The sequence below is a fragment of the Micavibrio aeruginosavorus genome, assembly GCF_051245535.1.
Lineage (GTDB): Bacteria > Pseudomonadota > Alphaproteobacteria > Micavibrionales > Micavibrionaceae > Micavibrio > Micavibrio aeruginosavorus_D.
Window position 1 is genome coordinate 1,201,705 of record NZ_CP195303.1, and the last position, 57,671, is coordinate 1,259,375.

Annotated in this window: 45 protein-coding genes and 2 tRNA genes (2 of these 47 only partly in view); 19 read left to right on the forward strand and 28 right to left on the reverse strand. The window is 55.0% G+C overall.

The features are described 5' to 3' along the window. From ACSC94_RS05845 to ACSC94_RS05855, 3 genes are all read left to right on the forward strand, one after another. A protein-coding gene (locus ACSC94_RS05845) for an FAD/NAD(P)-binding protein (protein ID WP_435642109.1) crosses the window boundary here: on the forward strand, window positions 1-1,149 show its 3' portion. 297 nt of this gene lie to the left of the window's left edge; 1,149 of the gene's 1,446 nt are visible here — the last part of the coding sequence; the start codon falls outside the window, past its left edge; its stop codon occupies window positions 1,147-1,149. A gap of 12 nt (window positions 1,150-1,161) precedes the next feature. Next, window positions 1,162-1,518 (forward strand): carboxymuconolactone decarboxylase family protein, encoded by a 357-nt coding sequence (locus ACSC94_RS05850; protein ID WP_435642110.1) that lies wholly within the window; start codon window positions 1,162-1,164, stop codon window positions 1,516-1,518. Window positions 1,519-1,680: 162 nt separating this feature from the next. Beyond that, the gene (locus ACSC94_RS05855) at window positions 1,681-1,884 is read left to right on the forward strand and encodes a hypothetical protein (RefSeq protein WP_435642111.1); all 204 of its coding nucleotides are present in this window, start codon (window positions 1,681-1,683) and stop codon (window positions 1,882-1,884) included. An 18-nt stretch (window positions 1,885-1,902) separates the two neighbouring features. On the opposite strand, the gene ACSC94_RS05860 is transcribed toward ACSC94_RS05855, so the two are convergent. The 8 genes from ACSC94_RS05860 to ssb form a co-directional block, all read right to left on the reverse strand. Then, window positions 1,903-1,978 (reverse strand) — tRNA-Lys (locus ACSC94_RS05860). 207 nt (window positions 1,979-2,185) lie between these two features. After that, window positions 2,186-2,707, reverse strand: a complete 522-nt coding sequence (gene coaD / locus ACSC94_RS05865; protein ID WP_435642112.1) for a pantetheine-phosphate adenylyltransferase — start codon at window positions 2,705-2,707, stop codon at window positions 2,186-2,188. Next, entirely contained in the window at window positions 2,704-3,165 is a 462-nt protein-coding gene (locus tag ACSC94_RS05870) for an NUDIX domain-containing protein (protein ID WP_435642113.1), read from the reverse strand. Before ACSC94_RS05870 ends, coaD begins: the two co-directional genes overlap by 4 nt. Window positions 3,166-3,167: 2 nt before the next feature. Continuing rightward, entirely contained in the window at window positions 3,168-3,971 is an 804-nt protein-coding gene (locus ACSC94_RS05875; protein WP_435642114.1) for a type I restriction enzyme HsdR N-terminal domain-containing protein, read from the reverse strand. 115 nt (window positions 3,972-4,086) lie between these two features. Beyond that, on the reverse strand, window positions 4,087-6,828 hold the full coding sequence (gene gyrA / locus ACSC94_RS05880) for a DNA gyrase subunit A (RefSeq protein WP_435642115.1): 2,742 nt from the start codon (window positions 6,826-6,828) through the stop codon (window positions 4,087-4,089). A 166-nt stretch (window positions 6,829-6,994) separates the two neighbouring features. Continuing rightward, window positions 6,995-7,459, reverse strand: coding sequence for a hypothetical protein (locus ACSC94_RS05885; protein WP_435642116.1), 465 nt, complete (start codon window positions 7,457-7,459; stop codon window positions 6,995-6,997). 41 nt (window positions 7,460-7,500) lie between these two features. After that, window positions 7,501-8,799 (reverse strand): class I SAM-dependent methyltransferase, encoded by a 1,299-nt coding sequence (locus ACSC94_RS05890; protein ID WP_435642117.1) that lies wholly within the window; start codon window positions 8,797-8,799, stop codon window positions 7,501-7,503. Window positions 8,800-8,829: 30 nt separating this feature from the next. Then, complete coding sequence (ssb, locus tag ACSC94_RS05895) at window positions 8,830-9,327, reverse strand: single-stranded DNA-binding protein (RefSeq protein WP_435642118.1); 498 nt, start codon at window positions 9,325-9,327, stop codon at window positions 8,830-8,832. Between the two features lie 233 nt (window positions 9,328-9,560). Here ssb and ACSC94_RS05900 point away from each other — a divergent pair, with 233 nt between their 5' ends. The 5 genes from ACSC94_RS05900 (at window position 9,561) to ACSC94_RS05920 (ending at window position 20,075) form a co-directional block, all read left to right on the forward strand. After that, on the forward strand, window positions 9,561-12,071 hold the full coding sequence (locus ACSC94_RS05900) for an AAA family ATPase (RefSeq protein ID WP_435642119.1): 2,511 nt from the start codon (window positions 9,561-9,563) through the stop codon (window positions 12,069-12,071). Between the two features lie 226 nt (window positions 12,072-12,297). After that, the gene (locus tag ACSC94_RS05905) at window positions 12,298-14,775 is read left to right on the forward strand and encodes an AAA family ATPase (protein ID WP_435642120.1); all 2,478 of its coding nucleotides are present in this window, start codon (window positions 12,298-12,300) and stop codon (window positions 14,773-14,775) included. A 152-nt stretch (window positions 14,776-14,927) separates the two neighbouring features. After that, a complete protein-coding gene (uvrA, locus tag ACSC94_RS05910; protein WP_435642121.1) occupies window positions 14,928-17,801 on the forward strand; it encodes an excinuclease ABC subunit UvrA in 2,874 nt (957 codons plus the stop codon). A gap of 270 nt (window positions 17,802-18,071) precedes the next feature. After that, window positions 18,072-19,055: a DnaJ domain-containing protein gene (locus ACSC94_RS05915; RefSeq protein WP_435642122.1), complete on the forward strand. Its 984-nt coding sequence runs from the start codon at window positions 18,072-18,074 to the stop codon at window positions 19,053-19,055. A gap of 12 nt (window positions 19,056-19,067) precedes the next feature. Next, window positions 19,068-20,075 (forward strand): hypothetical protein, encoded by a 1,008-nt coding sequence (locus ACSC94_RS05920; protein WP_435642123.1) that lies wholly within the window; start codon window positions 19,068-19,070, stop codon window positions 20,073-20,075. Between the two features lie 48 nt (window positions 20,076-20,123). Here ACSC94_RS05920 and ACSC94_RS05925 read toward each other — a convergent pair whose 3' ends face one another. Continuing rightward, window positions 20,124-20,540 (reverse strand): Rrf2 family transcriptional regulator, encoded by a 417-nt coding sequence (locus tag ACSC94_RS05925; RefSeq protein ID WP_435642124.1) that lies wholly within the window; start codon window positions 20,538-20,540, stop codon window positions 20,124-20,126. A 78-nt stretch (window positions 20,541-20,618) separates the two neighbouring features. Between ACSC94_RS05925 and hmpA the strand changes: the two genes are divergently transcribed. Continuing rightward, window positions 20,619-21,854, forward strand: a complete 1,236-nt coding sequence (gene hmpA / locus ACSC94_RS05930) for an NO-inducible flavohemoprotein (protein ID WP_435642125.1) — start codon at window positions 20,619-20,621, stop codon at window positions 21,852-21,854. A gap of 56 nt (window positions 21,855-21,910) precedes the next feature. Here the strand turns inward: hmpA and ACSC94_RS05935 are convergent. The 5 genes from ACSC94_RS05935 to ACSC94_RS05955 form a co-directional block, all read right to left on the reverse strand. Next, window positions 21,911-21,995: transfer RNA gene (locus ACSC94_RS05935), tRNA-Leu, on the reverse strand. Between the two features lie 76 nt (window positions 21,996-22,071). Then, the gene (locus tag ACSC94_RS05940) at window positions 22,072-24,588 is read right to left on the reverse strand and encodes a LamG domain-containing protein (RefSeq protein ID WP_435642126.1); all 2,517 of its coding nucleotides are present in this window, start codon (window positions 24,586-24,588) and stop codon (window positions 22,072-22,074) included. 25 nt (window positions 24,589-24,613) lie between these two features. After that, window positions 24,614-26,608: a DUF1566 domain-containing protein gene (locus ACSC94_RS05945; protein WP_435642127.1), complete on the reverse strand. Its 1,995-nt coding sequence runs from the start codon at window positions 26,606-26,608 to the stop codon at window positions 24,614-24,616. Between the two features lie 14 nt (window positions 26,609-26,622). Continuing rightward, on the reverse strand, window positions 26,623-35,520 hold the full coding sequence (locus ACSC94_RS05950; RefSeq protein ID WP_435642128.1) for a tail fiber domain-containing protein: 8,898 nt from the start codon (window positions 35,518-35,520) through the stop codon (window positions 26,623-26,625). Between the two features lie 525 nt (window positions 35,521-36,045). Continuing rightward, window positions 36,046-36,675: a hypothetical protein gene (locus tag ACSC94_RS05955; RefSeq protein ID WP_435639933.1), complete on the reverse strand. Its 630-nt coding sequence runs from the start codon at window positions 36,673-36,675 to the stop codon at window positions 36,046-36,048. A 147-nt stretch (window positions 36,676-36,822) separates the two neighbouring features. Between ACSC94_RS05955 and ACSC94_RS05960 the strand changes: the two genes are divergently transcribed. Continuing rightward, complete coding sequence (locus ACSC94_RS05960) at window positions 36,823-37,401, forward strand: disulfide bond formation protein B (protein WP_435639934.1); 579 nt, start codon at window positions 36,823-36,825, stop codon at window positions 37,399-37,401. A 319-nt stretch (window positions 37,402-37,720) separates the two neighbouring features. On the opposite strand, the gene ACSC94_RS05965 is transcribed toward ACSC94_RS05960, so the two are convergent. The 3 genes from ACSC94_RS05965 to ACSC94_RS05975 form a co-directional block, all read right to left on the reverse strand. Then, window positions 37,721-38,077, reverse strand: a complete 357-nt coding sequence (locus ACSC94_RS05965) for a hypothetical protein (RefSeq protein WP_435639935.1) — start codon at window positions 38,075-38,077, stop codon at window positions 37,721-37,723. A 37-nt stretch (window positions 38,078-38,114) separates the two neighbouring features. Further along, window positions 38,115-38,684, reverse strand: a complete 570-nt coding sequence (locus ACSC94_RS05970; protein WP_435639936.1) for an HNH endonuclease — start codon at window positions 38,682-38,684, stop codon at window positions 38,115-38,117. 201 nt (window positions 38,685-38,885) lie between these two features. After that, window positions 38,886-39,539: an alpha/beta hydrolase gene (locus tag ACSC94_RS05975; RefSeq protein WP_435639937.1), complete on the reverse strand. Its 654-nt coding sequence runs from the start codon at window positions 39,537-39,539 to the stop codon at window positions 38,886-38,888. 152 nt (window positions 39,540-39,691) lie between these two features. On the opposite strand from ACSC94_RS05975, the gene gluQRS reads away from it, so the two are divergent. Beyond that, window positions 39,692-40,558, forward strand: coding sequence for a tRNA glutamyl-Q(34) synthetase GluQRS (gluQRS, locus tag ACSC94_RS05980; protein WP_435639938.1), 867 nt, complete (start codon window positions 39,692-39,694; stop codon window positions 40,556-40,558). On the opposite strand, the gene ACSC94_RS05985 is transcribed toward gluQRS, so the two are convergent. Both ACSC94_RS05985 and ACSC94_RS05990 read right to left on the reverse strand, forming a co-directional pair. Further along, a complete protein-coding gene (locus tag ACSC94_RS05985; protein WP_435639939.1) occupies window positions 40,497-41,582 on the reverse strand; it encodes a phosphatase PAP2 family protein in 1,086 nt (361 codons plus the stop codon). The two genes, gluQRS and ACSC94_RS05985, sit on opposite strands and share 62 nt — an antisense overlap. Further along, window positions 41,566-42,621: a phosphatase PAP2 family protein gene (locus ACSC94_RS05990; protein ID WP_435639940.1), complete on the reverse strand. Its 1,056-nt coding sequence runs from the start codon at window positions 42,619-42,621 to the stop codon at window positions 41,566-41,568. The genes ACSC94_RS05985 and ACSC94_RS05990 overlap by 17 nt, the downstream gene beginning before the upstream one ends. 126 nt (window positions 42,622-42,747) lie before the next feature. On the opposite strand from ACSC94_RS05990, the gene ACSC94_RS05995 reads away from it, so the two are divergent. Then, window positions 42,748-43,077, forward strand: coding sequence for a helix-turn-helix domain-containing protein (locus ACSC94_RS05995; protein ID WP_435639941.1), 330 nt, complete (start codon window positions 42,748-42,750; stop codon window positions 43,075-43,077). 3 nt (window positions 43,078-43,080) lie between these two features. Here ACSC94_RS05995 and ACSC94_RS06000 read toward each other — a convergent pair whose 3' ends face one another. Both ACSC94_RS06000 and grxC read right to left on the reverse strand, forming a co-directional pair. Then, the gene (locus tag ACSC94_RS06000; RefSeq protein WP_435639942.1) at window positions 43,081-43,917 is read right to left on the reverse strand and encodes a carbon-nitrogen hydrolase family protein; all 837 of its coding nucleotides are present in this window, start codon (window positions 43,915-43,917) and stop codon (window positions 43,081-43,083) included. Beyond that, window positions 43,914-44,171 carry a glutaredoxin 3 gene (gene grxC / locus ACSC94_RS06005; protein ID WP_014103192.1) on the reverse strand — a complete coding sequence of 86 codons (258 nt, stop codon included), beginning with the start codon at window positions 44,169-44,171 and terminating at the stop codon, window positions 43,914-43,916. The genes ACSC94_RS06000 and grxC overlap by 4 nt, the downstream gene beginning before the upstream one ends. 64 nt (window positions 44,172-44,235) lie before the next feature. Between grxC and ACSC94_RS06010 the strand changes: the two genes are divergently transcribed. Further along, entirely contained in the window at window positions 44,236-45,504 is a 1,269-nt protein-coding gene (locus ACSC94_RS06010; RefSeq protein ID WP_435639943.1) for an FAD-dependent monooxygenase, read from the forward strand. A gap of 52 nt (window positions 45,505-45,556) precedes the next feature. Next, window positions 45,557-45,829: a hypothetical protein gene (locus ACSC94_RS06015; protein WP_435639944.1), complete on the forward strand. Its 273-nt coding sequence runs from the start codon at window positions 45,557-45,559 to the stop codon at window positions 45,827-45,829. A 49-nt stretch (window positions 45,830-45,878) separates the two neighbouring features. Here the strand turns inward: ACSC94_RS06015 and ACSC94_RS06020 are convergent, their stop codons facing one another. Further along, on the reverse strand, window positions 45,879-46,793 hold the full coding sequence (locus ACSC94_RS06020; RefSeq protein WP_435639945.1) for a ComF family protein: 915 nt from the start codon (window positions 46,791-46,793) through the stop codon (window positions 45,879-45,881). Between ACSC94_RS06020 and ACSC94_RS06025 the strand changes: the two genes are divergently transcribed. Continuing rightward, window positions 46,769-49,363 (forward strand): class I SAM-dependent methyltransferase, encoded by a 2,595-nt coding sequence (locus ACSC94_RS06025; RefSeq protein ID WP_435639946.1) that lies wholly within the window; start codon window positions 46,769-46,771, stop codon window positions 49,361-49,363. The two genes, ACSC94_RS06020 and ACSC94_RS06025, sit on opposite strands and share 25 nt — an antisense overlap. Window positions 49,364-49,365: 2 nt before the next feature. After that, window positions 49,366-50,301 carry a methyltransferase domain-containing protein gene (locus ACSC94_RS06030; protein ID WP_435639947.1) on the forward strand — a complete coding sequence of 312 codons (936 nt, stop codon included), beginning with the start codon at window positions 49,366-49,368 and terminating at the stop codon, window positions 50,299-50,301. A 23-nt stretch (window positions 50,302-50,324) separates the two neighbouring features. On the opposite strand, the gene ACSC94_RS06035 is transcribed toward ACSC94_RS06030, so the two are convergent. The 3 genes from ACSC94_RS06035 to ACSC94_RS06045 all read right to left on the reverse strand — a co-directional run bounded on the left by ACSC94_RS06035 (window position 50,325) and on the right by ACSC94_RS06045 (window position 52,248). Continuing rightward, window positions 50,325-50,762 carry a hypothetical protein gene (locus ACSC94_RS06035; RefSeq protein WP_435639948.1) on the reverse strand — a complete coding sequence of 146 codons (438 nt, stop codon included), beginning with the start codon at window positions 50,760-50,762 and terminating at the stop codon, window positions 50,325-50,327. A 219-nt stretch (window positions 50,763-50,981) separates the two neighbouring features. Beyond that, the gene (locus tag ACSC94_RS06040; protein ID WP_435639949.1) at window positions 50,982-52,028 is read right to left on the reverse strand and encodes a GMP reductase; all 1,047 of its coding nucleotides are present in this window, start codon (window positions 52,026-52,028) and stop codon (window positions 50,982-50,984) included. Between the two features lie 34 nt (window positions 52,029-52,062). Next, on the reverse strand, window positions 52,063-52,248 hold the full coding sequence (locus ACSC94_RS06045) for a DUF1192 domain-containing protein (protein ID WP_435639950.1): 186 nt from the start codon (window positions 52,246-52,248) through the stop codon (window positions 52,063-52,065). A 72-nt stretch (window positions 52,249-52,320) separates the two neighbouring features. Here ACSC94_RS06045 and ACSC94_RS06050 point away from each other — a divergent pair, with 72 nt between their 5' ends. The 3 genes from ACSC94_RS06050 (at window position 52,321) to ACSC94_RS06060 (ending at window position 54,833) form a co-directional block, all read left to right on the forward strand. After that, on the forward strand, window positions 52,321-53,298 hold the full coding sequence (locus ACSC94_RS06050) for an NAD(P)H-quinone oxidoreductase (RefSeq protein ID WP_435639951.1): 978 nt from the start codon (window positions 52,321-52,323) through the stop codon (window positions 53,296-53,298). A gap of 53 nt (window positions 53,299-53,351) precedes the next feature. Then, window positions 53,352-53,990: a hypothetical protein gene (locus ACSC94_RS06055; RefSeq protein WP_435639952.1), complete on the forward strand. Its 639-nt coding sequence runs from the start codon at window positions 53,352-53,354 to the stop codon at window positions 53,988-53,990. Window positions 53,991-54,143: 153 nt separating this feature from the next. After that, window positions 54,144-54,833: a cell cycle transcriptional regulator TrcR gene (locus tag ACSC94_RS06060; RefSeq protein WP_435639953.1), complete on the forward strand. Its 690-nt coding sequence runs from the start codon at window positions 54,144-54,146 to the stop codon at window positions 54,831-54,833. A gap of 73 nt (window positions 54,834-54,906) precedes the next feature. Here ACSC94_RS06060 and ACSC94_RS06065 read toward each other — a convergent pair whose 3' ends face one another. From ACSC94_RS06065 to ACSC94_RS06075, 3 genes are all read right to left on the reverse strand, one after another. Next, complete coding sequence (locus tag ACSC94_RS06065) at window positions 54,907-55,101, reverse strand: YdcH family protein (protein ID WP_435639954.1); 195 nt, start codon at window positions 55,099-55,101, stop codon at window positions 54,907-54,909. Window positions 55,102-55,640: 539 nt separating this feature from the next. Next, a complete protein-coding gene (amaB, locus tag ACSC94_RS06070; protein ID WP_435639955.1) occupies window positions 55,641-57,188 on the reverse strand; it encodes an L-piperidine-6-carboxylate dehydrogenase in 1,548 nt (515 codons plus the stop codon). A 51-nt stretch (window positions 57,189-57,239) separates the two neighbouring features. Beyond that, on the reverse strand, window positions 57,240-57,671 hold the 3' portion of the coding sequence (locus tag ACSC94_RS06075; RefSeq protein WP_435639956.1) for a Na/Pi cotransporter family protein. The gene runs 1,323 nt beyond the window's last position; the window shows 432 of its 1,755 coding nt (coding positions 1,324-1,755); its start codon lies off the right edge, out of view — the gene reads right to left on this strand; it ends in the stop codon at window positions 57,240-57,242.

A 57,671-nucleotide genomic window follows, 5' to 3' on the forward strand; every position in this document is an offset into this window, starting at 1 on the left:
TTTTCCGAAAATGATTTCGCCCCCAGAGAGCTTTACGGGTCTTACATTAATGATGTTTTTTCAAAAGCCGCAGACCTTTATGAGCAACACGGCATCGGGAAAATTTCGCATATCAAATCAACAATTAAAGATATAGAAAAAATATCTGCGTTTAACTTCAAACTTACAGACGACCAAGACAACACATCAACATCCAATGTTATTGTACTGACGCCTGGGCACGGCCAATCCGACCTGTTGAATGAGCACAGCTATCATCCGCTTTATTTTTCAGCTCCCTATGATAATAAAAGAGCTCACGAACGCCTTTCCTATGAATCATCACCCATCCTGATCATTGGGACAAGTCAATCCATGCTTGATGGACTGGCCTTGCTTGATCACATCCAACACCAAGGCCCCGTATATGCAATTTCTCGGAATTTGGTTAAACCATGGCGATTTGACCCCATTGCTGAACGATCAGAATTTGGCGAATTTTGCTTTGAAAATCTGAACGCGCGGATTCTTTCAAAACCTTCCGCATTGAGCTCAGAATCTCTCCGCTTTCTCTTTGAGCAAGATTTAGAAAATGGACTCAAAAAAGGGATCGCCACGGGACACATCCTGTCCTCTTTCCATGCATCACAACTGGAAAAAAGTATCGGCAATGATGTAACAAAGAAAAACTTCGCTTCATTAAGCAGCTACGTTAGCGCCTTATATGGCAACCCAACGTCCCCTCAAAGATACGAGCTGATGGAAAAATATGAATCCACGGGCAAGCTAATTTTTGTGCGTGGAGATATTCAAAAAGCACACATAAAAGCTACAAAGGATGGATTTTCCATTCAATTCGATCACCATCAAAAAATGAATGTATCGTCCATTTTTAATAGCGCCTCATACACGATGAAAACAATATCAGATGATGGAAAAATATCTATTCCATTACTTGATAGACTCGACATGCGCGGAGCATTACGCAGAAGCGACACAGACAAGAATGCCTTTGAATCAGGATCGCAAAACTGGAACGGATTATATCTTGCTGGCCCAGCAACGAATTCTCAACGCTGGGGCGTTGGGACATTCAAGAAAAGTATCTCAAACATCGCACATCTATCGACGCACGATTTAAAAACAAACCTGCCCATGAAACCCCTATAAAATGGAAAAGACATGACTGAATCAAAAATTGAAAGCTTCAAAAGCACCCGCGAAAAGCAAAACGCTATTCTGGCCAAGTACGCCAATCAGCAACAAAAACGATTTTTTGGATTGGATGCCGCCACGTATCAGGCCGGGGCCCTTGATAAAAAAACAAAGGAATTGCTGGGCTTCACCGCTTCGCTTGTTCTGCGCTGTGATGACTGCATCCTTTACCATCTGATCGCCTGCAAAGAATCCGGTGTAACGTCGGAAGAGCTTTCGGAAGCGGTTGGCATTGCTATGCTGGTGGGTGGGTCCATTACCATCCCCCATGTTCGCCGCGCCATGTCGATTTGGGACGAAGAGTTACAGGACACAACAATATAAAATTCACCCTTAATTCCCCACAAACACACAACGCACTGGCGCAACATGGTTTTCATGGGGCGCCAGTGTTTTAATTTTCATCGTGTGTTGACGGGAGCCGATGGCAGGCCACGTTAATCAGAGGGTTTGTGGTGGGGGTTTATGACGACATGGAGAACACCCATGATTCATCTTGGCCCCGATGCGCCGGGCATTATTTTGTTTTCATCTGCCATCAGCGCCGTGATTGCATTCGGCACCGTGATGGCGTTGTGCATGACGATGGTTCTGGAACCCATTCCCCCGATGCGTGGCGAGGATGGACGGCCGGATCCAAGCGTAATTGTCCCGCAGGATCTGCCGGAAACAACGCTGAAGCTATATTGAAGGATTGGGAGAGAGGGGTGGTGACTGCTCAGGGATTCGAACCCTGGGCCTACTGATTAAAAGTCAGTTGCTCTACCGGCTGAGCTAAGCAGTCTTACCCGTTGCGAACGCCCCGTAGTGGCTGGGTGCGTATATTAGGCCGATGCAAAATATGAATACATGGCCCCTTCGTCAAGGTTTCTTTTCAAAACAATCCCAAAGAACCGCACTTTTTTTGAAAATATTGGAATCTTTGGGGTTTTTCGGCCCCTGCGGCCCCATATCCCCCATATATCTCCTGCGCGAAACCGTGGCCAGAGGGTTATTTCAGGCCAAATTTAGCCTTCATCTTGGCCTCGATATGCGGGGTCACAACCCCGGACACATCCCCACCCAGCGAGCAGATTTCCTTCACAAAGGACGAGGACACGAATTGCCACTTGTCCGAAGCCATCAAAAACACGGTTTCAATGTCCGGGTTCAGCTTGGCGTTCATGCCCGTCATCTGAAATTCGAATTCAAAGTCGGACACGGCCCGTAAGCCCCGGATAATGCACGACGCCCCGGCATCGCGCGCGAAGTCGATCAAGAGGTTGTCGAATGGCCGCACATCAATGTCGCAATATTTATCGTGCATGTTGGCAATATCGGTTTTGACCAGATCAATGCGTTCATCAATCGTGAATAACGGTCCCTTGCGCACGTTGGACGCCACGCCGATAATCAAACGGTCAACGATTTTGCTGGCGCGTTGAATAATGTGCAAATGGCCCTTGGTCATCGGATCGAATGTGCCGGGGTAAACGCCGACGCGGTGTTTGGCGGCCTCTAGGCTGGGGTTCATGATCCCGTCTCCTTAATATCCATTCCCATGTAGCGGACCGGAACCGGCCCGTTGCTCCATTCCCCGTTTCGCAAGAAATCGGGGAACACGATTGGCAATTCCATCAGCTCGGCATGGGTGAAAAATCGAACTTCCTCAACACTGCCGCCATGGTCAACCCATGAATCCTGTATCGCACCCGCCTCGATCGCGCAAACAAAATGCGCCTGCATCGTGTGGTGTGTGGCCGCGGGGTCGTAATATTCAGAAACGGCGTATAAATCGCCCACGGCAATGGTCAGCCCCGTTTCCTCATACACCTCACGCCGGACGCAGGATTTAATATCCTCACCCAAATCGGCCCGCCCACCCGGCAAGGTCCAGAACGTGCCATCCCCATCACCCCGCACCAAAAGCAGACGGCCCCGATCAACGATCAGGGCCCGTCCAGCAACTTGTGGCGCGGTGTGTTTGGCCATTATTACTCCGCAGCCGCCGGTACAATGGCGGGCGCTCCAACAGCATTAGACGAAACGTCCTTGGCTTTTCTTAAAGCCTTTTTCTCCGCTTTTGAAACTTTCTTTTGGGCCTGCTGCGCTTTTTCGCCTTCAATCACTTCGCGCTTAATCACCTCATTCGCAAGCAATTCTTTAATCTCATCTTCCGAGATTTTTGCTTCCGGGGACATACGGCGCAGCTCGCGTCGAACCGCCGAAACAACCGTTTCAGACATAACAATCGCGCCAACTGTGAACCTGTTCAAAATCTGCTTGTGAGAATGGTGCAGCTCCAGCTTCGACTTAACGATACCTTCCTTTGCCAGTAACGACAAAACATCAATGCTCGATTTATCCTTCACAGCCAAATCGAGCATATTAAAGCTCTCAACCAGCTCAAAGTTGATCGGCTTACCGAAGCTGACCCTGTAGATTCGCCATTCAACACCGTTCGTCAGGGAAACCCACTCAATTCCCTCGTTTGCCGCATAGTTGATGGCTTGCTTCAAATGTTGCTCTTTCAGGTCCAGACCAATGGCCTTTACCTCCATCAACATAACCAGCTTACCGTCAATTTTTAGAGCCAGATCACAGAATGTCCCACGGATAGCATATTCAGATGTAATCTCTGTGTATTTATCATAACCAAAAATATGCTCCAGCATATCGGTAATAATCGTCACAGTATCCGATTCATTAACATCACGCGCCTTTGCGGACTGAAGAATCGGCTGAAATCTTTTCAAGGATGTTTTGATTCGCTCGGCAGCCTTAGCAGGGACAGACATATTTAAGATCTCCGTATCTATAAATTACACGCAAGAGTTTATCCGCCAATACAATTACCTGTCTACACTATTCCTTACAGAAATATCCCGGCAAATTGCCGGGATATTTTATTCATTATTCCTCAACCGGCGCGTCGATGTCGTTGGCCGGGGTGGCTGCGTCGCCATCAATGGCGGCTTCATCCCCTTCCTCGCGGATCAGCCAGGCGACGGAGACGACTTTCTCGCCTTCAGCCACTTTGAACAGGGTCACGCCCTGTGCGCTGCGGCCCGTGAAGCGGACGTCGTGGACCGGCATGCGGATCAATTGGCCCGCATCAGACACCAGCATCACTTCGTGTTCGTCCGTGACCGGGAAGGTGGCGATCATTTCGCCGCCATTCTTCGCCGTCAGCGCCATGTTGGTCACACCTTGACCACCACGACCGGACAAACGGTATTCATAGGCCGATGTGCGTTTGCCAAAGCCCTTCACCGTGACGCTCAGCAGGAATTGTTCTTTTTCCTGCAGTTCCTTGAAGCGTGCTTCGGACAGTTGGATATCGCCGCCTTCAAATTCCACGCCCTCTTCGTCCGCGCCACGCAGTTTGTTGGCCATCTTCAGATAGGCCGTGCGTTCATCGGCGGTTGCCTCGACATGGGTCAGAATGGACATGGAGATGACTTCATCATCGTCCTTGGCCAGTTTCACGCCGCGTACACCGGTCGATGTCCGGCCCGAGAAGACGCGCACATCATCAACCGGGAAGCGGATGGCCTTGCCCAGACGGGTGGCCAGCAGGATATCGTCGTCCTCGCGCGCGATTTTGACGGAGATCAGTTTCTCGCCCTCTTCCTCCAGCTTCATGGCGATCAGGCCATTGGAGCGGATGGAACGGAAATCGGACAATTTGTTCCGGCGGACGCCACCTTTGCTGGTCGCAAAGATAATATCCATCGTATCCCAGATTTCTTCATCTTCCGGCAGGCGCATGATGACGGAGATATTCTCCCCCTCGCCCAGCGGCAGCATGTTGATCAGCGCTTTGCCTCGCGCTTGCGGCGTACCCAGCGGCAATTGCCAGACCTTCAGCTTGTGCACGATCCCGCGGCTGGTGAAGCAGAGCAGCGGCGTGTGGGTTGAGGCCACGAACAGGTCGGTGACGAAATCTTCGTCTTTCAGACCCGTTCCGCTGCGGCCCTTGCCGCCACGGCGTTGCGCGCGATAAGTATCCAGCGGGACACGTTTGGCATAACCGCTGTTGGTGATGGTCACCACCATTTCCTCGCGTTGGATCAGGTCTTCGATATCTTCTTCGAATTCGGCGTTCACGATTTCCGTGCGGCGCGGCGTGCCGAATTTTGCCTTCACTTCGATCAATTCATTGACCAGAACTTCCAGCAATTTTTCACGGCTGCCCAGAATGGCCAGGAATTCGGCGATGGCATCGGTGATTTCTTTCAGCTCATCCCCAATCTTGTCGCGTTCCAGACCGGTCAAGCGGTGCAGGCGCAGATCGAGAATGGCTTTGGCCTGCACTTCGGACATTTGGTATGTCCCGGCATCATCAACCATATATTCCGGATCATCGATCAAGGCGATCAACGGGGTGATATCACCCGCCGGCCAGCGTTTGGACAGCAATTGCTCCTTGGCCACGCCCGGGTTGGGGGCGTTACGGATCACGGCGATGATTTCATCGATATTGGCCACGGCCACAGCCAGACCCGCCAAGACGTGGGCCCGGTCGCGGGCTTTACCCAGTTCGAAGATCGTGCGGCGGGTAATGACCTCTTCGCGGAATTTCACGAAGGCGGAAATAAAATCACGCAGCAGCAAAGTTTGCGGGCGGCCATGGTTCAAGGCCACCATGTTGCACGGGAACGATGTTTGCAGTTGGGTGTGTTTATACAACTGGTTCAAAACAACATCGGCGATGGCGTTTTTCTTCAGCTCGATAACGATACGAACGCCTTCGCGGTCGGATTCGTCACGAATTTCCGACATGTCCTCGACAATTTTTTCGCGACCAACTTCGCCCAGACGTTCGAGCAAGCGGCCCTTGTTCACCTGATACGGCACTTCGTGCACAATGATGGCTTCGCGTTTGTCGCGCATATCTTCGATCGAGCATTTCGCCCGCATCATGATCGAGCCATTGCCCGTCATATACGCGGATTTAATGCCCATACGGCCCAGAATTTGCGCCCCCGTCGGGAAATCCGGCCCGTGGATGTAGGTCATCAAATCTTCGTTGGCGATTTCCGGGTTTTCAACATAGGCACAGCACGCATCAATGACTTCGTTAAGGTTGTGCGGCGGAATGTTGGTGGCCATACCCACGGCAATACCACCCGCCCCGTTGACCAGCAGGTTCGGAACGCGCGCAGGCAGAACCGTCGGTTCCAACGTGGATTCGTCGTAGTTGGGGCGGAATTCAACTGTGTCTTTATCAATATCGTCCAGCAACGCTTCGGCGGCTTTGGCCAGACGCGCTTCGGTATAACGCATCGCCGCAGCCGGATCGCCGTCCATGGAACCAAAGTTACCCTGACCATCGATCAGCGGCAGGCGCAGAGAGAATGTTTGCGCCATACGAACCATGGCCTCGTAAATCGCGGAGTCGCCGTGCGGGTGGTATTTACCCATGACGTCACCGACGATACGCGCCGATTTTTTGTAGGATTTATCGGACGTGTACCCGCCCTCTTTCATCGCGAAGAAGATACGGCGGTGAACCGGCTTCAAACCGTCGCGCACATCGGGCAGCGCACGGGACACGATCACGCTCATCGCGTAATCGAGGTAGGATTTCTTCATCTCGTCTTCGAGCGAAATGGTCGGAAAAATCGGATCCTGGATCGCGGTATCGGTCATTGTTCTACGGCCTTTATCAAAAACGGCGGAAACGCTTGGTTTTCTTGTGAAATTTCAAGGTCATTAAGTAGCATTTTTACCCCACCCAAACAACGCCAAAATGGCAAAAAGCGGGGCTTTTCCAGCCCCGCCAAACAATATACAACCCATTGATATTAAACGTATTTTATTCCGGAGCAGCGGGCGCGGACGTGGGGTTGATCCCAAAACGCTCATCCGCCAGCGCCTGATCCAGCATCCGGATGATTTCCGGTTGCAATTTTTCCTGATAAATCGGCAGTTTTTTGGCCACGGCCTTGGCCTCGGGCGAGCCAAAATAATCGACCATGGCCTGTAATTCCGCCGTGGTGAACAAATTCACCATCGTATCCACGGACATTTTCTCCAAGGCGGCATAGTCGAATGCTTTATCCACCATGGCGATAAAGCGTTCCTGATCCGCCGGGGGCAAATTGCGCGCCACTTGCTGAACGGCTTCGCTCACCTGCTCGCGCGCGGGGCGGATTTTGTGCATTTCCAGCGCCAGTTCACGGCGCTTGACCATATCCGCATCATTCGACACCGCATCCTGTGCCATAGCGGACATGGACAGCATGGTCAGGGCAACGAACAGAACAATAAAACGGCGCATAGCAGGATTCTCCCGGCTGTTAGAAGGATGGTTTGAACAGACTAAGCAATCTTCATGACATTTTCGAGGCGTATTTGCACCTGCGCCGGGTCATCAATTCCGGCAATGCGGCCACTGAACCGCGCCCATTCGCGCATCACGCCCGCCTCGATCAACGGTGCATAATCGCGGCCCGCATGGACGATATCCTTGGCCACCAGAATATGGCCAAAACGATCGGCCAGATGATCGTGATTCAGAACGACAACCCGGTCATCCCCCGCTTGGGTCGGCGGGACATAGGCGAACAAGGGATGGGCACTGCCCGGGCGGCTGATAAAGCGCACGGGGCCGTTTTGCACAATCGCCGCATGGGCCGCATTCATCATGCGCAGGGCGGATTGGGCCTGTGCCCCTTCGAACACACGGTCAGCGGCAAAATCATGGACACTGACCCCACCGGCCACATCGGCAAAGCGGCGCGTGGCGTTCAATGAATCCGCCATCGGACGACGCACCTGAACCAATCCGGCGTCCGCCAGACCGTTATACATCCGCATCCATTGCGGCAACATCGGGCCCAGCGGGATGGCGTAGCGCGCATCATCCGCCTCACGCATCAAACCGGAATTATGGCGGATGGCATCCAGAAAGCACTGAGCAAAGCCCAGCTTGTAACTGGTGTTTTTCGGTGCGTGGATGATGGCGTCGCGGTACACCGGCAACGCATCCACATGATGGTTCGGCATTTTCAGTGCGACGGAATCCCACCACACATCCCCGCGGCCCAGCTTGTCCGCCTTGCCGTCGGTGAGGTGTTCAAAATGGACCAGAAAATCCGCCGCCATGCCGCGCAATTCATCGGCCGATACGGCATACATCGGGCGATCGGCCGGGCCCGGACCATGGCGCAGCGTGATAAACATCACCGCCCCCGGATTGGCAATGTCACACAGCGTGCGGAACATGGTGGCCCGCGACGGTGCATCCAGATGCATCCACGCCGCGCTCAGCACCACCAGATCGTATTTCTGCCCCGTCGTACGAATTTTTTCGCGGACGGTATGCAAATGCGGCATCACATCGACGGCATAGGACACGTTGTTATGCGCGTTTACCGTTTGCGCCTGCCGGATCATGCCGGCGGCCCCATCGACGGCATCAACAGCGAACCCCTGCTCCGCCAGCCATTTGGCGTCGCGCCCGTTGCCACAGGCAATATCCAGCGCGCGTTGACGCCCCGGCATAAAAGGCAACAGTCCAGCGAGAACATCGCTGGACTGCACAGATTGGTATTGCGCCGACAATGTCGCGGATTGGGCATCATAGGTGGAAAGAATTTGATCCCTGACCTTTTTCATGCCCGATCCCCTTCAACAGCCGCGTTTGAATTAGAACGGAATTTCGTCGTCCATATCGTCGATACGGGCACCACCGCCAGAGGCCGCACGCGCAGGAGCCGGTGAACCGTAATCGGCCCCGCCGCCCATGCCGCCGCTCATGTCGTTTGCGCCGCCGAAGCCGGAACCACCGCCGCTGCGGGAATCCAGCATGGTCAGCTCGCCACGGAACGGGCGCAGGACCACTTCGGTCGTGTATTTTTCCTGACCGTCTTTGTCGGTGTATTTGCGGCTTTCCAATTGGCCTTCGATGTACACTTTCGCGCCTTTTTTCAAATAACGCTCGGCAACGGTGGCCAGATTGTCGTTAAAAATCACCACGCGGTGCCATTGGGTGCGTTCCTGACGCTCACCAGAATTCTTGTCTTTCCAGCTTTCGGATGTGGCGATGGACAGGTTTACAACCTTGCCGCCCGACTGCATCGTCCGTACGTCCGGGTCGTTGCCCAGATTGCCCACCAGAATAACCTTGTTCACGCTGCCAGCCATGGCCTGCTCTCTCTCATGTTCTATATTTGTTTCGGGGAAACCGGGGTCACTATTACCCATCATGCGCCGGATGAAAAGCCCGTTTTGCGCCATTTTGGCGGTTATGCACCAGGACGGACCACCCCGTCCACTTTTTCCTTGCCCCCTTTGCCCAGCTTACGTAAATTGACCCACCGTCAAAAAGAGTATGCAAAAAGCCCGGAAACGCGGGCATATCTTAGGGAGCGCAGAATATGGGACTGACTCAGCACAGTGAAAACCACCTGAAAACCTTCAGCAGCATCAGTCTGCTCGCTGAACAAATCGGGGCCCTGACCACCCAATTCCCCGCAATCAATGACAGTTTAAAAAAGCTGCCGCAGGATGTTATCCGCGGCCGGACATTCCATGAAATCGTCGTCGACGACTTGCTGGAGCTTTATGCCTGCATTTCGATGAATGTTCCGGCGAACAAGGCATACCCGGAATTTTACGGCGAAATCATGCGCCACCGGAATGGCGAATCCATTTCCCCGGAAACCGCACACGAATTTCTGACGGCCCATATCGAACAGGTCAAAAACGCCGAAACACTCTCCTACAACATGGAATGTGTCGGGCTTCTGGAACTGTCCCCGGACAGCAAAGAGGCCATTCCGAGTGTTGTCGAAATCTTCAAGACAGTCACCCGCCTGTTCGGCCAATTGCATTTCAGCGATGAAGCCATCCAAACCAACACGCTGGCCGAAAGTCTGGCGACCAGTATGGAACAGGTTTATGCGGAACAAACCAGCGCTCAGCGCGCACAGAGCGCGGAGCCGGATGACGACGCCGATCAGGATGATTTCGGCGCCGAAGAGAACGCCCACGATGTCTTGTCCATCTATGGCATCAACATCGCGGAAAAAATCGTCAAGCCGCCCAAGGCTCCCGAATTTGACAATGCCGTTGCCGCAGTGTCGCGCGTCCTGCTGCGCCCGCACGGCGCACAAGTCCTGTTACATGGGAAAGATTACAGCAACGCGCGCATTCTGGTCGATACGCTGGCCCACAAAATGGCCGCGGGCGAAGGACCGGGTTATTTGAAAGATGCCTCCATCTACCGCATCAGCCTGACCGACATGCTGTTGAAATCGGCAGATTCCGGCCCGGCGGGTCAAAGTGCCAAATCGATGCTGGGCGATGTTCTGGACACCACCAGCGCCCACAATCTGGACAACCCGGATGAACCCATCATCCTGCATTTTGATGATTATGGCTGCGCCGAAAAACCGCTCAGCTATGACGCCATGATGGTGGATTCAACCGGCATGCTGCGCACGATTATCCAGCATTACGCCGACAATGACCCCAATGTGATGATGATTTTCAACGCAACGGATGCAGAATTAAACGCATTGGACACAGATTCCGCGCGGATTGAAAAGATCGCCACGCCGGAACTGTCCACGGACTCTCTGATGTTCCACCTGCTGAAAACCGCTGTGGGTCTGGAATCACAGAAAGCCATGACCATCAGCGATTCCGTGCTGGCCGACATTATCCAGAAATCCGATGCACATATGCCGAAAACGGCATCGCGCATCACCCGCGCCACGGACGTGTTACTGTCCGCCGTCGCCGATGCCGAGATGAAGGGCCACACCGAACTGACCTATGAATCCGTTTGCATCGCTGTCGCCGCACGGTCGAAAAAGCCACTGGAAACCATTAATGGTGACGGGGCCAGCCGCTACACCAATCTGGCCGAAAAATTGTCCGGCAAAGTGTTCGGGCAAGATGACGCCATCAAGGTCGTTGCCGATACGCTGGAACTGGTCGGCCATGGGCTGCACGATCCAAAGCGCCCGTTCGGCGTGTTTTATTTAACCGGCCCGACCGGCGTGGGTAAAACCGAATTGGCCAAGGTTCTGGCCGACACGCTGGGAACCGATCTGATCACCGTCAACATGGCGGATTTCAGCGGCGAACATACGGTCAGCCGCCTGCTCGGCTCGCCTCCGGGCTATGTCGGATATGGCGACAAAACCGCATTGGAAGATGTGGCGCAAAAGTCCTACGCCGTCATCCTGATCGACGAAGCGGAAAAGGCCCACCGCACCGTTGACAACGCCTTCATGAAAATCATGGACGAAGGCGAATTGACCTTGCTCAACGGCAAGCATATCGACTTCCACAACACCGTTTTGATGTTCACCAGCAACCTTGGCGCCCTCGCCGCAGAAGAAGCCGGGAAAAAGAACCGCATTGGTTTCGGCACCGGCGACGGTCAGAGCGAACGCGATTTGGCCAGCAAGGAAGCCCGTGCCAAAGCCATTCAGGAAACACTGAAACCAGAATTCCGCCAGCGCGCAACCATGATCGACATGAACAGTCTGACACAAGACGCTGTGCAGTCGATTGCCTTCAAAAAAGTTAATGACGTATCCGCCCGCCTGCGTGAAAACAAAGCGTATGCGAATATGAACATTGACCTGACACCACAGGCCATGGATGAACTGATGAAAATTGGTTATGACCGCGCCCACGGGGCCCGCCACATGGAACGCACCATCCGCGACAATGTGAAAGTGCCGCTGGTCCACTGGTTGAATAAAAACGCCGATCAAGTTTCCGGCAAGGATTGCACCTTGGTCATCGAAAGCGTGTTGAAAGACAGCTTCCGCGCCAGCGTGACCCCGGCGGCCACAAACGATAACACCCCGGCACAGCCACAACGGCGCAAACGCGGCACCGTTCGCCCACGAAACCCGAGGCCGGAATAACCCCAATATCGTGAAACAATCAAAAAACCCGCCCCAACAGGCGGGTTTTTTATGGCCACCCCCATGGCGAAGGCCCCAGAAACCATAGACTTTTTGGCATCTTCCACAGCGCCCTGCTTTTTTATAAAGATATTTCTTGCCCCATACTTAAGCTTTATGTAAATTAAAGCACAGGGAAAACACAAAAACAGCGTAATTTATAAGTGTTATCAGGGAGATACAGAATATGAGTGAAAGCATCCGCGAAGCCACGCAATTGAGCCTGTTCCGCGCCATTGAGGAAGTTATGGGCCAAGCCCTGACCTTGGACAAACATCACCTGATGCCGGAATTCTTAGAAAGCGTCCCCGCTGCGCTGGTCCAGAACCGCAAATTCTCCGAGATTGTTGCCACCGACCTGCTGGATCTTTATGCCCATGTCGTCAAAGACGCGCAGGAAGATGATCTGACCATCGATGCTTACTTGCAACTTCTGCAATACCGCTACCCGGATTCTCTGAGCCGCGACGATGCAAAAACGATGCTGAAGCATCACATTAGCACCCTGAAAAATGAACAGGGCGAGAGAGAATCCCCGACATCCCTGCGTATTACCAAGGATGTGCGTTCGATGGTTCAGGTTCATGATTATTTGAAAGGCTGCTACGTCGACATCACGCAAGGGTTTGGTGAAATCTGCTTCTCGAACAATGCCCTTGTTGTTCATGCCGCAGCCAACGCGGTTATTGACTCTATTCACTCAGACAACGGCAAAAACCTGCTGAAAAACAGTGGCACCGTTCCGGTCATCAACGACTCGAACAGCAACATTGCCCCGGCATTGCTGGCCTTGCTAAGCAAAAACACGACAAACATGATCAATGAATCTGCCGATCTGGATGAACATCATGGGCGAAATGACGATGTAAAACGCCTGTCCCGCGTATTGTTGCAGAAAAAAGGCGCCAGCGCCCTGCTCCATGGCGACGAAGGCATCGGCAAAAGCACTGTTGTCAAAGCGTTGGCCAAAAACATGGCCGAAGGCAACGGCCCGGGCCAAATGAAAACCGGCACGATTTTCAAAATCAATCTGGCTGACATGCTGTACAAGGACTCGTCTAAAATCAAAAAGACGCTGGATGATATTATGACGGGCGTATCTGACCACAACAGCAATAATCCGAAAAGCCAGATCGTTCTGTATGTCGATGATTTTGGTTCCGTACCGGCGAATGAACTGCGTGACCTGATCAGCTATAAAGCTTCACGCGAAAACAACCTGCATCTGATCGTCAGTGCAACGGAACAGGAAATGTTCCTCCTGAAAAAAACGGCTCCGGCCCTGCTGGCTCCGTTCGAGACGCTGAAACTGGAAGAACTGCCTGCGGCGATTGCTATGAATCCGCTGCAAACACATGCAAAAAAACTGTCCGATTACCACAGCGTGGAAATTACACAGGACGCGTTGGACCACATTGCGGAAAAAACAGACCGTTACATGCCGAACGCGTTCCGCCCCGGAAAAGGCATCGGCGTTCTGCTGTCCGCTGTTGCAGAATCCGAACTGAATAACGAACCCACGCTGAGCACGGATACGATTGACACAATCATCGCCGAAAAAACCGGGCTGCCGCTGGCGTTAATTGGTGGATCGGCATCGGACCGCATTGAAAATCTGGGCGAAGCCCTGTCCCAACGCATTTTCGGACAGGAAGAGGCTGTTTCGAAAATCTCCAAAACCATCGGGCTGGTCAATCGCAACCTGCATGATCCGAAAAAACCGCTGGGCGTATTCTACCTGACTGGTGCCAGCGGCGTTGGGAAAAGCGAACTGGCAAAAAGCCTGTCACAATCGCTGTTCGCGGATGAAAAGGCCCTGATCACCGTCAACTTGGCCGACTTCGCCGACAAACATACGGTCAGCCGAATCGTCGGAGCGCCTCCGGGCTATCTCGGGTATGGCGAGGAAACAGCGCTGGAAACCGTAGAAAAGAAACCTTTCTCTGTTGTCCTGTTTGACGAAGCGGAAAAGGCTCACCCGGAAGTGGACAACGCCCTGATGAAAATCATGGACGAAGGCGAGCTGACCCTGCTGAACGGCAAGAAACTCAATTTCCGCAACTGCGTGCTGATCTTCACCAGCAACTTGGGGGCCTCGGCCGCACAAAATGCGGCAGATGAAATCGGAAACAGAAATACAATCGGCTTTACACAACCTTCCGCAGAGGACAAGCTGAAGGATGCCGATAAAGCCGCATCCACCGAACGGATGCGTGCCGCGAAGGAACGTCTGAAACCGGAATTCCGTAACCGGGCGACGTTTATCGACATGAACAATCTGACGCCGGATGTTGTTAAAACAATCGCGCTGAAGAAGATTGACGACGTGTCGACAAGCCTGCGCCAGAACAAACTCTATGCCGGATTGACGGTGAAATTGTCCGACAATGCGCTGGACGAACTGATGGGCATTGGCTTCGACGCCAAGAACGGTGCCCGCCCGATGGACCGCGCCATCCGCGATTACGTGAAGGTGCCGCTGGCTGATTGGTTGAAGCAGAACGAAACCGATTTGGCCGGGGAAACAAAAACCCTGACCGTCGACAGCGTGAAAGACAGCTTCACCGTGACGGCCACCGCGACCGCCGCAAACCAGAACAAGGTTGGAGCCCCCCAATCAGGCTCCACCCGCAAGCCCGGCGGCCCGACGGCGCAACCGGCTTAACAGACAGCAGTTTTAACACCACCTTGCCCCCGGCTGGTTAACCCGCCGGGGGCTTTTTCTGCGTTTTGCCCCAAAAAGCCCCTAGCCAAGCCGCCCCCGAATCCCATATACATGGAAAGCCAGAGTAGAACTTTTCAGGAACATTTCGCACTATGTTAAAGACCATCAGCATCCGCGGCGCGCGGGAACACAATCTGAAAGACGTCGATGTCGATATGCCGCGCGATTCCCTGATCGTGATGACGGGGCTGTCCGGATCGGGCAAATCCTCGCTCGCCTTTGACACGATTTATGCCGAAGGGCAACGCCGGTACGTCGAAAGCCTGTCGGCCTATGCCCGCCAGTTTTTGGAATTGATGCAGAAGCCGGATGTGGATTCGATTGAGGGCCTGTCCCCCGCGATTTCCATCGAACAAAAAACAACCAGCCGCAACCCCCGCTCCACCGTCGGCACGGTGACGGAGATTTACGATTACATGCGCCTGCTCTGGGCGCGCGTCGGCGTGCCCTATTCCCCCGCAACCGGATTACCGATTGAAAGCCAGACGGTCAGCCACATGGTCGACCGCATCATGGCGATGGGCGAAGGCACGAAGCTGTATCTGCTGGCCCCCATCGTGCGCGGGCGCAAGGGTGAATATAAAAAGGAACTGACCGAGCTGCGCGCCAAAGGGTTCCAACGTGTGAAAATTGACGGCACGTTGTATGAAATTGATGAAACGCCCGCGCTGGACAAGAAAATTAAACACGACATCGAAATCGTCGTGGACCGCATTATCGTGCGCGCCGATCTGGGTAACCGTTTGGCCGACTCGGTCGAAACCGCGTTGAAAATGGCCGATGGGTTATTGATTGTTGAAAACGCGGACAGTGGCGAACAAACGCTGTTTTCCGAAAAATTCGCCTGCCCGGTATCCGGCTTTACCATTCCCGAAATCGAACCGCGTTTGTTTTCATTCAACAACCCGCACGGCGCCTGCCCGACATGCGACGGGTTGGGCGTGAAATTGTTGTTTGATGAATCACTGGTCGTGCCCGATCCATCCAAAAGCATGGAAGACGGGGCGATTGATCCGTGGTCCAAGAATTTCAGCAAATATTACCTGCAAACCCTCGCCGCCGTGGCCAAGCATTACAAGGCCACCGTGGACCAGCCGTTTAAATCGATCCCGAAGAAAGTGCGCGACATCATCCTGTATGGCAGCGATGAAGAAGTCATTACGTTCTCCTATGACGACGGCGTGCGCAGTTACAAAACGAAAAAGCCGTTCGAAGGCGTCATTCCAAACCTGCAACGCCGCCTGCTGGAAACCGACAGCGCGGGCGTGCGCGAGGAATTGTCGAAATATCAATCCTCCGCCCCGTGCGAATCCTGTGAGGGCTATCGCCTGAAACCCGAAGCGTTGGCCGTGAAAATCAACAAAATCCATATCAGCCAGGCCGCCGAAATGGGCATTGGCGAGGCCATCGACTGGTTCGGGACGCTGGATAAGAAACTGACCAAGCAGCAACGCGCCATTGCCGAACGGATTTTGAAAGAAATCAATGAACGGCTGCAATTCCTGATGAATGTGGGGTTGGATTACCTCAACCTCTCCCGCTCCTCCGGCACGCTTTCGGGCGGGGAAAGCCAGCGCATTCGTCTGGCCAGCCAGATTGGCTCGGGCCTGACCGGGGTTCTCTATGTTCTGGACGAACCGTCCATCGGTCTGCACCAGCGCGATAACAACCGCTTGCTGGAAACACTGAAACGCCTGCGCGATCTGGGCAATACGGTATTGGTCGTCGAACATGACGAAGACGCCATCCGCATGGCCGATTATCTGATCGACATGGGCCCCGGTGCCGGCATTCATGGCGGCCAGATCGTGGCGCAAGGCACACCGGACGAAGTGATGAAGAATAAAAACAGCATCACGGCCGATTACCTGACCGGACGTAAATCCATCGCCGTGCCGAAAACCCGCCGCCCCGGAAAACCGAAACAGTTTATTGAACTAAACGGATGCACCGGAAACAATTTGCAAAATATCGACGGGAAAATACCGTTGGGCACCATGACGTGCATCACGGGTGTGTCCGGCTCCGGTAAATCGACCTTTACCATCGATACCTTGTTTCAGGCCGCCAGCCAGAAATTGATGGGCACGCGCGAAGCGCCGCTGCCGTACAAGGAAATCAAGGGCCTGCACAATGTCGATAAAGTCATCGATATTGACCAATCACCGATTGGCCGCACGCCACGCTCGAACCCCGCCACCTACACCGGGGCCTTCACCCCCATCCGCGAATGGTTCGCCGGACTGCCGGAATCCAAAGCCCGCGGCTATGAACCGGGCCGTTTCTCCTTCAACGTCAAGGGCGGGCGGTGCGAGGCGTGTCAGGGCGATGGCGTCATCAAGATTGAAATGCACTTCCTGCCCGATGTTTACGTCACATGCGATACATGCGATGGCAAACGCTATAACCGCGAAACGCTGGAAGTGAAATTCAAGAGCCAGTCCATTGCCGACGTTCTGGACATGACGATCGAGGAAGCGGCAGAGTTTTTCAAAGCCGTTCCCTCCATCCGCGAGAAAATGGAAACATTGGTCGATGTTGGTCTTGGTTACATCAAGGTCGGGCAACAGGCCACCACCCTGTCCGGGGGCGAGGCCCAGCGTGTGAAGCTGGCCAAGGAACTGGCGCGCCGGTCCACCGGGCGCACGCTCTATATCCTCGATGAACCGACCACGGGCCTGCATTTCGAAGATGTCCGCAAATTGATGGAAGTCCTGCACAAGCTGGTGGATCAGGGCAACAGCGTCGTGGTCATCGAACACAATCTGGAAGTCATCAAAACCGCCGACCACATCATCGATATCGGCCCCGAGGGTGGTGATAAAGGCGGACGCATTGTGGCCCAAGGCACACCGGAACAGGTCGCCGCGACCAAAGGCAGCTATACCGGGCATTATCTGGCCCCGTTGCTGGCCCCGGCAAAGGCCCCCGCGAAAACGGCAGCCAAGGGCAAGAAAACGGCTTAAGGCCCTTTTCGCCAGCACACACCCTCGTCATCCCCGCCTTGTGCGGGGATCCGGGGGCCATAAGTCGCAACTTGCCCCGGTCCTTTCCGGATCCCCGCACAAGGCGGGGATGACAATGTGTGGCAATTAACACATTGAAATAAAACAATAAAATCACATAAATTTCCCTCTTGCGCCGCGCCCTCAAGTTATGGTAAATATAAGGACGCCTGAATTCAAAAAAACCAATAAAAATCAGGCCTCAAATGGGTAAAAAAACGGTGGTGTGCAATGTTAAACGGCAAGACATATTACGAAATTCTGGGCGTTGATCAGAAAGCGGAAGACGCGGTGATCAAAGCCGCCTATCGCGCGATGACCAGCAAATATCACCCCGACAAAAATCCGGGCGATAAAGCAGCCGAAGAAAAAACCAAAGAAGCCAATATTGCCTATGCCGCGCTGAAAGAAGATCGCGCCGGATATGACCGCATACTGGCGGCCACCGCCACGGCACACAAACCCACCGTCAACCAACCGCCTTCCACCGAGGTGCGCGAATCTCATAAACCGCCGCAAGTTTATACAGAACCCAAACGGCCACAGACGATTGTACCGGAATCCGAAAAACCCGGCTTTGATCGCGCCGAACAAAAACCGGGATTTGAACGCAGCCAACGCAACGCCGCGCAGCGCGAAGCCAATCTGCAAAAGAAATCCGGTATGGGTAAATATTTCTTGGCTGCCGCTTTGGGCGGCGCGGCCTTGTGGGCCTATAACGAATATTTCAAGAACGATATCGACATCAAACCCGTTCCGACCCCTGCGCCGCAAACAATTCAGCAAGCGCCAACCGCCCCGGTTGAAAAACAACCGGCGGGCAATGGCTACGTTCTCCAACGTGGTGATATTTCCCCGCAATGGAAAACCATCGTTTGCACATCGCAATTGAAACAAGGCCAGTATGGCGATACCCAATATATTCAGGGCACCCACCTGCCCCACCAATTTGATCAAGACGCCGTGATCGAAGCGATGAAACGTGATTCGAACAGCGAGCTGGTCAATATGGCCCGCAGGAACAACACGCACATTCGCGTGACCTATGCCCATGTTGGTCAGGCCGCGAAACCCATCATTCACAACATCACGAACACGTTCTCGCTGAAATGCGATCCGGGCTACCGCCAATATCCGGGACCGAAGGAATCAAACTATAAACTGCAGGATTTCATGACCAAGCCGATCAGTGATCTGAAACCGACCCGGCAATAAGGACAGAGCATCATGACCGAACAAAACAACAAACCCGACGTCGATAAAATTGAACATGCGCAACAACCGAACGGTTTTAAAGAGCGCCTGAAAAGCTTCGGGCAGGCTTTTAAACAACACGGCGCCAGCGGCTTGAACAAAGCCCCGGGTGTTTTGAAAAAGAGCGGCCTTCTGTTCGGCTCTGGCCTGCTGAAAACCGGCAAAGTCATGGGTACAGCAGCCTTGGTCGGCACCTTTTTAGCCGCAAAGAAGCTGGGCGTTAAACGCGGATTGGCCTTGTTCGTTGGCTTGCCTCTGCTTGCAGGTGCGGCCATTGCCTTTGGCGGCATTGCCATCCCCGCAGCCGTCGCGATTGGCGGTTTTCTCGGCATCAAGAAATTAAACCAATACGTCCCCTTGCAAAAAATTCTGGGTTGGACCGCCCTGTCCCCCATCATTATCGCAGCCGGGCAATTGTTGTTTCAGGAACGTGTGAACCCGATCAATTACCCGAAAGACTCGTTTGACTATATGGTGAGCCAATCGGGCGCTAATTATAAAACCATGGGCTCCTATATCATGACCGGTGGCATGTGGGCCGTGGACAAGGTTAATCAGGGTATTGATGCCAGCACAGTTCCGGGTACGAAGCTTCACGATATTGCTGCGGATCATGGCGTTGTCGAAAAACCAAAAACACCGACAGCCATGCTGAACATCCCCGACAACCATATGGCCATTGAATGCTATCCGAAAATGACGCAGGATTTCAAAAAGGCGAATGGCAAGGAAATCACATCGCTGAAGAAGTTTAGCCATGCGCGACTGGAGCAATGGAAAAAAGACCCTAATGGCTTGCTGATGCAATATGCCGCCAAGGGTGACGTGATGATCATTTATCCGAAATTCAATGACAAAGCCCAAACGCTGGCCGCCCCGAAATCATTCGAAGCCGGATCCTACGCCGCGTGCCCGACCGGGTATGAACGCGATTTGCACCAACTGAAAGCCTGGATGCAAAATAAACACACCGCGCGGTAATCGCGGCCAATCGAAAAACAAAAAACCTCCCATGCGGGAGGTTTTTTCTTATCCAAAGAGTGATTTATTCTTTACCGTATCCGCCAATGTATGTTTGTTCAGCGCCGCAATAAAGGCGCGATTGGCATCGTGCAAATAATGTTTCAACTGGCACGCGCCCGTAATTTTACATGTATTGGTTTCACGATCGAAACATTCAACCAAATTCATATTGGGCTCCAACGCCTGAACAATATCACCCAAAGGCAATTGTACGGTTCCTTCGGCCAGACGGATGCCACCGCCTCGCCCCTTGGCCGAAACGATGTATCCCGTCTGCGATAAATGGTGCACCACCTTCACCAGATGGTTTTTGGATATGCCGTAATGGTCGGCAATATCCTTAACGCTGCACATCTGCCCGGTGCGCGCCGCCAAAAACATCAATGTTCTCAACCCATAATCTGTAAAAACGGTCAGTTGCATACAACCCTCATATCATGCTTGACCTTTGTAACATATTTTATAATATGTATTCAAAATACATATTATAGGAATCACATCATGCTCAACCAAAAAACCATCGATATCGTTAAATCCACCGCCCCCGTTCTGGACCAGCACGGCGAAACGCTGACCCGGCATTTTTACCAGCGCATGTTCACGCATAACCCGGAAGTGGCCCCATTTTTTAACCCCGCCAACCAGAAATCCGGCAGCCAGCAACGCGCCCTCGCCGCGGCCATCTGCGCCTATGCCGCGAACATCGACAATCTGGAAGTTTTGGGCAATGCGGTTGAATTGATCGCACAAAAACACGCCTCCCTGCATATTAAACCGGACCATTATCCGATCGTCGGTGAAAACCTGCTCGCCTCCATCCGCGAAGTTCTGGGCGATGCGGCGACCGATGACATTATCAATGCATGGGCCGAAGCTTATGGCTTTCTGGCCAATATCCTGATCAACCGCGAAGCCCAGATTTACAAAGAAAACGCCACCATGCCCGGCGGATGGGATGGTTTCAAAAAGTTCCGCGTGATCCGTAAAGAACGTGAAAGCAGCATTATCACGTCACTCTATCTGGCTCCGGCGGATTCCTCGCCCCTGCCTACGTTTAAAGCCGGCCAATACATCACCATCCGTATGCCCACCGCGGACGGATCAACCACCATGCGGAATTACAGCCTGTCCGACAAACCGGGCCAGGATTACTTTCGCATCAGTGTGAAACGCGAAGTCCCCCCGGAATCCAGCACACCAGCCGGATATGTTTCAAATATGCTGCATGATATGGTGAACACGGGGGATGCGGTTGAACTCTCCGCCCCTTGCGGCGAATTTTTCTTCGACCCGTCGGAACACCATGCCCGCCCGTTGGTTTTGCTGGCTGCGGGGATTGGCATTACACCGTTGATGAGCATTCTTCTGACCGCATTGGAATCGCAGAAAGACCGCCCTGTCTTCCTGATCCACGGATGCCTGGACACCAGCGTTCAACCTTTTAAACCGACACTGGATAATCTGGCGCAGAGCCATAAAAATCTGCACGTCCATTACCGCTACAGCGATTTGAAACCGTCTGATGTTGCGGACACCAAAGACGCCAGCGCGGGATTCATTGATGCAGAATTGATTGAATCCCTCATTCCGGGACGTGATGCCGATTATTATTTCTGCGGCCCAAAAATTTTCATGGTGAACATTTACCACCATCTTCTGGATTGGGGCATTCCGGCATCACAGGTGCATTTCGAATTTTTTGGCCCGCGTCAGGAGCTGGAGAAAAAAGCAGCCTGATCCGTTTGTAACCGGAAAAAACAAAAACCTCCCGCAAGGGAGGTTTTTTTGTGGAATGGTGCCCCAGGTCGGACTCGAACCAACACACCTCTCGGTACCGCATTTTGAGTGCGGCGCGTCTACCAATTCCACCACTGGGGCACTGGCGGGGACTATAGGCAAAAATTATCCGCGGATCAATAGGATAAATTTGATAAAAATCAGTGGGTTGGCGTTTTTATTTGCCAATACCCACCCAATCCGTGCCGTTGCAATACTGCATCACGCTGTGCGTCGTATTGTAAATCATCGTGCCCGTATCACCCGTCGGGTTAGAACACCCCGTCCCAACCGGGGGCGTTCCCGCCGCCGGCGTGATGATGATTTTTCCATTCCCGCCTACGGCGTTTTGCGCGCCATTCCCCGGCCCGCCATTGGCCGCCGCCCCAGAACTCACGTTCCCGGCACTGCCCAATGTGATCGTGCCGCCGCTGATACTGAACCCGCCACCACCACCGCCGAACACGCCACTACATGCACCGCCGTTTGTGGATGATCCACAGGAGCCACCCTCGCCACCAGCACCACCGGCACCGCCGTAGGTGGACGTAGCGCCATTATTTTCGTTACCACCGCCGCCGCCGCCGCCATAGGTTACGCCGCTTCCGTTTTGACGGCGGTTACCACCCTTGCCACCATTGAATGGTGTTGTCGCACCTCCGGAACCACCTGTATCCAGACTTGGCACCAAACCACCCGACCCAACCCATATATCCAGTTGTTCCGCAGGCGTGACCGTCACGGTCGCCGAGGCATACCCGCCGCCACCGCCACGCGATTGTGTTTCCGGTGCGCCATCAACACCGCCACCGCCGCCGCCGCCGCCGCCAACAACCAGCAATTCAGCATTGCTATTGCGCCGTGCCGCCGTTGCACCGCCACCGCCACCGGCAGCGCGCTGGCTCTGGGAATCCAGTGCGCCACTGCCGCCCGCGCCAAAGGCCTCAATGGTCACCTCATAACAATCAGCAGGGATGTTATAGGTATTCGTGCCCGTTACGGTGATTTCGGTTGGCGTCGTATTGCACGATCCACCCCCGCCACCGCTGGCAACTTCACCCATGGAAATCCAATCCGACCCATTGCAATATTGCATGACGCCGCTGGTTGAATTGAAAATGATTTGCCCTTCGGCCCGGAACGGATTGGTGCAAATGCCACCTTCCGGATTGTCATACAACGCCGCCACTTCATCAGCGGCCAGAACACGACCATACATCCGTACATCGTCCATCAAACCGTTAAAGGCCCGCGCCGTTCCGTTATCATTGCCAATATTCAAATTGGCCGTTTCTGCCGACGCCGTTCCGGTTGGCGTTGTTGTCTCGCTCACGCCGACGGGTGATCCGTTCACATAGAAAACAGGATCATTTCCAAGCGCGCCGTAATTATACGTTACCGCAACATGCGTCCATGTATTCAGCGGAATGATCGCCGAGCTGGATCCCCACACCCCATTGTTCCCGCTCCATCGCGAAGCCTCGAACACCAGGTGGCCCGGTGTAAGCAGATAGAAAATGAATGATTCCTGGCCGCCATTTCGCTTGTCAATAATGCGTCCGCGATCACTCTCACCCCAGCCACGCGGATAAATCCATGCCGCAACGGTCAGGGTATTGATGTCATTGAAAACAGGGTGCGTGTACACGATGACGGTATCGTTCGCGCCATCAAAATCCAGTGCCCCATTAACCCGCCCGCCGCTCGGTTGCCATGTTGGGCCACCGCCCAATGTGCCGATATTGGCGTTTGGTGAACTGTCTGTTGCGATCAAACCGCTAGATTCGTCAAACTTCCACCGCCCCAGCAAGCTGGAATGCGCGGGTGCCGCACCGGATTGTAGAACTTCCTCGACTTCAGTCGGGGACAAGGCACGGTTATAAACCCGTATATCATCCATGGCCCCCAGAAGAGTTCCAGCACCGGCCAACTGGCTGCGCCCCAGCCAGAGAGCCGCATTATTTTGTAGCGGCGTAAATGGGCCGGAACCAAAAGCAGCCGAAACGCCATTGACATACATATTCAATTCTTGTGCCGCATTGTCCCACGTACAGGCCAGATGGTACCAGACCCCCAACGAAGGCCCGACATTTTGCTCAATCTGCCGCCACGTCGTGCCATCATGGAAGCCGCAGGCCAGAACGTAGTTTGATCCATTATAATAAAGGTAGAAACGGTAATTCGCCTGCCCCGCCGTGCCCTTTTCAAAGAAATAATTGGCGGCCACCGCGCCATCGAAACGGGCCCACGTTGTCAGCGTAAAAGATGACAGGTCAAGCGTGGCCGTGTCCGGCGTGGTCAGGTAATCATTGTTGCCATCGAACAAAAGCGCCCCGCCGCGGACACCCGATATCCATGCCGATGCTGTGTTCATATTGGTCAGGTCCGCATCATGCAGCCCGGTCGTATCGGAGGCCACGGCGCTGCCGCTGGCCTCATCCAATTTCCAACGCGCCACCAGCCCATCGGTCGGGCCGTTATTGCCACCGGGCGCCATTGTCGCCCCCATGGAAATCCAGTTGGTGTCATCGCAATATTGCATCGTGCCATACGATGTATTGTAGATAACTTTCCCCTCGGTCCCGACAGGATTGGCACACGCGGCATAAACCGGTTTTGGCGCAACGAAAACAGCCAACAGCACCATAGTCGCCGCGATGGACGCCCATTTTTTGCTGATCTGTATCTTCCCCATTATCCGGCTCACTGTTCTTTATTCCTTATTCCGGCCCCATTGAAACCCATGTATCGCCTTCGCAGAATTGCATGACACTGTGCGTGGTGTTGTAGGTCATATCCCCGGCAACGCCCGTCGGGTTGCTGCACCCGGCTCCGCCGTTACCGTTCGCCCCCATCGGAACCCAGTTTGTCCCGTTGCAATATTGCATGACATGGTGGGTGGAATTGTAAACAATGTCCCCCTCGTCGCCCGCCGGGGTCGTACATGATCCACCCGCCGGATTGACCTTGCGCACGCATCGCGCGGTGTTGATTTCGTCCTTCACGGGGTTCCCCTGAACACCATCGGGCATGTTCTGGCGCCACGCTGTGAATTGGCCGTTATCCGACGATGACCATAGGCGCCGCTGCTCTCCTGATGCACCGGCATTCAATTCAAACCCACCAATGGCCACACGGTTGTCGCGCAAAATGGCCAATTCATCCAATGCTGGCAAATACCAGTCGCCGCGTCCATTCGCCGACAGATCACCACAATATTGCGCAGCCTGGTGCGGTTGCACCCCGCCCGTTATACTGTCGGCATCCGTGATCAGCAACGATGCCGTGTTGGCCGAACCGCTGACCGTGCTGCTGGCGTTACTGACAGTATCGCCACTGGCGTTTGCGTTGTTATAGGCAAATGTTGACCGCGTCCCCGTACACGCCGACCCGTTCCATGTCATCCCGGCATCGCAATGTGTCGTGTACATGGGAAAACTGCCATCCGGCGATGTACCGGCATAGACCGAGCCATCCGAACATTCCTGACCAATCGTGCTACACCCGCTGGGGGCACCACCTGATCCGCCGCCGCCGACATTGAGCGTCACAAGCTTTCCAGCCAAGGTTGACGTGACATAGGCATACGATCCGTTGACAATAATATCCTGCGCCCCGTTCAGTTCGGTTGCGTCCTGAAGCGTATAGGCAATCGCCGGATTTGATTTATCGCTGACATCCACAACGGCGACTGAATCACTGTTGTATGATGTCACGAATACATAATCTCCTACGGCATCCAAGTCTTGTGCCATATCAAACCATGTTGAATCGGCCAAGGTTCCGGTGACAAAGACACCCCAATCATTCGAAAGATCGACGATACCCAAGCGATCCCGCTCGCGTGCGACGGCATAGGCATAATCCCCTGATACATCCAGTGTCTGCATGCCATAATAATACGTTGTATCGGGACCAAGGACGTCCATGACGCTGGGGGAACCCGGTGTGCTGATATCAATAACACCGAACGCGCCCTGATAAGTAACCACATAAGCGCGGTCGCCAGCAATTTTAATATCCGTCGTATAATCCAGATTGGCATCAAACGCCGTTCCGCCAATCGTCGGCGGCACGTTCCAGACATTCAGCGCCGTAACCCCAGTATCCAATGTCTGCAACGTGACATAGGCCTGACCGCCAACCACATCAATACCTGTCGCACGGTCCAGTGTGGTGGCATTGGTTTGCGATGTTGCAATTGTCGGTGCATCGGGATCTGTTACATCAATAACATACACCGTGTCATTGGGATCGCCGGTCACATAAGCTTCATCATTATTGATGGCAACAACGCGCGTCGCCCCGGTGACCGCAACACTGCCGCGCATAACCGGATTTGCCGGGCTGCTGATATCAACAACGGTCAGCGTATCCGCCGCCTCGTCAACGACATAAAGAAAATTCCCGGCCATGGACATGCGCCCCGGGGCCGCAATACCCGTATCCGTATCTATGATTGCAGGCTGGCCAACCGACGCACCGGTATCCGTACCATACGCAATGGCGACCCAGTTCGTGTTGTCGCAATATTGCATGACCTTATAACTGGCATTGAACATCATATCCCCGGCCGCACCGACCGGGCTGGCGCACGCAGCCAGCGCCGTGTTGGACATGCCGCCCGCTGCGGCTGCGCCAAGCGCTGCCGAGACGAGGAATGATGAGATATACCGTTTCAGGGATAAAGACCGCGGTACAGAGGGCTGTTGCATGGGACAGCCTTTCTTTATTCGGCTCTGCGGCGACGACGCAGGCCCGTGTTGTTCCACATAAAGGCCAGCCCCAGACCACCCAGAATAACAACGATACCCGCAGCCATACCGGCACCAAATCCGGCCTTGCCAATACCGTAACCGGTATGGGCCTTCATGCCGTTCATATCCGCGCGCAAATCATCGATGGAGGAAACCATCGCCGTCTGTTCCGTTTTCAACGAGGCCAGCTCGGCTTTCAAATCGTCGTTCTCAGCCTTCAGCGTTTTGGTCGCCTCGATCAGCGGTGCGACAAAGCCCGTATAGTTGACCGATTTCGTACCCATCTCGTCACTGGCCGTACGAACCAGTTCAGGGAATACTTTTTCCACTTCCTGCGCCATCACACCCAGTTCCAATTGGCCGGATACATCATCGCGCATACGGAAGCTATAGGTATCGATCTGATCCAAGCGCGCCAGAACGTCCTGGGCATCCAGTTGCTGAATGTCGGTTTTCAAACGAATATCGGACGTGTCAGTCAGCACCCCGGTGTAGGTAATATCGCCCTGCGCATGCAGTGCAACACCTGTGCTGAGGTTTGTGAAGTAGCCGCCATAACCGGTCGAACTGCTGGATGAACCATACACACCATATGTGACACCCGACGCACCGGAAGCCGTTCCGCGAACACCCGTGGCCGTGGCCGTCGTGCTGGTCGTGCTACCCCAGACGGCAACACCGGCACCCGTGTTTGCAACACCGCCAACACCGGTACCACCCGATGCCGTGTTGTTACCATACATACCAAAGCCCGATGAGCTGGCCGCTGTACCCCAAACGCCCGCTGTAGAGCCGCTCGTGGCCGAGTTCGCCCCCAGAACACCGGCACCGGCCGTGCTGGAACTGCTGCCATGAACGCCATAAACCCCACCGGACGTACCTGTTGAGTTCCCTCTTACGCCTGTGGCCCCAGCCGTTGTGCTGCTTGTGATACCCAAGACGCCAAAACCCGCGCCAGCGTTTGCGACACCACCAACGCCAATACCCGCCGAAGCCGCGTTAATCCCGTACACACCAAAACCAGTTGCGCTTGCCGCAGAGCCATAGACACCTGATGTAGAGCCACTGACTGCCGTGTTATCCCCAAAAATACCAACACCTGACGTGCTGCTGGTCGTACCCCGAACACCACCAACCCCACCGGTGTTATTTGCAACACCAGTTACACCAGTGCCTGATGCCGCCGTACTCGTGCCGTAAACACCAGTACCGGCCGCGCTGTTTACACCATACACGGCAAAGCCAGATGCGCTGGCCGCTTCGCCATAAACACCGCTCGCCGTGCCGCTGGTACCCCATGAACGGCCATAAATTGCCTTGGCTGCGCCCGTGGTGTTGATCGAAGAATAAATACCCGTGCCCGTGGCCGTGCCGTTTGTAGAAGACACGGACAGCATCGTTCCCGATGTCATCGACGTCGACGCCATGGACAACGCCGTTTGCGTCGTCAGCGTGTTCCAGTTCCACGTTTGTGCAAAATTTAGGTTGTTAATCGTATTGGTTGCCGTGGCCGCCGTCAGGGCACTGATCGCACCGCCACCGCCGCACGCCGCGTTTTCCCATGTCGTCCCATCGTAAACCAGACATTCGCCGTTGGCCGGGCTCGCCAATGTGACATCGGACAAGCCAGTCAGACCCAGATAGGTCGGCAAGTTCCCGGTCACGCCACCCATGGCGATTTTGTCACCCACGCTGACCACACCGCTGACGCTCAATGTCGTGCTGGCCTGATCCCATGTGAAATCCGCCGTCCCGGCCAGATCGCCATTGGAGTTAAACTGAACGTTCGTGTCGGCACCACCCGGTGTTGCACCACCGCCACCGCCCGCGCACGGAGCCCATGCGCCGCCGGAATTTTTACATTCGATCACGCCTGCATTATCACGGATACCATAACCAGTGGACCCGCGTGTTGCGCCCCAGTTGAGGTACATGCTGGCGGCGAGGCCAATATCATCAGTCGAATACAGGCCCCAGCCACCGCCAGCATTGGTGTTGGTGAAATAACCGCCATAGCCAGCAGCGCTGGCGTTGTTTCCATAGACGCCATAAGTGGTCCCCGTGCTCGCACCGGCGTTACCATAGACACCTATGCCGCTGGTACTGGCGCTGTCAAAATACCCACCCATGGTCGATCCGGTCCCCGCCGCGGCTTCGCCATAAACGCCATAGGCCGAGCCAGTGCTGTCCGTTCTGAAGAATCCGCCCATGGTAGAGCCTGTAGCCGCTGTGGCCTGCGCACTAATCCCTATACCGCTGGTGCTGTCTGTTCCGAAATTCCCGCCATAAGTAGCCGCGCTGGCGCCATATGCCCAGCCAAAGACGCCCGCCGCCCCTGTTCCCGCACTATTTGTTGTCCCATAAAGACCGTATGTGCGACCACTGGCCCCGGTGGCAACACCTTCTACAGCGGCACCATTATTGGTGGTGCTGCTGGTTGTGGCATAGATCGCGCTGCCCGATGCGGCAGTGTTTGTTGCCGCGACATACAAAACATTCCCGGTTGTCAGCGAAGATGAACCAAGGGCCAAGCCATTCCCGGTGGTCAACGAATCCCAGTTCCATGTCTGCGTATGGTCCGCATTGGCCAAAGTATTCGCCGCCGTCGCCGCCGTCAGATCACTGATCGCACCGCCACCGCCGCCACATGCCGCGTTTTCCCATGTCGTTCCATCGTAAACCAGACATTCGCCGTTGGCCGGGCTCGCCAATGTGACATCGCCCAGATTGGCCAAGGTCATCTCGTTCGGGGCATTGCCCGCCTGACCCGCGATATTGATACGGTCAGACACATTGATCTTACCCGTTACACCCAGCGTGGAGGTCGCGTTATCCCATGTAAAGGCCGCGACGCCATCCAGGTCACCATTGGAATTAAACTGTACATACGTATCGGCCCCACCCGGCGTTGCACCGCCGCCAATGGCTTCCCAATCGTTCGCCGCTACCGCGCACATTTCAAATGTGTCCGTGTTGGACATGTAACGAATGGAGCCTTCGCGGGACGCATCGCATGCCTCCCCGCTATAGGCGATCTTAATCGTGCCTTCAACTTCAAACGCAGTGTCAGCGGACAGGTTTGTCGCTTGCTGGCGGGGATCAATCACCATTTTACCACCAAACAGGCCCATCGTATTATTCGCCTGAAGGTCAACAGCCTGCTGCACACCCATAAAGATACCCAGAGACTGATCGCCGGTCACACGCGCATAAGTATTGCTCATGCTGCCTTCGCTTGCGCCCGAGACGAGACCAATGGCCATGGCCCCCTCACCGACAGTCTGATCCAAGGCCTGATTCAGTTCGTCATCACCAACAAACGCCCCGTCACCTGCGATGACATGCGATCCAAGGGCCATACTGTATCGACCCGTGGCCGTTGTCATACCACCTACAGCGGAACTCGCCAAAGCGCCAGACTTCGCCCAACGACCGAGCGTAACAGCACCTTCTTCCGAAGCAATAGCACCACGCCCCAAGGCAATCGCACCTTCGCCAAACCCACCAATTTGCGCGCCATCACCGATGGCAAAACCACCGAAAGCTCCAGACGACGATCCATTACCAATCGCAACGCTATTGGTCTCGCTCGCCACGGTCTGCGGACCGAGTGCCAGACTGTTCTCGCCCTGGGCCTCAGCCTGGGTACCAATGGCAACACTTCCCAACCCGCTTGCGATTGGGGCATTACCAATGGCCACACTCACTTCGCCACTTGCCGTTGGCCCATCGCCCAAGGCAACGCTCGCAATCCCTATGTTCGCATCGTCCCACTCGGCATCATATGCACCGCCTGCACGGAATGCGCCCTTTGTTCTGTTGAAGAACATGCGCATATCTTCGTTACCCGTAGTCGTATCATCCATCTGGGTCGAACCCACGATGAAATCGCCAGCCGCTGTGTAAACAAAATTCGCATCCGCCGCGAACGCGTTGCCGGAGTTAAACTGGATCTGGCGATCCGCACCCGCCGCGCTCGGCGTGCTGGCGGTACACGCGCCATCAACCCATGCCGCGCCGTTATAAACCAAGCACTCACCATTGGCCGCGGATGAAATCGCAACGTCATCCATACCGTTCAAAACCAGACGGTTCGGCGCATTGCCTGCTTGACCGGAAATATTGATACGGTCGGACACGTTGACCGCACCCGTCACGCTCAAGGTTGTTGTCCCTTGGTTCCAGGTGAAATCCGCCGTCCCATGCAAATCGCCATTGGAGTTAAATTGAACGTTTGTATCAGCCCCGCCCGGTGTTGCACCAGCGACGCCACAGGCACCATCCGCCCAGACCGAACCATTATAAACCAGACATTCACCGTTTACGGCGGACGCAATCGTCACATCACCCAGATCATCCAGGTCCTCGACAAAGTTGCTGACCGGCGGATCACCGGCAACTTGCTCAATATTGCCACCAATTTCTTCCCATCCACTGGCTGTCTCTGCGCAGACTTCGAACGTGTCGGTGCTGCTCATATAACGGATGGAGCCTTCGCGCGAGGCGTCGCACGCTTCGTTGCTGTAGGAAATTTTGATTGTGCCTTCGACTTCGAACGCCGTGTCGGCGGACAGGTTGCTGGCCGGAACGCGCGGATCGATGACCATTTTGCCACCCAACAGGCTCATCTGGTTATTTGCCGAGACAACCAGACCGTCCTGATCACCCATGAAAATGCCCATGGATTGAACGCCCGTGACTTGGGATGGCGTTGTGATTGTTACAGCGTCATCAATCAAGCCATAAGCAACAGATCCATCACCCAAGCCGCTCCCCGCAACGCCATTACCCGCCGCGACACTAGAACCAAAAGCGATGCTTGTTTGACCGCTGGCATTTGTATTAAACCCGAAAGCCGCGCTGGCCAAACCACCCGCTACACTATTCCTTCCCGCTGCAAACGCAAAATTACCCGTTGCCGCAGCATAGGACCCCAGAGCGACGCTCCCCTCAGCCGTTGCAGCCGTGCCGTTACCCGCCGCAAAGCTGGAATTTCCAGAGGCCGTAACACTGTCGCCTAATGCAATACTGGCAAGACCAACACTTGCATCATCCCACTCATCAGAACCCGCGTACCCCGCACGAAATGCCCCTTTTGTTTTATTAAAGAACATTCGCATATCACTGCCAGCGCCATCATCCATCTGGCTGGAACCAACAATGAAATCGCCCGCAGACGTATAAACAAAATTCGTGTCCGCCGCCAACGATCCGCTGGAATTAAACTGAACCTGACGATCCGCACCCGCGGCTCCGACCGAGCCGGAACCGATCGTGCCTACGACCCAATCGGTACCGTCGAAGATAATGGCGTTCCCGTTGACCGCACCCGTTGTATCCACATCCGTCAAATCGCCAAAACGCATCAATTGCGGAACACTGCCCGCTTGACCGGCAATATTAATACGGTCAGAAACATTCACACGGCCCGTGACGTTCAACGCGCTGGACCCTTCCGTCCATGTAAAGCCCGGAGAGCCAGCCAATGTGCCGCTGCTGTTAAACTGCACTTCCGTATCCGCACCACCCGCGCCAGAGACGTTGGCAATGTCGATACAATTCAAACCAGCTTCATCGCAATATTCCGTGGCGCCGACTTTACCATTCACATCAAGTCGCAAATCCAAATCGGCCGCAACATACGAACCAAGGCTGATCCGGCCATCGGGCTGAATCCACATGGGCACCTGCCCCGCGCCGGCATTCCAGGTATTAAAGATCAGGCCCGCAGAATCTGCCGAAGATCCAAGCACTGACGATACGCCAGCCCCCAGATTAGCGCCGTTCATAAAGATGATTCCGCCAAGCGTTTCATCGACGGCGCTCGGGTGACCGCGCAAGACCACGTTTGCGGTATCTCCGCTATTTGTACCCGACACCATCAATGTTCGCGTGGTTCCGCCAAATGGCGCGACACTGGTCGTGCCGATACCAACATTACCATCAGGCAGAACGGTCATTCCGATCGACACGCAATCCTGCACATCGGCTTCACCGTCGAAATCACCCGCGACATATCCACCCGGGCAAACGGCGCTGTCATAAATCGTGTCACCCGTTTGCAGGCGCCCACTCGGCGATGCAACGCCCAGACCCAGACGGGCCGTGGTGCGATCCCACGTGAAATTCGCGTCGGCACCCAAAGTGCCCGCACTGTTGTAAACAACCTGAGTATCCGCACCCGGCGCGCCGCCGACGCTGCCGCTGCTGGAAATCGGCGACCATGTGCCGCTGCTGTTTTTGATTTCCATGATGCCGTTATTGTCGCGAATACCGTAACCCGTATCCCCGCGCGTCGTGCCCCAGTTCAAATAATGGTCTGCACCAATGCCAACATCATTTTCTGAATACAGACCCCAGCCACCGGCCAGGTTTTGGAAGTAACCCGCAACACCATCCGGGCTGTTCACATCGCCATACACACCATATGTGACACCCGTTGCCGATGCCGCACGGGCAAACAGGCCATATCCGTTGGAACCATTGCTGATCGCCTGAACGCCGTAGTTCACGCCCACTGTGGCGCTGGCATAACCGTACACACCGCGACCACTGCCGCCGTCACTTTGACCGATTACACCAGTTACAAGACCGCTCGCACCCGTCGCGAGCCCTTTGATTGCAGATGATCCCGCCGACGTCGATGTGCTCGAAGCATTCAGTGCTGCGCCGCTGGCGCTATCATTCGTTCCAACAACATTCAGAATGCTGCCCGACGTATAGGACGACGAACCCAGCGTCAAACCGTTCCCCGTCGTCAGAGAGTCCCAATTCCAAGTCTGTGCGTAGTTGGCGTTGTCGATGGTATTCGCCGCAGCCGCTTCCAGCAATGCGCTGATACGCGGACTACCCACGCCACCGCCACCACCGCCGCCCGCAGCCAGTTCATACCAGTTGCCATCGGACGAACAATATTCCAGCGCATCACCGCTGGTGTATTTAATCGAGCCGGCGGTGCCCGCCGCGCATCCGTTCGACGTATCGCCCAGACGGATCGCACCGGCAACTTCAAATTCCATGTTCGGGTTGGTCGTACCAACACCAACCTCACCCGTCGCCAATACGGTCAATGCCGGTGAACCACCAGCATTCAGCGACAATCCCGTGCCCTGCTCATACAAACCAGAGTCAGAATTTACACGGAACGATTCACCCAGAACGTAGCCAGAAAATTCACCATTCCCAACAACATCCAACGCCTGCCCCGGCGTGGGTTCACCGATACCGACATTACCCGTCGCATCAACAACCAAACGCTGACCACCCGCCGTTGCAATGGCAACAGTGTTTGCACCAGCACTGAACAGGCCAGTATCGTTATCACCATCGAATGAGTATGTCGGGCCACCAGCGGTTCCCGCCGTGCCATAGAAGAAATCGGCGTAGACGTTTTCGGTCGCCAGAATATCGCCCGCGACCTCAAGCTCACGACCACCGGATGACATACCAATGCCGACCAGACCCGCAGCATCGATCACCAAACGTGTCGATCCGCCAGTACCCAGCAGCAATTCGCCTGCGCCGCCATTGTCGTAGAAAATGTTGGTGCCGATTTGGTAACGATCCGCATTCACCGTACCCGTGCCAACGTCCAGCGTAGCCGTCGGGTTCGTTACACCAATACCAATTTCATTACTGGACAGATCACCATACAGCAACCCGCCAATGTTCATGAAGTCATTGGTACTGTCCGCCGCGGCATCTTCGTTATGACCGATGATAATGTTGCGGCTTCCACTCACGAGAGTGTTCCCCGCATCACGACCAATCAAAATGTTTTCGTCACCACCAACAATAAGGTCGCCCGCGCCCACACCAACAACAACGTTGCTGTCCGCCTGTGCAACATCAACGTCCAAATCGCCATCGTCAGTACCCAGGAACAAATTGCCCGTGGCTTCATCGCGCAAACCATCGGTCAGCGCATCAATCTCACCGCCGGACGCACCAGATCCGCCAACATTCACCCAGCCATCCGGGAACAACGCCAGAGCGGCCACGCTTTGGTCGCAAATCTGCAATGTCTGTTCGTCGCCTGCACCTTCGAAAATACGCAATACGCCAACGTTGGCCGCATTACACGCGCCAGATGTGGATTGGTTCGGAAGGAACAAACCGGAGTTTGCGGCACCGCGCATATCCAGGAAACCGCTATCGAACTTAGCGCCGCCCTGGAAGTTTGTTTCGCTCAGGAAGCTGGCGGCTTTGCTCAGTTCGATTTCTTTATCGATAGTGGCAACACCAGGCCTGTTCGGCATCAATTTCCACAAGCCATCGGACATACCGCTTGCATCATCGTACGTGAAGCTATGAACAACGTCGTCACCGCCGGACAAAACCATTTTCGGGTCTGTTGCGTAATCAACGCAAGATGTATTGAACGCACGGTCCGGACCCGCGGAAATAATTGAGATAATGATGGCCGCTCTGGCATCATCCGGGTCCGCCGTCGCGCCATCAAGCAATCCGGGCGGCGTCGCATCACAAGACGCATGTCCAAGATCCATCATGTCCCATGCGCAATAACCATACTCCGTCCCCCACGGGTCGGTTTTGGTTGCACCAATAATGCCGGGGATCAAACCACCATTGGTGGGAACTGTGGTACCCGCACGCGGAACCAAAGGCTCAATAAAACCATCACCATCGCAATCACCACCCGCGGACTGCTGCGCAGCCTCCATAACCGCCAGCTTCGCTGCCAACTGCATTTGCGTGTCGGCTTTGGCTTTCTGGTTGACGGTAACGACGGTGGAGAGAGGACCGCGCATCAAGGCGGTGGATGCGGCACCAACAACGCCAATGAGCGCGACCGCCCCGAACAGGGCGGCGAAAATATTCCCGCGCTCGCTATTGCGCTGTGACGTCAAACGGAAGTCCCCCGCTAGGTCCCTAGTATTATTACGCTCAATATCATTCTCAGGCCGGTGGTCGGTCATATGCTGGCCCCCGATCGCACTGGGGTACCGTCACATACAATCGTTTTCATTACCCAAGCCCATAATTCTTTAACCGACTGACTTAAAAATTCTTTTTTGTTTTTATGGGGCCGGGGCAAAATGCAAATACACTGGCTTAGGATAGATTCTCCCAGAAAATCATTACCAAAACCATAATTCCATACCTTATTCAGTGCGACGCAACGATTTGAAAAAAATACATTTTCAAGCCCGGAAGCCCTCTGGAAGGCTGGCCCGGAATTGCGTCGCATTTTGAATGATATGATCCGGGGTAACCCCATGGAAATACAGCACTTTGGATAGGGTGGAGAACGCATAAATATAAACAGAAAACCGGGGACGAACGCCCCCGGCGAAAAATCGGGTACACACACCCGTCTATCTTACGGATTTTAAAGCGTGAATCAAGCCAACGCCGGGATAAATCGGCGTATTTCAGCCCCGCCCGGACGCCGGGGTCTGATTACGAAAAACCTCCGGCGCTACGGCCTGCACCTGCAGGGCCAGGCAGGTCGTCCGGTCCGCCAGCAAATTGTGCTGACGCAGGGCATTGGCAAATTCCTGCCCCAGCCTCTTGTCTGTGAACATATTGGCCGGGGTCACGATCAGCGCGGAATCCCCCCCGCTCACGATTTTGCGGAGCGGCTCGACGAAATCCGGGTGATTGGCCGCAAAAGACTGCACATTCAGGGCCGTCGCATTGAAAATCGACGGCATAAACGGCCGCCCGTTGGCGTTCTTCATGAAACCGGGGTGGTAATCCTTCTGAAACCCGTGCGCGGCGTAATCCGACAGCACCTTCATCACCGATGCCCCACGGTGCAAACCCGTATCCTGCAAGGCTTTGTCCAGAGCCTGTAACCGATCCGAGGGCAGCGCTTCACCACTGCGATCGCGCCAGCCTTTGGCCAGTTTATTGAGGTCATCAAAGGCCTGCGGGCGGTCACGGCGCAGCGTATCCAGTTGGCCGCGCATGGTCACATAATCCTGTTCGGTGAGAAAACCGCCCTCAACATCAACATTCAGGGCCACAAGGCGGGATCCGGCGCGCTTATAATCGGTCATAACCAATCTCTTTCCTTCGGGTTCTGTTTTCGAGTCAGAGACCCTGACTATCCTGTATCAGAGCATAACGCCCGATATGTAAATATTAGGTAAATCAAATACAAGATAAATGCCCACAAACCTGCCATTTTCGCGGTACAATGCTACATGATTGCCCATGACCACTCCCGACCACAACACACCATCAAAGCCATGCACCTGAAAAACCTGATCAATTCCGCCCTGACCCGCCCCACTCTGGCCGCCGCGATCGTGACGGTGGTTCCGGCCCTGTTGCTGGCGGCGGCGTTTGTTTTTCAATATGGGGTTGGGTTGGCCCCGTGCGTGCTGTGCGTTTATCAACGTTGGCCCTATGCCGCCATCATCGCGGTTGGGTTGGTGGCCTTCGTTCTGGGGCGTCGCGGCCATGCCAAGCCGGCCGCCGCTTTGATCTTTCTCACCGCTTTGATCTTTATCGGTGAATCCATTCTGGCCGCCTATCACGTTGGTGTTGAACATCGCTGGTGGGCTTCGGTGTTTGAAGGCTGCTCCACCGGATTTGATATCGCCGGTGGCGGTTCCATTCTGGATAAAATAGAAAGCACCGCAGCGGTGCGCTGCGATGCTGTTGCCTGGTCGTTGTTTGGAATTTCGATGGCGGGCTATAACGCGCTGATCGCCTTTGCCATGGGGATTTATGCGGCCGTCGCATCCATCATGGTCACGCGCAAAGCCAACGGGTTTTAAGCGAACAGACCAACCAGACCCGTAATGCCCAGACCAACCGCGCCGTAAAAAATATAAAAGCCCACGCTTTCTTTCAGGCTGCGGGATTTGGACAGGTCAAACAGGTCTCTAAACATTTTGCGAAGGCCTTCTTCTAAAAAATTTGCTCGGGGTGAAGCATTTATACTTAAATGTTGCACCTGCGAAGTCAAGCGAAATCTTTGAAAACGCCTTATTTTATTGGGCTTTTGTCACCCCTCCTATCCTTCGGCATAAGAAAACCGGGCCCCGCGGGTGCCCGGTTCGTTATTCATTCAAGTCACGTAACGTGACGCGCGTTCTATTTGCGTGCGTCGAACGTGCTGAGCAATGCAACGGGGATCAACCCCAGAAGCACGCCTGTGGTCCAGGCCAGGTAAACACCTGCGACCGCCAGGATGATTGAGAACACATCGCTGCTCAATCCCTTGCTCATAACGATACCGCTGGCCAGCAACAGCACAAAGGCTGAGCCGATCATCGTATATGCGGAACCACCTTCGAAGAAACTTCCGGCTGCGCCATCAATGACGCCCATCATTCCTAAGACGTGGACCAACGTTGTTGAAATACCCACCAAGATCACCGTCTGTACGACGTAGAACATGATGGCATCCATCACCGTTTTCTGGTTTATGCTAAAGACCTTCCCAAACATGACAACCTCCCTTCAAGGTTCTCTTACGCTTATGGGCTTACTGGTCTACAAGCTCTGTATCCCAGTAGAGAAAGTCACCCCAGCTTCTATGCAAGAAGTTTGGAGGAAACCTTCGCCCGTTTTCCTGGAGCTCGAATATCGACGGCTGTAAGGGATCGGTCATCGGAAACATGCCACACTCGCGCGGGGTCATGCTGCCTTTGGCCAGGTTACATCCCTGACAGGCCGTGACGATATTGTCCCAGGTTGTACGTCCGCCCCGTGACCGCGGGATCACATGATCGAACGTCAACTCTTGCGTCCTGAAGGTATCGCCACAATACTGGCATTCAAACCCGTCCCTCAGGAACACGTTAAATCGTGTAAAGGCCGGTGCCCGTTCCATGGGCACGTATTCCTTCAGCGCCAGAACACTGGGCAGCCGCATCTGATGCGATGGCGAACTGATCACGCGTTCATATTCCGACACAACGACGACAGATTCGCGGAAGATCGCTTTTATCGCGTCCTGCCACGACCAGAGTGAGAGAGGGAAATAACTCAACGGTCTGAAATCCGCATTCAGGATCAGAGCCGGACATTGTTCAAGGGGAGTTATAGCACTCATGCAAACACACTCCTTCGCTGTGACGAAAGGGAGACCCTACGGGCGGGAGTGAGGAGAACAAAAAGGTCTCGCGCTTTGCCTACACAATATATTGTAGGGCAAAATCACATTTTGCACAATTTTTTCACAATCAAAGATTGATGCGTTGCGTCAATATGGTAAAGCGCGTTCTTCATCCACTGGACAGAAGAACGCCTGTATTTAATGACCTAAATGCGATTGCAGGAATTCGGCCCCCGTTGCAATCGCCGTATCATCAATGCCATGCGCCAGATACGGGATCATCTTACCGGTGACCGGAAACCCTTTGTTTTCAAGCGTCTGCAGCGCTATTTGATAGAATGCAACGGGCACCACCGGGTCCATCGCACCATGCACAAGATGGATGGGCAATTTGCAAATTGCATCGCCACTCAACCCCTCCGCACCCGCTAACAAACCGGAATAAGCCAGCACACCGGCAAGCTTTTTTGCACGGCGCGGCGCAACATAAAGCGCCATCATCGTGCCCTGAGAAAAGCCCAACAACGCGATATTTTCGTCGCTCAGCCCATATTGGTCACGTTGTTCCGTGATGAAATCATCGATGATTTGTGCGCTTTCTTTCACACCGCGCTCCATCGCCTCTTGTGTGAATTCGCGAATGGAAAACCATTGCCGCCCCATCGGCGCCATGTCGAACGGTTGCGCGCCATCAGGCGACACAAAAACCGTGTGCGGCAATTTTTCCGCCAGCATGGGTGCCAGCCCCAACAAATCCTGCCCGTCCGCCCCAACGCCGTGCAACAGAATGACCATGGATGTCGGCGCACCTCCTGCGGCGGGACCGAATGTGTAGGATTTTAATGCGGACATGGATACACCTGTTGGTTCGTTATTACGCCCCGCAATTTAACACGGAGCCCCAATTTTTACACCCGTCATTCCGGCGAAAGCCGGAACCTTCAACCCTTATGGCGAAAAGATCCCGGCTTGCGCCGGGATGACGTCTCCATGATAATGCCCCCATGACATTCTCCCGCTTCGCCCCATCCCCCACCGGGTACCTGCATATCGGCCACGCTTGGTCCGCGCTGTTCAGCGCCGCCCACGGTACGATGATTTTGCGGATTGAGGATATCGACACCACGCGATGCAAACCGGACTTTGAAACCGGAATTTATGACGATCTGCATTGGCTCGGCCTCTCATGGCCGGAACCGGTGCGGCGGCAATCGGATCATTTTGCGGATTACCGCGCGGCGCTGGCACGGCTGGATGATAGGGGGCTGCTCTACCCCTGCTTCTGCACCCGCAAAGACATTCAGGATGAAATCGCCCGCGCCAACTCTGCCCCGCATGGGCCAGAGGGGCACCTCTACCCCGGCACATGCCGCCATCTCTCCGCCGATGACCGCGCCCGGAAAATGGATACGGGCCACCCCTACGCCCTGCGCCTGAACATGGGTGCCGCATTGGCTACAATCACCGCGCCCCTGACATGGCATGACCGTTATCGCGGCCTCCAAACGGCCACGCCGGACATTCTGGGCGATGTCGTTCTGGCCCGCAAAGACACACCCGCCAGCTATCATCTGTGCGTGACACTGGACGACCATACCCAGAACGTGAATATCGTCACGCGTGGCGAAGACCTCTTCTACGCCTCGCATTTGCACCGTTTATTGCAACATTTGCTGAATTTAAACGTCCCGGAATGGGCACATCACCCGTTGTTGCTGGACCCGGACGGCAAACGCTTCGCAAAACGCAACAACGCGATCACACTGCGCCACATGCGCGAGATTGATGGCAAAAGCCGAGGCGATATCATTACGCTTGTACGGGACTCTCTACCAATCGACGGGCCGTGGCGCGGGCATCTACCCATTTAAGAACTTGCCCGACACTCAGCCAGATGATCAGCGTGCTGATCACGGCAAAATACCCGTCAATGGCGTAATGCCATCCCAAGAACACAGACCCCATCATCACCAGAATGAAGTAGACGGTGAACAAGATCCCCGTTTTTCGTCCCGTGCCCCAACCAACGAGCACGAACAGGAATGCCAAAGAAACGTGCAAGCTTGGCATCGCAGAAATACCAGAAAAGCTCAATATTTCCTCGCTCTTGTATGCGTACCAAAGGTAATCCTGCGCCACCAGATCCCAGACGGGCATGGTTTTATTCGTTTCGTGCAAGAACGCCATCAATTCCGCATACGGGTTTGGGCCATCCACGACATTGCCATAGAAGCACGGGCCCACCGATGAGAACAGAAGCGCAAAAATCGTTCCATTGATAATCCAGACCAAAATATAGGTCAGGAAAAATTGTTCGCGCAACCGCGGGCGCTTGAGCGAAAACGCCTGCCAAAACAGAACAGAAAATTTCGCAACGAACCATATTTTATAAAAGAAGCTGATGACCGTGACCATAATCCCAGCGCTTAAAACCGGGAACAGAATGCGCCACGGATCAACACCGAAATGCAACGTACGATCAATTTGCGAAAACAATTCGTCGTACTTGAACGGCACAATTTCGGGGATCAGGCTTTTGTAACTGGTGAACACCGAAAACATGACAGTGAACAACAGAATGATTGGTATCCCCCGTGCCAAACGCTGTGGGTTGAGACAGATGCGGCGCAAATCATCCAGAATGGTCAGCGTCAGCCTCTCCGGCCGAATGGCAATCATGATATAAAAACTGCGCCAGCTGATAATCCCCAACCCGAACCAGATAATCGCCCAATGCAGCGCATTGGAGTACATCATGGTGTGTATGTTCAAAGGCCAGTCATAGATACGGGCAAGAACACCGCCAACAGCGATTTGTAATGCAAAGATGGCCAGAATCCAGAGCGTCAGGCGATTGCCCAGCTCCTGCCGAAAACTATCAAACCAGCTTTTCATCCATCGGTTCCTTTAACACCAGACCGCAGGCCCACCAGATCAGGGCCGCAACCGCCGCCCCCAGATACCCATCCAAAGCATAGTGCCACGCCAGATGAACGGACCCAATCATGATTATGAGCGCAAAAGTCCCAAAAAACCATTGAACACCCCGCCCATACGAGCGGGACAACAGGAAAAATAAAAAGGCGAGCGCCACGTGAACGCTGGGCATCGCCGAAATTCCTGATCCTATCCCTGTGGCATTGGCTTGATATGTGGTCCAAAGCATATCCTGTGTCTGCAAGGCCCAAACCGGCCATCCGGCCTCACCCATACTATGGAAGTAATCCATTTGGGCCGCGAACGGGTTCGGACCATCCACCAGATGGCTATAAAAACACGGCCCGCCAGAGGAGAACCCCATGGCCAGAACGTTCCCGCACATGATCCAGGTCAACAGGAACGTCCAGAAAAACCGCATCCGCAACACCGGACGTTTCAGGTTAAACAACTGCCAGTACAGCACCCCGAACATCACCGCGAACCACAGATTATAAATCAGGTTGATGGCGAAGGTGATGGGGGCATAGCCGAAAACAGGGTGAAGGATACGCCACGGATCGATTCCAAAATGAAGAATACGGTCCCACGTCGCGAATGTTTCATCCCACTGATAATCCTGCACCAGCGGGATCATGGATTTCAGGCTGGTAAATGTTCCCATAAACAGGATGAAGGCAAAGAACAAAGGCGCCGCCGCGACCAGCATACGGCGGTTGAACAGCATACGGCGAAGATCGGCAATCAATTCCCGCGTCAGATGATCGGGCCGATCGACAATCATCATCCGAAATCCACGCCACCCCAAAAACAGGCTGAACAGTAAAAACGTCACCGTCACCACGGCGCGGGAATAAATGAACGGGCTGAATTGATCCGCGGCCCCGAGATAAAGGGACAGCCCCCACCCCGCCACCGCGTAAACGGCAACGGCCAAAACCCACCCGGTAACGGCGGGGGTATAAGGCCAGAATTTTTGCAGGCGGGAGAGTTTCATCGGAGGTTGATTCTTTATGCAGATTCAATATACTGTAGCTTAATGTGACATTGCCGCTTCAGGCAAGCCCACCCCGCCATTTTTCTTCACCTACCACCTCAACATCCCACCTTAAGAGGTTATTTCATGGATCTTCTTCATATTGACGGCAAACCCTATGTGCTGGTTCCGATGCAGGAATACCGCAAGCTGACCAACCGCGTGGACGAAGATGCCGCCGCCGATGCCGCGTTGCCCGATGATGTGCTGAACGCGATCGCCGCAGGCACCGATCACCCGGTCAAAGTTCTGCGCCGTTTCCGCAAGATGACTCAGGTTGATCTGGCCAAACTGGCGGATATGTCCCGCGCCTACCTGACCGAGATTGAAACTGGCCGCAAGCAGGGTTCGATCCGCGCCATGCGCCAGTTGGCGGATGCGTTGAAGGTCAACCCCGGCCTGTTGCTGGCACAGTAAGAATCATACGGAAACCAGGTTAAAATTCCGGTCATGACGAAGCGCGGGGATTGCACTCCGCGCTTTTTCGCTGTCCGCCAAATTGAGCGTTGCGGTGATCAGGCCGGGCGCATCGCCGCCTTCAGCCAACACTTTGCCCCACGGATCAACGATTAGGGAATGACCATAGGTCATCCGCCCACCTTCATGCGTGCCGCATTGCGCAGCGGCCAGAACGAACGATCCCGTTTCAATCGCCCGCGCCCGCAGCAGGGATTCCCAATGCGCCAGCCCGGTCGGTACGGTAAAGGCCGCAGGAACGGTCAGAATCCGCGCCCCACCCTGTGCCAGCGCACGGAACAACGGCGCAAAACGCAGATCGTAGCAAATGCCCATGCCAATCTTGCCAAACGGCGTATCGACCACAACCGCCTTGTCCCCCGGAACGATATGCGCGCTTTCACGGTGTGTTTCCCCGGTGGGCAGATCGACATCAAACAGATGAATTTTGTCGTAGCGCGCGGCAATGTCGCCATTGGCGGCAAAGATGTAGCCGCGATTGGCCATCTTATCATCCGCCACCTTCACCGCGATGGACCCGACGTGAATCCACACCCCCAGATCGCGCGCGATGTCAGAGAAATATGGCAAAGCTGGATGCTCGTCTTCCGCCTTGGCCGATTTCAATTTCTCCGTCGCCGGGAACCGCATATGGCAGGTATTTTCCGGTGTCTGAACAAATTGCGCCCCGTCCAGCGCCGCCACGCGGATCATATCGCCGGCGGTTTTCAAATTGGCGTCAATATCCGGCCCGCTGGTCATCTGGACCAGCGCCACGTTTAATGTGTCCGGCAAACTCATGCGGACAGGAGCTGGTCCAGCTCCCCTTTCGAATCCAGCGCATGCAGATCATCACATCCGCCGATATGCGCATCGTTGATGAAAATTTGCGGAATGGTCCGGCGACCATTGGCCCGGCCCAGCATTTCTTCGCGCTTGGCATCATCCTCATCCACCTTATATTCGGTGAAGGGCACGCCCTTGCGGGTCAGCAGGGCCTTGGCCCGATCGCAATACGGGCAATACGCCCCGGAGTAAATCTCGACTTTTGCCATGGTTCGGTTTCCTCTATGTTAGGCCCCTAGATATAGCACGCTTAAATGGGTTTGACAGACCATCATGACAACAAAACGACAAGCCCCAATAAAATCAAAAGCCTTTGATGTTGTTATCAGTGGCGCCGGGGTTCCGGGGCTGGCGCTGGCCGCCCTTTTGGGCCGGGCCGGGCTGAATGTGGCCATCATCGACCCCGCCCCCATCCCCGCGCCGGATGATGTCACGGACAACGCCCGCACCGCCGCCCTGATGCACGCCTCCGTCAACGTCCTGCGCGCAACCGGGGTTTGGGATGATGTCGCCCGCTATGGCGCGGCGCTGGAAACATTGCGGATTGTTGAGGACAGTCCAGGGGGAAAAGGCGCAAAGAAAGACCGCGCCGTCACCGTCGATTTCCACGCCTCCGACATCGACCTGCCGTGGTTTGGCATCAATATGCCGAATGATCGTTTGCGGGCCGCGTTGGGCGTTGCGTGCGACGACATTCAAAACATCACGTTCTTCATCCCCACCCGTGTCACCGATTACGACGCGGATGATACGGGGGTCAGCATCACGCTGAATGATAAAACGCAACTACGCGCCCGCCTGTTGATCGGGGCGGATGGGCGCAATTCGAATATCCGCACAATCGCGGGTATTGAATGCGATGAATTTGATCCGGGGCAAAGCGCCATCACCTGCTTGGTGCAACACACGCGTCCGCACGGTCATGTCTCCACCGAACATCACCGCCCCGGCGGTCCCTTTACCACCGTCCCCCTGCCCGGCGCGCATCATTCCAGTATTGTCTGGGTTGAATATGCGGACGATGCCGACGCGTTCATGCGGATGCGGAAAGGCGAATTTCAACAAGCGTTGCAGGACCGCGCCGGCTCCGCCCTCGGTACCGTGACACTGGACAGCGACCCGACCTGCTGGCCCCTCAAAATCATGCGCGCGCAGAAACTGACCGCGCCGCGCATGGCCCTGATGGCCGAGGCCGCCCACGTCCTGCACCCGATGGGCGCCCAAGGCCTGAACCTCAGCCTGCGTGATTGCGCCGTTCTGGCCGAAGTGATTGTCGATGCCGCGCGCGTCGGGATCGACATCGGATCGCGCAGCGTTCTGGACACCTACGAATCCCGCCGCCGCCCCGACATCATGACCCGCGTTGCCGCAACAACCGGCCTGAACAAAATGGTCAGCAATGATTTTTCCATCCTGCGATATTTACGCCGCGCCGGATTGAAAACGGTGGATAGCATTACACCACTGAAAAAATTTGCGATGAATGAAGGCGTGATGCCGGGGTATGACGATAGTCGACTGGCGCGTGGTGAAACATTGTAATAGCCTGTCATTAATAGAGGCGAATTTTTGTAGAGGTCACAAGATTTCTCAAATGATCGAGAGAGAAAAAACTGCAGCGTTACATGCAACAATACAGAAAATTTTACTAAACGAATGGGACCCAATAGGGATTAGAGATATCGCGGAAGCACAAGACGAGTACGACTCTTATGTGCCGGACATATGCGAAATGATCTCATCACAAAAAACTCAAAGCGAAATATTGGATTTTCTGTGGAACGTTGAAACTGAACACATGGGACTTTGTGGAAACAAAAAGAAATCAGAAAAAATCGCTGAGCGCTTGTTCAATCTTTCAGTATAATGTTTACAAGATTTTTCTGCTTATTTGCATCACTATATAGTTTTAAAAACTACTCCCTACTCACCCGTGCCACAGCCACCACGTCCACACGCGCCGCACCCGCATTCAGTAAGGTTTGCGCGCATTCGCGCACCGTTGCTCCGGTTGTAAACACATCGTCGATCAGAACAACATTTTTGCCGCGCACTGCATCCGCATGACGGGGATTGACCGTAAAGGCCCCCTTCACATTCTTCCGCCGTTCGGCGGCACGTTTATGCCCTTGGGATTCCGTTGCGCGGTGACGGATCAGCCCATCGGCCAGACAGGGCAAACCCGATGCCTTCGCCACACCATGCGCCAGCAAGGCCGCCTGATTATACCGCCGCCGCATCAACCGCCAGCGGTGCAAGGGCACAGGCACCAGCACATCGGCATCCGCCCACAATTCCGCCCCCGCCCGCATGATCCATGGCACCAAAACGGGAACGGCGTGCAGATGGTCGGCATGTTTGAATTTCAGAATGACGCCCCGGCTGGCATCGTCATACACCACCGCCGCCCGGGCCGCGGTAAAGGGCGGCGGATCATCCAGACACGCCGCGCATTGCAGGTCTTCCATCCCCTCGGACGTAAACGGAAACGGCATGCCGCAGGTCCGGCAAAAAGGCGGCGCGATAAAGGACAAACCCGCCCAAGCCCCCGGGTCCAATTGCCCCGGCGCGCCCACAATCGCCCCGCTTATGATGCAGCGCGGTGGAAAAATTGCATCCACAACCCGCCCCACCCCGTGGAGAATAGTGTTAATGCTCTGTTTTAAAACAGATATTTGCTCCACACCCTCTCCCTTTTCTGGCCCCGATATATGTTGCGAAAAACCGGACCCTTCCGGTATTATACGGAAACCCAAAAAGCCGGGTTTCCGGGCAAAAATGTAACGTCTAACCGTCGAAATTACAAATGGCAGGCGCGAAGAAACGCACATTGCGGGACGGCCACAAGAAAGCCCTCGGGCTGGACCAAGACGACTCCGTCCGCGCCACGCGCCAACAGCCCAAACCAAAAATTCCCGATTCCAATCCGTTGCAGGACCGCTACCAACGTCTGGCCCACCTGCCCGATGCCACGGTGCGCCGGGCCTGGTTCACGCTGGCCCACTTGATGGTCCAGCCGGGATCGACGATCCTCGATCTGGGCTGTGGTGGCGGCAAGCTCACCTACGCCATGGCGGTGCTGGCGCCGGATATGAAATTTATCGGCATGGATTCCGACACACGCGGCATTCAATCCGCGACCAAATCGTGGGACGCTCCCAATCTGGAATTCCGCGATGGCCCGATTGATAACCCCGCCGCCACAGGCATCGGCCCGGTGGATGCGATTATCAATTGCTTCACCCTGCATGAAATTTATTCGCGCAATGCGTTCCATGACCGCCCGGTTGTGCAGGCGCTGGAAAACCAGTTCGCGCTGCTGAAACCCGAAGGTCTCATGCTGATCCGCGATTACGCCAAACCGGACCCGGATGGCTACGTCCTGATGGAAATGCCGGACGTGCAAAGCACGGGCGCAGAATTGCACGAATTGTCCGAGGCCGATTTGCTCGTCTGGTTCTCCGAACATGCCAGCCCGAACGGCGACCCCGGTTGCGCCGGATTCTTCATCGAAGAATTGCCACCGCGTTTCCCGCGCACGCGCTTGTTCCGCCTGCCGCACAAATGGGCGTATGAATTCATCATGCGCAAAGATGATTTGAGCAGTTGGGACAGCAACCTGCTCAAGGAATTTACATTCTTCACGCAACGCGAATACCGCAAGGCTCTGCGCTCGCTCGGCGCGCGCGTGTATTACTCCGCGCCGCATTGGAACGACGAATATGTGAAGAGCCGGTTCGAAGGCCACTTCCGCCTGTATGGCGAAGATGGCAAACCGCTCGGCCCACCGCCGACCAGTTTTATCGCCGTTGCGCAAAAGGTTGGCGAACGCCGCTCCCTGCGCCTGCAGGAACGCCGCCCGTCATCGAAAACCGGATCATCCCTGCGCGTGCAGGCGATGCGGAATGACAATGATGGCCGTTTGGTCGATATCGTCACACGCGACATCAACATCACCGAAATTTTGCCCTATCGCGTCACCGAAAATGGCGAGCTGAACATTTTCGTTCATCACGGGGTTCCGCGCGGCATCGTGAATGCCGTTCCGCGGATGGGCCAAGATTTAGATGGCAAAAAATGGTCCGGTCACATGACCGAGGCGATTGCCGTTGAAACCGAAACCGTCACCCATATCGGCCCGGATGATGTGAAGGGCGCGGCGCTGTTCGCGCGCGATATGCTGGGCCTGAAACCCATGCCCAACCGCGTGATGGAAAAGGGCCCGGCCGTTTACCCCGCCCCCGACTACATCGATGAACGCATCGACACGCTGTATTTGGAAGTTGAAAGCGCCCGCGAAACGCTGGAACCCAAAGTCATCAATGATGATATTGCCGGGTTCCTCAGCCGTGGGAAAATCGTTGAAATCAGCGCGCAAAGCATCCTGAACGGCATCGCCGTCGGGATGATCCCGAACGCACGGATGGAAATTCAAATTCTGGCCCTGTACCAGCGTTTGGGGCTGAAGGCCGAAAGCTGGTCCGAATGCCCGCTGATTCTGGAAGAAGCCGATGTGCCCATCACCGATGTGCATGATCTGATGGCCAAGATGACCGAAACCGATGGCCGTTACCGCGCCACACGCGGCAGCGCCGGTCAATTGCGCCCGGTTCAATCCATCTTCGTGGATGAAGGCCAGATCAATGGCGGCGTGGCCGGCCTTGCCGCCCGCGACATGGATTTTATTATCTCCGACGACCAGACGGAAAACATCGCCATCGTGATGCCGCTGCTGCGCAGCCACTCGGGCGAGGTTCTGGCCGGATACACCACTGAATTCCTGCCCGTGCCGCAGCGGTACAAGGGCAACGGTCTGACCGTTACGGTGCCCAGCATCCCCCTGCCCCGCGATATTCGCAGCATGGATGATGCCCGCCACTACATTGCCGATTATATGAAGGTCAAACCGGAACACGTCGCACGCATGGGCGAAAGCTTCTTCTTGCACATGGGCCTGACCCCGCGCCGCGTCTATCCGTTCGTGATGTCCGGCCCGTTCGGCCAGACCAAAGGCCAGATTCACGGCACGACCAACTATTCTCCGCTGAAACAATTGTGGAAGCTGATGTACTGGGATAACTCCATGAGCTTTGCGAAGATCATGTCGAAATCTTACAAATCCCTCTGCGCGGACAGTGATTTGAGCCCCGTCTTCTCCTTTTCGAAGAAGATGGCCGAATCCTATGGCAAAAGCCCGATGTCGGCCCACGCCACCGATATGCGTGGCCTTGGCGGCGGAGCATCGACCAGTGGCGACAGCAGCGCCGCCGGTGGTGGCGACGCCCCGTCTGGCGCCCTGTTACAAGATCAACCGCAGAACAACGACACCACCCAGCAAAAACGGATGGAACGTCGTGAAAAAGCCCGCGATCAAAACGAAAAGAAACCGATCATAAAATAATCATGACGGTTGCATCATCCAAACCCATGAACGACATGGCGGTCTTTGACCGCGACCGCGTCCGCGCCAACCGCGACCGCGCCGCGTCTTTTATGATCAACGGGCATAACTTCCTGCATAACCATGCCATGGCCGTTCTGGCCGACCGGATTATGGATGTGAAACGCACATTCGATACCGTGATTCAAATTGGGGCCGGACCATCGATTGATGCGCTGGACGCCCCCATTCAAGCGGGCCGCATGGCATCCCCCTTTATCGCCGATTTATCAACGGAATTTTTGAACAACCATTCCGGCCCGCGCGTACAGATGGACGAGGAATTTTTGCCCTTCGCCCACGAAACGCTGGATCTGGTTCTCGCACCTCTGGGCCTGCACACGGTCAACGACCTGCCCGGCGCGTTGCTGCAAATCCGCAAAAGCCTGAAACCCGATGGTCTGTTTTTGGGCGCGTTGTTGGGCGGTGAAACATTGTATGAATTGCGTGCCTGCCTGCAGGATGCGGAAATGACCACGCGCGGCGGCATCAGCCCGCGCATCGCCCCCTTCGCCGACAAACCGCAAATGGGCGGGCTGCTTCAACGCGCGGGCTTTGCTCTGCCCGTTGTGGATTCCGAAATCATCACCGTGACCTATGCCGACATGTTCGCCCTGATGCGCGACATTCGCAAAATGGGCGAAGGTAACGCCATTGCCCGCCGCGATACACGCAACCCCGGCCGCGCCATGATGATGGAAGCCGCAAAATTATATGCCGAACGCTTTGCGGATGATGATGGCCGCATCCGCGCCAGCTTTGAAATCATCTATCTGATCGGCTGGGCCCCGCATGACAGCCAGCAAAAACCCCTGCGCCCCGGCAGTGCGAAGATCCGTCTGGCGGATGCGCTGTCGACAAAAGAAATCGGGGCTGGCGAACCAACCCCGACATCGTAATTTCATTGAACAGCAATCGACGATTATTCGTCGCCGCCTTCACGCGGCGGCATCGGCGCTGCGCCGCCACCACCTTGTTGTTGTGAACGGCGGCCCAATTGACGACGCGGAGCGCCTTGGCCACCGGGCTGCGCATTTCCGCCGCCTTGGTTATGCTGCGGGCGGTTGCCGCCACCTTGGTGACCTTCAACCATGTTACCGGCATTGTCGTCATCTTCCGGGCCATTGTCGCGGCGGCGGGATGAACGGTGCGGCGGGATCGGCAGCGGGCGTGACGCCATCTGGTCCCGTTCGCTGGTTGCGATTTCAATTTCCAGACGGGCGGCAATTTTGCGCAGTTCGTGGATCGCTTCCTGCAGCTTCTCACGCGCATCCAGATCTTTTTTGTTTCCGGCCCAGGTTTCATAAACCTTGATGCAAGTGTCTGCTGTATCGCGCAAGCGTTTGTCGATTTCGTCCATACCCTGAACTCCTAAATTGTCTGGGGAAAAAGGCCCGGGCGCATATGCCGGGGTCCTTGGAAAGATAAGGAACAATACCTGTCCCCACGTTAAATCGCAAGGGTTTCACCCTGCCGATTATCCCTGCCCGCCGCCGTCACCCCGGCGGAGGCCGGGGTCTTCGTCCATTATGGCTGGAAGATCCCGGCTTTCGCCGGGATGACGCCTAAAGTACGGGAATTAGCTTTGGCCAAAGATGTTGTTAATTTGCTGGCCCACACGGACAAAAGTCGTGCGTTTTGACAATTCCTTCAGCTTTGTCGCACCGACATAGGTGCAGGCCGAGCGGATGCCGCCCAGAATATCCTGCAACGACTCGGTCACGTCGCCACGATACGGAACGCGCACGGTCTTGCCTTCGCTGGCGCGATATTTGGCAACGCCGCCGACATGTTTCTTCATCGCGGTGTCGCTGCTCATGCCATAGAAGGTCACGAATCTTTGGCCGTCGTTATCAACAACGTCGCCTTCGCATTGATCATGCCCGGCCAGCATACCGCCCAGCATAACGAAGTCAGATCCCGCGCCAAACGCTTTGGCCAGATCGCCCGGAACCGTGCAGCCACCATCGCCGCACACCAGACCGCCCAGACCGTGCGCCGCATCGGCGCATTCGATAATGGCGGAGAGTTGCGGATACCCAACGCCGGTCATTTTACGCGTCGTGCAAACGCTGCCCGGGCCAATGCCGACCTTCACCACATCCGCACCGGACAGGATCAGTTCTTCGGTCATTTCACCGGTAACAACGTTGCCCGCCATGATGGTCGTGGTCGGCAGTTTTTCGCGCATGCGCTTGATAAAATCAACGAACGGCTGGGAATACCCGTTGGCCACATCAATGCACAAACGGTCCAGTTTCGCGCCCGCAGGGGTTTTCAGGAACGCTTCCAGCTTTTCCTGGTCCTTCTCGCTGACGCCGATGCTGTACCATGCGTTGGCGGATTCAGCCGTGCCGAAAAATTCAACCAGTTGATCCACCGCATAATGTTTATGCAAGGCCGCGGTCAGGCCATCGCCCTGCGCGTGGAATGCACGGGCCATCGCCATCGTGCCAACACCGTCCATGTTCGCGGCAATCACCGGAATGCCATGGAACGATTTCTTGCTCCATTTGAAATCATAATCGCGGCGAATATCAACATCGCGGCGGCTGGCCAAGGTGGAGCGTTTCGGACGGATCAAAACGTCTTTGAAATCCAGCTTAATGTCTTCTTCGATACGCATGATGTATTACCCTCTATCGTTACGCGCGGATTGTTCAGGATTTAAAAAAGGACGACGCGGCATCGCGCACAGCAACCTTGCGCTTGATTTCGCTTTCGGCCCGTTCAATTTCGGTTTGGAGATCGGAGATATAGGTGTGCAGCTCCTCGATCGAGAGGGGCTCCAGGTTCTTCTTCTGCGCGCCGGGTTTTTTCCGGGGCTCGAGATCATCATCAAACATGGTTCAAAACCGGGTGTTTCACCGTTAATATGGGCGTTCCGGTGGCACACCATAAGGCAAACAGGGACGCGAATGCAACAAAACATGAAAGCCGTGGAAATTCAGGGGTTTGGCACCCCCGACGTCCTGAAAATCGCCCCCCGTCCGGTCCCAAACCCGATTCAGGGGGAGGTTTTGATCCGCGTTCATGCCGCCGGGGTTAACCGCCCGGACCTGCTCCAGCGCATTGGAAAATACCCGCCCCCGCCGGGGGCCAGCGATATTCCGGGGCTGGAGGTCGCGGGCGAGATCGTTGAAAGCCACCACCCCGATTGGGGCGTGGGCGACCGGGTGTGCGCTCTGCTAGCCGGGGGCGGCTATGCCGAATATGCGGTCGTGCCCGGCGGGCAATGCCTGCCCGTTCCACACGGGCTGAATATGGTGCAGGCCGCCGCCCTGCCCGAAACAATGTTCACGGTGTGGAACAATGTTTTTGTACGCGGGCATTTAAAGGCGGGCGAAACATTGTTGGTCCACGGTGGATCATCCGGCATCGGCACCACCGCCATTCAAATGGCCAAAGCGTTAGGCGCACGCGTTGTTATCACTGCGGGCCATGACGATAAATGCGCCGCCTGTATCACACTGGGCGCGGATATCGCCATCAATTACAAGACGCAGGATTTCGTCACCGAAATTGCAAAAATCGGCGGCGTCGATGTCATCCTCGATATGGTCGGGGGCGATTACGTGCCGCGCAATTTGGAGTGCCTGAAACTGGATGGCCGCCATGTCAGCATCGCCAGCATGAACGGCGCAAAAGCCGAAATCGACATCCGCACCATCATGCAAAAGCGCATCATCATGACCGGGTCCACCCTGCGCCCGCGCAGTGTGGCGGAAAAATCCGCCCTCGCCCACGGCCTGCGCACCACCATCTGGCCCTTAATTGAAGCCGGAAAAATCACCCCGTTGATCCACGCCACCTTCCCGTTGGCTGACGCCGCCAAAGCCCATGAACTGTTGGAATCCGGGGATATGGCGGGCAAAATCGTCCTGACCGTCATTTAATTTTGACATAAAACAACCCCCTGCCGTATAAAAGCACCATGGATTTCAATGGTGTGAAAAACGTAGACAGCTTTGCCGCCCTGTCCGATGAACATTTCGGAGATGGCGTTCGCGCCGCGCGTTTTCCGCGCCAGATCTCCGGCGATTTTGAAAAAGTGGCGCGCAACCTGCTCAGCCAATCCAAATTTTCCCAGAGCCGCGACGTGCATCATTACACCGCCGATGAAGTTCGCCATTACGCGCAGGACCGCCTCAAACCATCATTGATGAACATGTTCCGCGTCAGTGCCGGTGAACGCACCGCACTGGACATCATGGTGCGTGATATCGATGATCTGGAACGCCACGGGTATGATTACTATCTGCTCCGCATCGTCGGCGAGTCCGGGTATGAGAACAAAGACATCACGACATTCCATTGCGACGGCAACCCCGCCGATCCGGAAACGCATCACCGTGTTATCCTGTCCTGTTACCACGGGCCCGTGACCGAGTTTATCGACAATGCGGACGCCATATATATGGGCAACAGCCTGTACCGCGCCAAGCCGGGTGCGACCATCCATCGTTTCAACAATGGCGATATCTGGACCCAATCCCCGGCGAATACCGCCCGGGCCGAGGCCTTCATTCACCGCGGTCCGCCCGTGAATACCCTGCGCATGCTGTTAACCGCCGCGCGGCCCATGTAGCATTGCAGTAATTATGTAAAAATATAAAAGCTGGCGATTCCCCCCGCCCTGCCTTATAGTCTTCGCTATTCCCGATAGCTTGAGATTTTAGCATCGAGAGTGGGCCTCTGAAACACGGGGTCGCGCTACAGGACCCCTTTTTGGAGATTTAAGATGGTTGAAAAACACGTTGTATCCGGCTTGCTGATGCCGAAGGCGACCGCCGTATGGATGATTGAAAACACCCTGCTGACCTTTGGCCAGATTGCCGATTTCACCGGTCTGCACGAAATTGAAATTCAGGCCCTGGCCGACGAAGAAGTGGGCCGCGGCATCGTTGGCCGTAACCCGGTCGAAAACCATGAGCTGACCCAGGATGAACTGGACAAAGCGACAGCGAATTCCGACTACCGCATGCGCATGGCCCGCACCGATCTGCCGACCGTGAAACTGCGCGCCAAGGGCCCGCGTTACACCCCGGTATCCAAACGCGCCGACAAGCCGGATGCGATTGCCTATATCCTGAAACACCACCCGGAAATCAGCGACGCGCAAATCTGCAAACTGGTTGGCACGACGAAGCCGACGATTGATGCCGTGCGCACCAGGTCCCACCCGAACAGCGCGAACCTGCGCCCGCGTCACCCGGTTGATCTGGGCCTGTGCACCTATGCCGAACTGGAAGGCGCTTTGAAAAAAGGCCTGAAAGCCGCCGGTAAAGACGTCGGTGAAATCGAAGCCCAGAAACAGAAAATGTACGAAAGCCAAGAAAAAGACGAAAGCGCGGACAATTCATCCGGCTTCGACTTCTCCAACTTCGTCAGCAAGACGGGCACGGGTACGGATAACAATTCCGGCGAATAATCTTTATCGCCCCCCAAATATAAAAAAGCCCGCCAGAACCGGCGGGCTTTTTCTTTCATTCGGATGAGCGTTGTCAGGACGCTTGCCTCAGCTCTTCCATCTCATCCTTCAATCTCAGTTTTTCCATCTTTAACCGCCTCGCCTCGGTATCGGTGAAGGCCGGGTGCTTATTCGCCTCATCCAGCCTGCGACAAATCTGCGCGTGGCGGGTTTGTAAAGATTCCAAACGGCTTTTCATTGCACCGGACAATTCACGTTCTTGAGACATGCATCAAACTCCCTCTTTCAACATCTATGACATCTATTCGCACACCAAACGATCTAGGGTTTTTCAGACCCCTGACCAAGCTGTACTTACGGGCCATCCCCCGGCCCGAGCCCCGCCTATCCCTTTTGCAACAGGTAAAGAAAACCCCCGGGCCAATCGCCATGCCGCGAAACCACCCGGGGGAATTCGTCTTTATCCGTTTTCAAGAATAACCAGAGCCATAAGATTCAGTATCGCATTGCCGCATTAAAAAACGTTTAAGCGCGCAAGCATTTGTATTTCCCATTGAAACATCACATAAAAAAATCAACCAGTCCCCATTTCTGGGGCACTGGTTGAGCAGGTGTTTGTGTGTGAGGAGGAACAAGATATTCCCAGTTCTTATCCTACACCGAGCCTCGTTAACGCCCGTTAAACTTTAGATAAAATTTGATGTATCTCCCCGTCCGTCATTCCCGCGAAGGCGGGAATGACGGTATAAAAAAAGAGCCCGCATAACCGGACTCTTTTTTATTTTTGTTTCTTTATCGCGGATGATCTTACAGATCAAACACAACACCCTGCGCCAACGGCAATGCGCTAGAGTAATTCACCGTTTGCGTTTGTCGGCGCATATAGGTTTTCCACGCATCGGATCCGCTTTCGCGCCCGCCGCCTGTTTCTTTTTCACCACCGAACGCACCGCCAATTTCCGCACCGCTCGGCCCGATATTGACGTTGGCAATGCCGCAATCACTGCCCGCAGCGGACAGGAAGCTTTCAGCTTCGCGCACATCCATCGTGAAGATGCAAGACGACAGACCTTGCGGTACGCCGTTTTGCAATGCGACCGCATCCTTCATGTCTTTATACGTCATGACATACAGGATCGGTGCGAAGGTTTCTTGTTTCACCACGTCACTCTGCCCCGGCATGGACACCAGAGCCGGACGCACGTAATAGCTGCCGCCCATGATGCCATCGCTGACGCGATCGCCACCAACCAGAACCTTGCCACCCTGCGCGCTTGCATTTTTCAATGCGGCCTGCATGGCGTTGAACGAGGATTCGTCGATCAGCGGACCAACCAGCGTTCCGGTTTCCAGCGGGTTACCCACGCGCAGAGAGCCATAGGCCTTGGTCAAGGATTCCAGCAAGCGATCACGCACGCTTTCATGCACGATCAAACGACGCAGGGACGTGCAACGCTGCCCGGCCGTACCCACGGCCCCGAACAGAATGGCCCGAATGGCCATATCCAAATCGGCGCTTGGCGCCACGATCATCGCATTGTTACCGCCCAGTTCCAGCAAAGATCGGCCCAGACGTTTTGCAACAATCTCCGCCACGGCACGGCCCATCGGCACACTGCCCGTTGCGCTGACCAGTGGCACATCATGATGATCGACCAAAGCCTGGCCCACATCACGGCCACCAATTAACACCTGATTCAAACCATCGGGAATGGTATGGCCCGCCGCGCGGAAGGCCTTCACCGCCCGGTCAAACACGGCCTGACACGCAATCGCGGTCAGCGGTGTTTTTTCCGACGGCTTCCAGATCACCGGATCGCCACAGACAAAGGCCAGCGCCGCATTCCATGCCCATACGGCCACGGGGAAGTTGAACGCCGTAATCACACCAACGGTGCCCAGCGGGTGCCAGGTTTCACGCATATGGTGGCCCGGGCGTTCGGATTGAATAGTCAGGCCATAAAGCTGGCGGGACAGACCGACGGCGAAATCGCAAATGTCGATCATCTCCTGCACTTCGCCCAGCCCTTCGGACAGGATCTTGCCGCACTCCAGTGTAACCAGACGACCCAGATCATCCTTCACGGTGCGCAATTCCATACCCAGCAAGCGCACAAATTCGCCGCGCACGGGGGCCGGAACGGTTTTCCATTGTTCAAAGGCCGTTTGTGAAACCTTGATGGCCTTTTCCACATCGGATGTTTTGTGCTGGGGCACCATGCCGATCACGGCCCCATCCACCGGCGAGCAAACCTTCAGGTCGCCGCCATTAAAAGCTTTCTCGGCAACGCCCAACGCGGACAAAATCCGCGCCACTTCGGCTTTGCTGTCATTGATTTGTGTAACATTTCGCATGGCATCCCCCATGATGATCTCCCCTGTTTTTAGTTATTATAGAACGATTATTTAAATGCCCCACTCAACGGCCCGGTTCGGATTATCCAGATCGCCCTCAGACGCGCTGGATTGATCACGCTCGACCAGAGCCTGCGCTTTTGCAATCTTGTCCTTTTCCGGACGCAAACGGCTGGTCCGCAACTGGCCCTTTTGCTCCAGCAACGGATAGGCCACGGTGCACATATAGCTGTTCACACGGCGATAATCGCGGATGATGTCCAAATGCATGCTGGATGTCGCAATCGTTTCCGGCACAGCATCGCGCAGGCGATCAATGTGCGCGGTCATGGCTTCTTGTTCAGCCTTGCGGAGGACTTCTTTGCCCTCAACCATTTTCCGGGCCAGGCGGATATCGCCAGACACGAAGACGGTCTGCGCCAGACGAATGCTTTCCAGCACCAGATTGTGGATATGCTCGATCTCTCCCAAGCCCTCTTGCGA

Excerpts from the sequence above, each read along its gene's own strand:
- ACSC94_RS05925 (WP_435642124.1), bottom strand. The coding sequence starts at position 20,540 with ATGCAACTGACCGTTTTTACAGATTATGGGTTGAGAACATTGATGTTT.
- ssb (WP_435642118.1), bottom strand. The coding sequence starts at position 9,327 with ATGGCTGGCAGCGTGAACAAGGTTATTCTGGTGGGCAATCTGGGCAAC.
- ACSC94_RS05990 (WP_435639940.1), bottom strand. The coding sequence starts at position 42,621 with ATGAAACTCTCCCGCCTGCAAAAATTCTGGCCTTATACCCCCGCCGTT.
- gyrA (WP_435642115.1), bottom strand. The coding sequence starts at position 6,828 with ATGACCGATACCGCGATCCAGGATCCGATTTTTCCGACCATTTCGCTC.
- coaD (WP_435642112.1), bottom strand. The coding sequence starts at position 2,707 with ATGAACCCCAGCCTAGAGGCCGCCAAACACCGCGTCGGCGTTTACCCC.
- ACSC94_RS06025 (WP_435639946.1), top strand. The coding sequence starts at position 46,769 with ATGGCAGGCGCGAAGAAACGCACATTGCGGGACGGCCACAAGAAAGCC.
- ACSC94_RS05890 (WP_435642117.1), bottom strand. The coding sequence starts at position 8,799 with ATGAAAAAGGTCAGGGATCAAATTCTTTCCACCTATGATGCCCAATCC.
- ACSC94_RS06050 (WP_435639951.1), top strand. The coding sequence starts at position 52,321 with ATGCAACAAAACATGAAAGCCGTGGAAATTCAGGGGTTTGGCACCCCC.
- ACSC94_RS05975 (WP_435639937.1), bottom strand. The coding sequence starts at position 39,539 with ATGTCCGCATTAAAATCCTACACATTCGGTCCCGCCGCAGGAGGTGCG.
- gluQRS (WP_435639938.1), top strand. The coding sequence starts at position 39,692 with ATGACATTCTCCCGCTTCGCCCCATCCCCCACCGGGTACCTGCATATC.
- ACSC94_RS05905 (WP_435642120.1), top strand. The coding sequence starts at position 12,298 with ATGAGTGAAAGCATCCGCGAAGCCACGCAATTGAGCCTGTTCCGCGCC.
- uvrA (WP_435642121.1), top strand. The coding sequence starts at position 14,928 with ATGTTAAAGACCATCAGCATCCGCGGCGCGCGGGAACACAATCTGAAA.
- ACSC94_RS06020 (WP_435639945.1), bottom strand. The coding sequence starts at position 46,793 with ATGTGCGTTTCTTCGCGCCTGCCATTTGTAATTTCGACGGTTAGACGT.
- ACSC94_RS06065 (WP_435639954.1), bottom strand. The coding sequence starts at position 55,101 with ATGTCTCAAGAACGTGAATTGTCCGGTGCAATGAAAAGCCGTTTGGAA.
- ACSC94_RS05900 (WP_435642119.1), top strand. The coding sequence starts at position 9,561 with ATGGGACTGACTCAGCACAGTGAAAACCACCTGAAAACCTTCAGCAGC.
- ACSC94_RS05945 (WP_435642127.1), bottom strand. The coding sequence starts at position 26,608 with ATGCAACAGCCCTCTGTACCGCGGTCTTTATCCCTGAAACGGTATATC.
- ACSC94_RS05855 (WP_435642111.1), top strand. The coding sequence starts at position 1,681 with ATGATTCATCTTGGCCCCGATGCGCCGGGCATTATTTTGTTTTCATCT.
- ACSC94_RS05870 (WP_435642113.1), bottom strand. The coding sequence starts at position 3,165 with ATGGCCAAACACACCGCGCCACAAGTTGCTGGACGGGCCCTGATCGTT.
- ACSC94_RS06000 (WP_435639942.1), bottom strand. The coding sequence starts at position 43,917 with ATGAGTTTGCCGGACACATTAAACGTGGCGCTGGTCCAGATGACCAGC.
- amaB (WP_435639955.1), bottom strand. The coding sequence starts at position 57,188 with ATGCGAAATGTTACACAAATCAATGACAGCAAAGCCGAAGTGGCGCGG.
- ACSC94_RS05850 (WP_435642110.1), top strand. The coding sequence starts at position 1,162 with ATGACTGAATCAAAAATTGAAAGCTTCAAAAGCACCCGCGAAAAGCAA.
- ACSC94_RS06015 (WP_435639944.1), top strand. The coding sequence starts at position 45,557 with ATGATCGAGAGAGAAAAAACTGCAGCGTTACATGCAACAATACAGAAA.
- ACSC94_RS06060 (WP_435639953.1), top strand. The coding sequence starts at position 54,144 with ATGGTTGAAAAACACGTTGTATCCGGCTTGCTGATGCCGAAGGCGACC.
- ACSC94_RS05915 (WP_435642122.1), top strand. The coding sequence starts at position 18,072 with ATGTTAAACGGCAAGACATATTACGAAATTCTGGGCGTTGATCAGAAA.
- ACSC94_RS06040 (WP_435639949.1), bottom strand. The coding sequence starts at position 52,028 with ATGCGTATCGAAGAAGACATTAAGCTGGATTTCAAAGACGTTTTGATC.
- ACSC94_RS05985 (WP_435639939.1), bottom strand. The coding sequence starts at position 41,582 with ATGAAAAGCTGGTTTGATAGTTTTCGGCAGGAGCTGGGCAATCGCCTG.
- ACSC94_RS05970 (WP_435639936.1), bottom strand. The coding sequence starts at position 38,684 with ATGAGTGCTATAACTCCCCTTGAACAATGTCCGGCTCTGATCCTGAAT.
- ACSC94_RS05920 (WP_435642123.1), top strand. The coding sequence starts at position 19,068 with ATGACCGAACAAAACAACAAACCCGACGTCGATAAAATTGAACATGCG.
- ACSC94_RS06045 (WP_435639950.1), bottom strand. The coding sequence starts at position 52,248 with ATGTTTGATGATGATCTCGAGCCCCGGAAAAAACCCGGCGCGCAGAAG.
- ACSC94_RS06035 (WP_435639948.1), bottom strand. The coding sequence starts at position 50,762 with ATGGACGAAATCGACAAACGCTTGCGCGATACAGCAGACACTTGCATC.
- ACSC94_RS05960 (WP_435639934.1), top strand. The coding sequence starts at position 36,823 with ATGATTGCCCATGACCACTCCCGACCACAACACACCATCAAAGCCATG.
- hmpA (WP_435642125.1), top strand. The coding sequence starts at position 20,619 with ATGCTCAACCAAAAAACCATCGATATCGTTAAATCCACCGCCCCCGTT.
- ACSC94_RS06030 (WP_435639947.1), top strand. The coding sequence starts at position 49,366 with ATGACGGTTGCATCATCCAAACCCATGAACGACATGGCGGTCTTTGAC.
- grxC (WP_014103192.1), bottom strand. The coding sequence starts at position 44,171 with ATGGCAAAAGTCGAGATTTACTCCGGGGCGTATTGCCCGTATTGCGAT.
- ACSC94_RS05940 (WP_435642126.1), bottom strand. The coding sequence starts at position 24,588 with ATGGGGAAGATACAGATCAGCAAAAAATGGGCGTCCATCGCGGCGACT.
- ACSC94_RS05965 (WP_435639935.1), bottom strand. The coding sequence starts at position 38,077 with ATGTTTGGGAAGGTCTTTAGCATAAACCAGAAAACGGTGATGGATGCC.
- ACSC94_RS05955 (WP_435639933.1), bottom strand. The coding sequence starts at position 36,675 with ATGACCGATTATAAGCGCGCCGGATCCCGCCTTGTGGCCCTGAATGTT.
- ACSC94_RS06010 (WP_435639943.1), top strand. The coding sequence starts at position 44,236 with ATGACAACAAAACGACAAGCCCCAATAAAATCAAAAGCCTTTGATGTT.
- ACSC94_RS05995 (WP_435639941.1), top strand. The coding sequence starts at position 42,748 with ATGGATCTTCTTCATATTGACGGCAAACCCTATGTGCTGGTTCCGATG.
- ACSC94_RS05885 (WP_435642116.1), bottom strand. The coding sequence starts at position 7,459 with ATGCGCCGTTTTATTGTTCTGTTCGTTGCCCTGACCATGCTGTCCATG.
- ACSC94_RS05875 (WP_435642114.1), bottom strand. The coding sequence starts at position 3,971 with ATGTCTGTCCCTGCTAAGGCTGCCGAGCGAATCAAAACATCCTTGAAA.